The sequence below is a fragment of the Paenibacillus sp. NPDC058898 genome, from assembly GCF_049316025.1.
GTDB lineage: Bacteria > Bacillota > Bacilli > Paenibacillales > Paenibacillaceae > Paenibacillus_AQ.
Window position 1 is genome coordinate 257,763 of the sequence record NZ_JBMOSM010000008.1, and the last position, 55,951, is coordinate 313,713.

Below are 55,951 nucleotides of genomic sequence, written 5' to 3' on the forward strand. Positions count from 1 at the left end.
ACATTGCTAGACGCGAGCGCCACATCAGGCCCGGAGCCGGCCAGCGTCGCTGGAAGCAGCACCGCCGGGTCGACTAGCCGCAAATTGACGGGAATGCCGGTCTGCGGGGTGAATGAGGTGTCGATCATCGATTTGATCAGTTGGGCCTGATCCCGCCCCCCTGTAACCCAGACGTCTACCGCCTCCGCCTCCTCGTCGGTCGCGCCGACTGCATCGTAATCGGTGAAAAACGACAGAAGGAACTGCCGGACGCCGTGTTCCGCATTAGCCAGCCACGATACGTCCGCTTGTGGAAGCCGGGCTTCTTCTGAAGCGACGATCAAATAATCGATTTCCAAAGGCAGTTCCTTCGCTGTCAACATCCACGTCCCCAAAGCGACGATATTGGATTTGAACGCATCCAGACGCTTCGCGATCGATTCCGGGTCGTCCGCCAGATCTAGCAACTGAAAGGCGACCGTATTCAGCACCGCCATCCGCTCACCCTTGCCTCCGTACAGCTGCTCCATGCTTCCGATCACGCCTTGAAGACGTCGGCCCTCCACCTCGAATGTCTCGCGCAGCTCGGAAATCCGCTTCTGCAGCTCATAATCGCGGAACGGGTCAGGGGACCCGCCAGTAATCATAATAATTTTACGGTACAGCTGGTTCAGCTCCAGCACGGATTGCTCGACGCTGCGGATATGCTGCGTCATTTCGCCCAATGTCACTTCGAGCGATAGCCTGTGCTTTCCTTTCGTCAAATAGAACAGATAAGGCTCTTCAGGATTGCCCAGCTGCATCATCTGCCACCCACCGCCCGGCTTGAAGCCGATACGGTTTGCTTCTGCGAAGGGAACCTGGCCGTCGATCTTGAGCCGCCGTGAAACTTCGAGGGACTGGACAAAATGCTGCCTATACTTCACGGCGATCTTGTACAGTCCATCCTGTGGCGCTTCGAACGTCCACTTAATGGATTGTCCCGGGATGCGCCAATTGTTGCCGCCAATCGTATTCAGCCGGATTTCCTTTGGATGAAACGGCTCGGTGGCGGGGCTGGACCGGTCGGCAAGCGGATACAAGGTCGGGCTCGATTTGACCGCAGCGTCTTCACCTTGCACGGAGATCAAGGTACCTTCCGCCGGTTTGCCGTATCCGAGCCGCTCGTACGATGCCCGCAGGTCGGCGTAAGCGGGTATTTCCTTGGCCGGGCGCAGTACCAAATAATCGACCAGCATCGGCTCCCGTACGGAGCGGAGTGTAATCCTGTGCTTTCCCTTGGCAAAATTAAACCGGTAAGGTTCCTCATAATAGCCGTCCGCATCGGAGAGCGCCACCTCCTCCCATCCCGGGATTTCCACCTGGGACGGCCTCATGTCGTTTCCGTTCGCATCCTGCTGGATGCGCTCCTCCTTGTTGCCCCAAGCACGTGGAAACAGCAACCTCTCTGCTTCGGTAAACGGAAGCTGACCGTCGATGAGCAGCGCCCTCTCAATCGCCTCGCTTCGGCCTTCCATTGGGTAATAGCGCACGTAGAGATGATAGAGGCCGCCCTCTTCGATGTCGACGTCCCAGCTGATCTCGCCGCTCTCTCCGGACAGAGCGGCGCTTCCTTCTGCCCCCTCGCGCTCCATGGCAACGACAGCGCCGGAACCACTGATCGGCTGCCGCTCTGCTTCAATCCGTATCTCGTCTGAGGGAAGACGCTCGTCTGCATGGTCCTGAAGATAGCGGGCGTACGAGCCCTCCTTCCCCTCGAAGGCTTCCTCTGGAGAGACAGTCTTAACTGCCGCGTCCGTTGCCGCTAGCGGCGCGGAGCTTCCATCAGGCAACAGCAGCAGTGTGGCCCAGCCAAGCACTCCGCATAGGACGGCTAACAAGCTTCGTTTCCAGATGGCTCGAACTCTCATCCGCCACTCCCCTCTTTGCTCGCGAACTTGTGCGGCATCCGGGAGACTTCCCGAAGCCCGGGCACCGCGGAGTATCGCTATGATTACTGCGCTGCATCGAGCAGCCCTTCCAGCACCGGGCGTACGCTCTTCATGCCCGTTTCCGGCGTTTCCTTGCCTGCACCGATATTATCCCAGACCTTGCGGATTTCCTGACCAAAGTTAGGGATTCCCTCCCAATCCTTCGGCTTCATAATTTTTCCCATCTCCATGTAGTTGTCGAGGCTCTTCTGATCGGCAAACAGCGATTCCGTCCAAGCGTCCAACTCCCCCTCCTTCGGCATGTAGCCGAGCAGGTACTCGGCGTAGATGCGGACAGCATCCGGATTCGCACCCTTCGGCACAAACCAGAGCGTCGGCTGCATCGCGTTGTGGTAAGCGGTCGCTTTCGGCCCTTTCGGAATGAAGATGAAGCCGTAATCATTCCCCAGGTTCGTCTGAATACCGCCTCCCTCCCAACCTTCTCCATACCGCATCGCGACGATGCCTTCGTTGAAGGCGTTGATGTAATCTTCCCAATTGTCAGTCTGGTTCGGCTTGACGACTTTGTGCACATTACTCAAATCGCTATAAAACCGGAGCGCTTCCATCGCATTTCCGTCGTCCCCGGTGAACGCCAGCTTACCGTCGACCACCTTTGTCACGTCTCCGTCATTCGACGCGATAAATGCCGGTACGAAGTTTACTGAGGTAAGCGCCAGCCCGTACTGGTCAATTTTCCCGTCACCGTTTGTATCCTTGGTCGACTTCTTCGCTATATCCAGAAACGTATCCCAATTCCACTCCCCTTTCTCATGCAGCTCTTGTGGATCTGGTAAACCCTCCTTCTTCAATATCGCCTTGTTGTAATAAATGCCGCCCCCGCCGCCTACAGCCGTCGAGAAGCCGTACACTTTGCCATCGAAGCTGCCGGTCATCCGCATTTCAGCAGGCCACTTTTCGTTGTTAATATCCAGAATGCCATCAATCGGCTGCAGGAAATCCTTCTGCACCATCGCAGGGAATGCCCGATACCGCTCCAGCAGGAAGACATCCGCGATCGGCTCGCCGGCTACGATGGACGCTGTAATCTTATCTTGGATATCACCCCAGGGAATCTGCTCGAATTGAAACTTTGTATTGTACTTCTTTTCCAATTCTTGCTCGAGGGCGATTCGCTGCTCGCCTGCTTCTGTGCCCTTCTCGCCTCCGGCATACCCCCACGATATGACGCGCACCGGTTTTCCCTGCATGTCAATCGTTTGCTCCTCCTCAGGCGCCTGCTGCTCTTCCCCGCTCTTTGGCTGCTCATCCTCCTGCTCTGTCACGGCCACCTGAGGTTCCGGTTCCGGCTTCGGCTCGTCGGCGGAATTCCCTCCGCCCCTTGTGCACCCCGTCAAGAGAACAACGAAAACAAGCACAACAACGAAAAGCCATTGCTTCCTGCTTTTAATACTCATTTCTTTAATACCTCCTTTTTGCTTATTCTTTCGCATGTGCCGGGCAGCGCCGGCAATTACGCATGCCAGCTCCGCGACAGCTCGACAAACGGCCCGCCGAACGTTCTCCGTAGCTCGACATTCCTCCTTTTCTTGTGCGGATTGCAGGATTCGAACGGAGCCATCGTAGCATTCACCGCTGCAGCACGCCTAGTTCTCATTGGCCGGATTCGGTACTCGACTGGCCGAATCAAACGGGTTCCACCGGTTGTTTTTGGCCCGGCGTGTTCTCAATCGCCCGCTGGACCAGCTTCATTAGGGATTTGATCGAATGGGTCGTAATCATTTTCATATAGGAATCACATTTTCTGTGCAGGAGTTGGAACAGACAGAGAAGTGAATCTATATGAGAAGATAGGGTGCAGAGCGCGAAGTAACGTGTTGGAGGAACGTGGAGAACGAAAGATAACTATGAAGGTACAAACAGTATAGGTGGATACATAACTAGTTAAAGGAAACAGCGAACATAGAAAAACAGCACCCTCCGCTTTAAAAGCGAGGGGTGCTGTTTTGATAAGAGTTTTTACGTTCGCTCAACGCCACCACCATTTGCGTCATTCCAATGATGGCATCGAACTTTGTATCAAATCTTGTACATTTATTAGCGCGACTAGTCACAAATTCAACTTAACCCAGCTTCTGCCCACAATTCGGACAGAAGTTCGCCCCTTCATTCTTTGCGCCGCAGTTCGGGCAGAAATTGGGCTTCTTGCTTCCTTCGGATGCGGATGCAGCCGCCGGGGCGGATGGCTCCTTCGCAGCCGGAGGCTGTTGGCTTTGATTCGAATTGTTTTGGTTCTGATTCTGATTCTGGTTCTGATTCATATTTTTCATCATTTCATTAGCCATGTTCATCCCCATCATCATGCCGGCCATATCCGAAGCCGCACCGCCGCCTTGCACCTTGCCGGATGCAATCCCATCCGTCATGCTGACCTGCTGGTATTTTTGCAGATTACCGATCATTTCATGGGAAGCCGTCTTGGTGATCATATCCTGAATTTCCTTCGGATAGTTGAAACTCATCACCTGGAAGCCGGTGATCGTTATTCCGTTGTCCATCACTTCCATGTCCAGGTCTTCTCGAATCCCTCTCGCGATTTCAGAGGCATTCGCCTGCAGATTAAACATGTCCTTGCCTTCGCGACTGATCCATTTCATCAACAATTGATCGAGCACCGAAGTGATCCGGATCTTGACGTCGTCCACAAGATAGCTCTCTTTCATCCCGGCGATTCTGTCGATCAGCGTCACATAATCATTCACTTTAAAATTGAACGTGCCGTTGGCACGGATCGGCATACCGCCCGGAAGCTGCGGCGTCGGAATGAGGACCGGATTCTGCGTCCCCCATCTGACGGTGAATTCCTTCGTGTTTACGAACAGTACTTCCACGCGCATGCCACTGTTAAAGCCAAATTTAAATCCCTTTAAAGTAGAAAGGAACGGAATGATATCCGAGTCGATGTTATATACGCCTTCATCCTCAAAAATCCCCTCGATCTTGCCGTTATTGACAAAAATCGCGTCTTGACCGGAGCGGATGACCAGCTTACTTCCTTTTTTAATCTCCCGGTTGCTCCATTTCCAGAAAATCATATCGTCCCTAAACTCTTCCCATTCCACGACATTAGAGAATTGGTTCTTGAAAAATCCCATCGATGTTATTCATCCCTTCCCTTAAAATTTCCCGCTGCTGCTGCTATGCGAATGGCCGCCACTGCTGACGCCGCCACCCCCTCCGCCGCCCGAGCCGCTGCTCGTGTTGCGCTCGATCTTCTGCTTCGTTACCGTTGTTCTAACATAACGGTCCTGCTGGTTCAGTATCCCCGATGTGCTGGTATCCTCATAGGTGCGAGAATTGACCGTCACCCGTCCGCCAGAACGATAAGCCATGACACCCACGGCGATAGCGCCGATGGCAGCGGCAGTTCCTAGCTGAAACCAGAGATTAAATATAATATTATCCGGGTTCATGTCGGGCTCAAAGCCCATATACCGATGAGCGGTTTTGATGTATTTTTCAAACGCCTGCTTATAATTACCTCTCGATAAATCGGGCGTAATCTTGTTGCGTATTTTGGTCAGTCTCCCGGAATCGAGATACTTCTCAGCTTTATAATAACCTTCCAGATGCACGTTACGAGAACCGTCACGAGCACTCATTACAATGGTCAAAATAACGGTATTGCCGTGCGGCTTATCATACCCGGGGGCATACTCATCGTAAAAGTTTTCCGTCCATGTCTCATAATCGTCATTCTCGACACGGTCAACCGTAAGGATCATAAAGTCCGTCTCGCGTTCGGCGCCATACTCATTCGCCATCACATTCAGCTCTTCTCGTTCTTCCGGACTGAGCAGATTGGCTTCATCAAAGATCAATGGCTTATCATCCGCAGCTTTGACCATCAAGGCTGGAACCATCAAATAGGCAACCAGGAAGAACAAAACAGCACCTAATACAGATCTTCTTCTCACAGGAAACCTCCTCCCATCGCCCAGGAGATCAGCTTCAATGACAGTAACGAGACGCCCGAAATGCCTGCAAACCACGCAGCTACTTTCGCTTTGCTGATCGGCGGCTTGCCAACGACCTTACCCGTCTGGCCGTTCATCGCAAAGGTATGCTCCGATTTGTTGTAATCATAGTGCACCATCCATACCGGAAGGAGGACATAATCGGCCTGCTTTAAGGTGGTATCGATCTGCTTGTTGGTATAATTTACGGTTGTGTATCCTGACACGGCTGACGAAATATACGAATCAATGTAGGAGCTGATCTTATCTTTGGCACGCGGAAGAAGCTGCCGCTCATCATGGCTGTATTTTTCGGCAATGTACCCGGCGAGATAAGGCGTCTTGAATTCCTTCAGCTGCTGATAGGGAAAAGGCTCCAGCTTATCCATCAGCTCATCGTTCATTTTCTCCGAAGCATCGATCGGCACCTTCATGTAGTTCAAGCGAATCTTCCGGTAGATGTCAAAATGCTGGGTCTCCGTGTACTGGTAATCTCCTTGCGTGTAGGTTCTCACCTTGGTGGCGTGGCCATGAACTTCAACCCGATTATGTAACTCATATAGCCAAAAAGGTACATATATCCCGGTAATTTCCTTGATCCGGTTTGCTGTCATAAATCCGCTTGGTGTCAGGAGGCCATTTCTGCACCATTTCTTGAAAGCCTTCATCGCTTCTTCCTTGGTAATCGAAAAAGGGATGACCATAACCGGAGCCAGATCGCCGCTCAGTCGGTCGCTGAGTACAACGGCGGATCCGCAGAAGCTGCAGGTCGTGGCGCTGGTCTCGGGCTCCGTCACGATGACGGCCCCGCAGCTGTTGCAGTGATACTCCTTCACTTCGTTTTCGACGAAAACCTGCTTTTTCAGCGGGTCGGGAATTTCCTCGATATTATCTTTTCTTCCGCAGCTCAGGCAAGACAACATTCCTGTATCGCCGTCAAAAACCATGCTGCTGCCGCAGTTCGGGCACTTGTATTCGATAACCGGCATTTCCTCACCTCGATAACAATGAAATGATTATTCCTTCTCTTTCAGCTTTTCTTTGATTGCTTCCAGTTCATCCTGGGCAGGGAGAGTCTCCATTGGAGCAGCTCCGTCCTTCCTCATATTCTTCTCCAATTCAGCGATCAGATCGTCCAGATCGTCTTCCTTCGCTCCGGCGCGAAGCTCGGCCAAGGCCAGCGCTTCATCCAAGGCACGGTTTGCCTTCTCTTCCATCGTGTTGAATGCCGCATTTGCACCGCCCGAGGATGAATGGCTGGCGTTTAAATCCTGCTGGGCTTTGGCAGCCGCCATCTTCCCTTTCAATTCGGCATAGCGAGCCTCCAGTTGGCTCATGTCCGACACCAGCTTCTCCTGCATTTGTTTCATCCTAATGGCGTTTGCGGATGCCGATTCATATGCTGCCTGCAGTTCGTTCAGCTTCTGGGCCTGCGCTTCTTTTCTCTCCAGAAACTTCAGGGCATTATCCTCATTTCCCGCTTCTACGGCCTTCTCTGCATATCGCTGCAGCTTCTTGATCTCGGCACAACACTCATCAAGGGCCCGCTTCGCTCTTCGCTCATCCGAGAGAACGGAAGCCGTCTCCGCTTTCACCTGACCCAAGTCCGTATTCAAGCTACGCATATACGTGTCAACTGTTTTCTCCGGATCTTCCGTCCGATCCAACAGTGCGTTCACATTCACCTTCATAACATCCTTAAACCTCGATAAGATTCCCACCATGAGTTTCCCCCTCGAAAAGTTTACATTTAACCTATAATACCCTACATACCGCTAAAAGGTTTCAAATGCCGAAATTCGATGGAATATATGTAAAAATATTACTAATAAAACGCAAAAAAATCCCCCGACCATATAGATCGGAGGGTACGTTTATTAGATATCATCCCGGATCTGGATGCGTTTCTTACCAGAGTCCGGCTGTTTCGGTATTTCAAGCTTGAGGACCCCATCCTTCAGGGAAGCGGCAATTTGGTCCTCTGCTATATTCTGAACGTAGAATCTGCGCACATACTCGCCATAACGACGTTCCTTCCGGACGATTTGCTGCTTCGTATCCTCCACGCTGTTATCTTCCTTGCGAACGGCTTTGATCGTTAAGTAAGGGTCAGCGTAGCTGATTTCGATGTCGTCTTTTTGAAAACCTGGAAGCTCCGCCTCAACCAGATAAGCGCGCTCCGTCTCTTTAACGTCTGTTTTGAAAGACATCATCGAACCTTTGAACGGTGCAAACACCTCATCTTGAAACGCATCGTTAAAGACATCGTGAAATGACTTCACCAACTGCCCGAAGGCATCCTCTCTGCGCTTTCCAAATGGCATCAAATCAAACATCATAGATTTCCCCTTTCTTATTTGACCTTGTTTGACCTTACGCCTTTATTATATGCCTTGCACGCATAAATGCCAAAACCGATTATAAAGAAAACAGGACTAAAATAACGTATTTTCAGCCGATTTTTCGCATGAATTGGTTTCGATCTTTCGATTTGACCTTTTTTGACCTTCAGACTGTTTCGTTTCCATCGCCTTTCAAAGTGACCAGGACTCTGGTCAAGCTTTTCATATATGGATCATTTCGGAGTATAGTACAAGTTATATTTCATAACACCAATAAATTTGGAAAACCGTTACTTTTATATGCTAAAAAAATAAATGTTAGAGTTATTGACATACAAACCAATTTAATATAATTTATATACAGGTAAAATACAGGTATAAAAAGGTGGGGCTGTTGTGGGGAAATTGCTAACGAGAATGAATCGCGAGAAGTATATTTATCTATTGCTTCTTCCGGGTGTACTGTACTTCATTATCTACCGGTACGTGCCCATGGCCGGTCTGGTGATTGCATTCAAGGATTTCAATCCTTTTACAGGATTTTGGAATAGCGATTGGGTTGGCTTTAAGCATTTTGCCCGCATGTTTGAGAGCAGTGAGGTCATTCAGGTGCTGGTCAACACCATCCAAATTTCACTTCTTCAAATATTTGTGGCCTTCCCTGTTTCAATTATATTGGCCCTAATGCTGAACGAACTTCAACATGCAACCCTTAAACGCTTCATTCAATCCTTGATCTACCTGCCCCACTTTCTGTCATGGGTCGTCGTGGTCGGCATCTTCGTTGTTTTCCTCCGCGGCGAAGGTTTAGTTAACTCCGTTTTGTCGAACATCGGTATGGAAGCGATTCCATTCTTAACCGATCCAGCTTACTTTAAGCCTATTATTATTCTCCAGGTCATTTGGAAGGAAGCTGGCTGGGGGACCATCATTTTCTTGGCGGCTTTGGCAGGCGTTAATCCTTCTCTCTATGAGGCCGCCGTCATTGACGGGGCTAATCGATGGAGACAGCTCTGGCATGTCACGCTGCCGGCCATTCGCGGCGTCATTATTATTTTGTTCATTCTTCGGCTCGGCAGCGTTCTGGATACAGGCTTCGAGCAAATCTTCCTGATGTTAAATCCCTTTAACATGGATTCGGGAAATGTACTTGATACTTATGTTTACTTCAAAGGCATCCAGCAAGGCAATATCGGTTTTGCCACAGCCGTCGGAATGTTCAAGGGCATGATCGGTCTCGTATTGGTGCTTTCAGCCAATCGCTTAGCGAAGCGGTTCGGCGAAGAAGGTTTGTATTGATGTTTCACACGACTCCTGATTAGGAAGAAGGCGATTTGTGCTCATGATCAAAAGAACATTAGGCGAGCGAGCGATTGACGGGCTGAATATAGTGCTGCTCATCATTACCGGAGGCGTCATGCTGCTGCCATTCATTCACATCTTCTCGGTTTCCTTCTCATCGCTGCAGGATGTACTCCAAAAAGAGTTCATCCTGTGGCCGACGAACTGGGCTATGGACGCCTACAAAGCCATTTTTGCTTCAGACTCCTTCATCCGCTCTCTCTTCGTCACGATCTATATCACGGTTGTTGGAACAGCTTTAAGCCTGATTCTGACATCCACGATGGCATACGGGCTTACGCGAAAAGTGCTGGGTCAACGCTTGATTCTGCTGATGGTCATCTTCACCATTTTGTTCAACGCAGGCATGATTCCAGTTTATCTGGTCGTGAAGGAGACAGGTCTTATGAATTCGCTCTGGGCATTAATCATTCCCAGCGCGATTAGTTCCTTCAACCTCATCGTCATCCGGCAATTTTTCCTTAGCATACCGAATGAGCTGTCTGAAGCTGCCCTGATCGATGGAGCAAGCGAGATTCGAACGTTCTGGTCCATTATAATCCCGCTGTCCAAACCGGCACTAGCTACATTCGGCTTATTCTACGCTGTGGGGCATTGGAACAAATACTTTGAAGGCATCCTCTATCTCAACGAAGCTGCAAAATGGCCTATCCAAGTCGTTCTGAGGCAAATTGTCATTATGAATGAGGCCACATCCACCTTGGGCTCTGACGTCATGTTACAGCTGGAAAACCAGCCACCGCCTGTTACGATTCAGATGGCTGCGATACTTGTAGCTACATTGCCGATCCTTCTCGTATACCCATTCCTGCAAAAGCACTTTGCCAAGGGGGTGATGATCGGTTCTGTTAAGGGTTAATAGCCGGAAACGCCCGGTTAGATTGGCTATGTGATTGGCAATTCATAATGGAGGGGATCAGCTCAATGAATGTCAGCAAATCAATGATGCTATTTGTGGTATTGATTCTTGTATTCACAGCAGCTTGTTCAAACAATAATGGAACGGCAACGCCTACCCCAGGTATCGACGGGAGCACCAATCAACCATCTGGAACGGGGAAATCGGAAGAAACCTACAAAATTACGGGAGCGACCTATATATTCGGGAACCCGCCGCCGAAAGACGGACGCGGCCAGAAAATGCTGAACGAGAAGTTCAATGTGGATTATTTTTCCGAAAAAATACCGAATGACAACTTTGTCGAAAAAATAACAGCGATGGTTGCCGGCGGGAACATGCCTGATCAAATCAGCTTCCGTTCCTCCAATATCGACTTGTTCAATCGCTGGGCAGGCCAAAACGCCTTCCTTCCACTTAACGACTACATCGAAGAATTTGATTATTTGAAGGCAATACCCGAGGAGTTATGGCTTCCTTTCACCATTGACGGCAAAATCTACGGCATTCCGACCTGGTCTCCGGTGGAGTCCCAATCGTTCATGGTGCGCAAGGATTGGCTCGACAACTTGGGACTCCCTGTGCCTACGAGTTACGAGGAGCTGAAGAACGTCGCCATTGCCTTCACGAAGAATGATCCTAACCAAAATAACAAGCAGGATACGTATGGTCTTGCCATCGGCCAAGATATTAACCCGACCTTTGCCATGGGGTCTTATTGGCAGCATGATACCTGGTATCACCAGGATGCGGAAGGAAACTATATTCCAGGCCTGATCTCCGAGGGCAGAAAAGAACTGATTCAGTTCTTCCACGACCTATATAAGGAAAAAGCAATTACCCCTGACTTCTCCGTGGTGAACTGGGCAGACACGAACAATGAATTCTATTCCGGCAAGGCAGGCGTCTTTCTAATCGCCCCGCGCGGCATGTCCCAAGACTACATGGAGGCATTGCTTGCTATTGATCCTGCTGCCGAATTCGTCGTATTGGAACCATTCGCCGCGCCTGATGGATCGAAAGGATTTACTGCCGGTAATGGCTTTGCCAGATTCCTGACGCTAAACGCTAAACTGGCTGACCAACCCGACAAGGTGCGTAAGATGCTGGAGATCCACGGCTTCTCCCGCCAATACTACCAGGCATCGAAGGTGACGCCAGATAACGAGGATTTCGACTGGTTCTACGGCAATGAAGGTGTCGGCTATAAACTGGATGAGAATAACGTGCGGGTTCCTCTTACAGAGCCAGCCAGCGGCACGGAGCCATTCCTGTATTTCATTGATAGTACGGCTTGGATTGGTCCTGATGACGATGCGGAGTTCCCTCTGGCTTATTCAGATCCTAAACTGATTGAAGCCACCCAGCAGCTTGTCGATATTAACAAGCAGTATAAGCTCTACTATCCGCCACATGTTGGCATCATCTCAGCAAAGGAAACCGAGGTAGGCGCTGAATTAACGCAGCTGCTTATGAATGAACAGACCAAAATGATTACCGGGAATCGTCCGGTTTCGGACTGGGATGCCATGGTCCAGGAATACTTGAGCCGCGGCGGATCGAAGATTATCGAGGAGTATAACGTAGAAATTAAAGCGCGCGGTTATACCGATCGGCTGTGGAAGTAACCTTATTCGTAAACGATACCATGTTGGGCTTCACGAAGGCCCAACATCTTTTTTCATCATCTTATAAAGGTTGTGACAACGATGCGAATAGCCCGAATTGGAGTATGGCTGGATCAAGAGTCCGTGAAGCGTAGACACCGTTATGGCGTCAATGTTTTTCAGCATTATATATTTGAAATTTTAGACCATGCAGGATTCACGTATCAGCGATTGGAGCAAGCGGAGCAAATCCATCCGGACACCATGGATATCGTCATCGCAGCCCTGCCGAGCGACCGGCAAGAAGATATGGAATCGTTATGGTCATTCATGATGAAAGGCGGCATTGTCATCTCTTACTCCGGTCTCGGCCCATTGGCTCCCAGACTGGGCTTCCGGCAATCAAGAGAGGTAGCCGTCAGCTATGCCGACTTCCCATCCGAATGGTATGACGATGTACCCATCCGCTCCTTCAACGCGCGTCCCTGGGAGCCGGCAGATACCGCTCCCGACTTCCGCTGCATCCAGCGCGGCATGCTTCGACAGAACAGCCCGGAAGGTATAAACTGCGGGACGCTGCTGTACAGCTTCCAGATAGGGCAAGGCAGATTGGAGCGTTGGTCAGTCGATATACCAGCCACAATCGTCAGACTTCAACAAGGTAAAGAGCCCGTCGTAACCGACGGCCTGCCCGCTCCTGACGGTACCGCCTCGGTCGATGATTGGATATTGAAGGCCGATGACGACATTCAGCAGGATTGGGAATATGACCGATCCCAAACAGGGACCGGAATGGATTATTTCGCTCATCCTTACGCCGACCTCTGGAGGGAAGCCCTCGCCGGTCATCTATTACAGGTTACAGTCCAGCACGAGCTCTCGCTTCCTTTTGTTGATTATTGGCCGAACGGTATCCAGCAAGTATCCATGATCTCGCATGATAGCGATCTGAACATCGATGAAGCGGCAGAAGTTACCTTGCAGGTCTTGCGGGAACATCATGTACAAAGCACTTGGTGCATGATTGAGCCGGGGTATTCCCCCCACCTCTATAATCAAATAAAAGCGGCGGGCCACGAGCTTGCGCTTCATTATAATGCACTCGAGCTGGATGGAGGTTATTGGTCGGAGGATGAATTCGTGAGGCAGCTCAACTGGTTCAAATCCGCTACCGGGTCGGCCCGTGCTATCTCCAACAAGAATCATTACACCCGCTTTGAGGGTTGGGGAGAACTGTTCGACTGGTGCGAGAAATATGATATCGCATCCGACCAATCCCGGGGCCCGAGCAAAAAGGGGAATATCGGCTTTGTTTTCGGAACCTGCCATCCGTACTTTCCAATCGCTTGGTCCGATCAACACAACCGTATCTATCCGGTACTGGAAATTGGTTTTCTGACACAAGATCTAAACCATCACGCACTTGCGGATAGCAGCGTTATCGGACCGTTTTTGGAAAGAGTCCGGCGGGTAGGCGGGGTGGCACATTTTCTGTTCCACCAGACGCATATCCTGCAACAACCTCATGTCCGGGAAGCAATCGCTGCCGTCATTCAAGAGGCGAGAAGCGCCGGCTTTGAGTTTTGGACCGGGAGCCAAATCAATGAGTGGGTACGTGCGAGACGTCAGATCCGGATAGAGGGCATAGATCCAAATGGAGTGCCCGTCGTGATCAACCCGGGGCAGGCCAAAGAGGCCGTAGTCTGGACCCCCCTACTTCGTGACGAGTCGACTGACTCCGAAGAAGTGCATCTCAAATATGGAATTCCGTGCAAAAAAACGATATTGCATGATACTGGAGGGGTGAAGCCATTATGAATCATAGGGTTAAACTCGCCATACACGGCGGGGATCAAACCAAAACGACATCTTTTGGCACAGGCAAACGATTTGGCTTGGATGAGGCTAAGGAATTGCTCGAGGCCTTGGAGCAAAATACGCTGTTCTATCACTTCGGCCAAAAAGTAAAAACATTCCTATCCGATTTCAACCATATGTACCATGTCCCTTACAGTGTGGCCACTTCTTCGGGAACAGCCGCACTGCATGTAGCGCTTGGCGCCGCCGGTATCACGGTAGGGGATGAAGTTATCACTAGTCCCATTACGGATCAAGGCACCGTCATCGGCATTTTATATCAGAACGCGATTCCTGTATTTGCCGATTTGGATCCGCACACGTACAATCTTGACCCGGCTTCCATTGAATCACGCATAACATCAAGAACCAAAGCGATCCTGGTCGTTCATTTGGCGGGCAACCCCTGTGATATGGACCCCATCATGGAGATCGCCAACAAATATAAATTGAAGGTTATCGAAGATTGCGCGCAAGCCTACCTCACCAAATATAAAGGTAAGCTGGTTGGCACCATCGGCGATTACGGATGCTTCAGCACAAACGATTTCAAGCATATCTCAACCGGGGACGGCGGTATCGTAACCGTAAATTCCGGCCTTGAAGAGGATTACCATCGGACGCACGCCTTCTCGGATAAAAACTACCAGCGGATAGGGACCGATGTGGGCCGGGTGCCGGAGAGCCTCGCACCGAATTATCGCATGACCGAGCTGCAGGGGGCCGTCGGTATTGCCCAACTCCGGAAGCTGGAATGGATATGCGACCGAAGAACCGAAATCGGCATGACGCTGAATGCTGAACTCCTAGACTTGTCATCTATATCTGTAATGAAAATACCCGAAGCGAGTACTTGTACCTATTGGTTCTATATGTTCCGCCTCGTTTTGGAGAATCTGACTTGCAGCCGCGAGGAATTCTGTGCAGCGCTAAGCGCGGAAGGCATCACCAACAGGATGGGTTATATACCGGATGTCCTTTATATGCAACCGCTGTTCCAGCAGAAGCAGGCTTATCCGGGCAGTACATTTCCCTTTGAACTTTCTGATGTACACTATTCACGGGGCGCTTGCCCCCATGCGGAAGCGATTTTGGAAACGGCCGTGCAAGTGCCGCTGAGCGAGTTCTATACGAACCAGGACGTCCAGGACATGATTGCGGCCATTCGCAAAATTGCTCTATATTATGAGAAGTAAATGGGCATAGGAGGTAACCAGGATGAGCTTTTCTGATTTAGGCATACCGGTCGATGCCGTCGAATCCAGAACCGCGGCCGTCTGCACCAACCGCTCAGGCGATAGCCGGGTGGTTATTGCAGCCAAAGGTTTCTTGATCGTCGTTGACCCGATAACCGGGGATTGCCGCCAAGTGAACTTCCCGAATCATGATGTCGAGTATCCCTACGATACGTTCAGCAGCAGAACCGGCATGTTTTACATGGGAGCCGGCAGCATGTTCTATGCCTTCGATCCGTTTCGCCTTGACTTTGTCGATGCCCTAAAGGCCGGAGCCGAGGATGAACTATGCGGGTTTAGCTATGCAGAGGATGAACAGGGCCATATCTATATGGCCTCATATCCTCAATGCCGTCTGTACCGTTATCGTCCGGCTGAACGTGATATCTTCCCACTGGGGTCCGTGGATACGGAACAAAAATACCCTTCCCATATGGCGGTTGACAGCTATGGTTGGGTTTATATCGGTACGGGAACATCCCGGAAAAACATCATCGCTTATAACGCAAATAGCGGAGCGTCTCATTCCCTGCTCGGGGGTGATCTGCGAACGATTGGAATCGGCCTGGTAAGACAAGGATACGGGGAGCCGCATGCCTCCCATTCCAAAGGGCACGATCAGGCATACCTGGCTTATGCGCAGATCGGCAAGCAATGGGTTCGACTTGAACGAGGAACTATACTCGAGAAGATTGCCGATGAACAGGTTCCTGTATCGTTGTATATGGGTAAAAGCTTCGAGAAGCTGCATCGTCAGCTTCCAGGGGACTGGCATGTGATCCGGCATAGCCTGTCAGAGCGCCAGCTGATTCTAAAACATCGCCTGACAGGGAAGACGAGGAGCATTCATCTGCAATATACCTCTGAAGGCGCATCGCTCTCACCTCTCTTCCTGGGGCCAGACAAGAACATCTACGGGACGTCAAACCACCCCTTGCACTTTTACACCTATGAGCCTGAACATGCAAGATTACATAATTGGGGCCCTCATATGATCGAGAACGGTGCCGGCGGCAACCTGGCTGCCTATGCTGCTCAGGGCAGTCTAATTGCCGGAGCCGCATATCCGGGTGGAAGGCTTCATCTCTACGATGTTTCAAAGCCGATTCAAGTAGAGCAATCGGCTGGAGAGCAGCGTAATCCAATCTGCGTGACCGAACATATCGACATTCACCGGCCAAGATGTGCTGTCGCGCTTAGCGGGGGCGAGCATATCGCTTACGGGGGATTTCCCGGTTATGGCATGGTAGGTGGAGGCTTATGTATCTATCATCTCCCTTCAGGAGAGGATACGCTCATTCCTCATACCGAGCTTATCCCGAATCAGAGCACGATTGCCCTGGCCGAGACGAAAAAAGGGCACCTCGTGGGGGGAACGAGCATCGAAACCCCAGGAGGCGCCGATCCGGTAGGCAAGGCCGCTTGTCTCTACAGGATGGACTGGCGGACGCGTACACTGCTGAACCGATGGCAGCCGCGGGCGGATATTCGTGAATATTCCTTGCTCCTTGTAGATTCAAGAGACTGGATCCATTCTCTTACATCCGACTCGGAATACGTCGTCTGGGATCCCTTGACCGAATCGTTCCTCTACCAGGAAAGTCTCTCGCAATGGGGGACGATCGTGCGCCAAGGCTGGCAGCTCGATGAAACGGATGGATGCATCTACGGTGTGCTCAGCGAAGCCATATTCCGCATCCCGCTTGAGAGTCTGAAGCCTGAGCGGATCGCCACCCCGCCGCATCCGATTACCTCCGGCTTCGTCAAGCGTGAACATATGTTGTTTTTCACAATCTCCACGCGTCTGTGGAGCTACTCCCTATCGAAGAGGTGAACGATAAATGGCTTATCCGTTAACGCGGTTAACCGAGGAGTCCTTTCCCGGGTTACTAAATGACATTGCAAATCATCGGGATTGGGAATTGAAAAGGGATCGGATCGCAGCTGTATGGCAGCATTATATCGGATGGATGCCTGCTCCAACCCCTCCCCGTTACGTCATTCTCTCGGAAGCGCATGAGCTCGATCATACCCGGATTCACCTGACCTATGCTACAGGCTACGGAGATGAGGTAACGGCTTACTTGCTCATTCCAGGTCATCCATTAGCCCCAGCGGTTGGCGAAATTCCTTACCCCGCCATGTTGGCGTTACATCCAACAGACCCACATGGAAAGGATGACATCGCGACCAAAGCAGGCAGAGCGGGCCGCAGATATGCGCTGGAGCTCGTCGCCAGGGGATATGTCGTGCTTGCCCCGGATACGATCACGGCAGGCGAGCGTATTTATGAGGGCACGGAACCTTTTCAGACAGCCCCATTTTATTCATCCTACCCATCGTCTACCGCTGTCGGCAAAATGATTCACGATCATCAACAGGGCATCTCTTTGCTGCAATCCCTCCCCTATGTGAACGCGGATCGGATCGGTGCTATTGGCCATTCGCTGGGCGGTTATAACGCCTACTTCCTTGCAGCAGTAGATGATCGGGTTAAAGCCGTCGTATCGAGCTGCGGATTCTGCCCTTTCATGCAGGACCCCACTCCGGATCGCTGGGGACAGCGTGAGTGGTTCTCTCATATTCCGAAGCTGACTGATGATTTGAACGATGGATTCGTTCCGTTCGAATTTCATGAAATTATGGTTCTCATGGCTCCAAGGCCGCTCTTCAATTGGTTCACCCAGAATGATTCCATCTTTCCTAATTGGCAGGCAGCGTCATTTGCCTCCCAGGATATTCATCGTTTATATCAATGGTTAGGCTACGGGGAGCATTATACATCCTTGATCGGTAATGAGGGGCATAACTTCCCCGATCCCATCCGCAGCATAAGCTATCAGTTTCTGGATCGTTGGTTGAAAGAGGAATCTAGTATAAAATAGAAATACGCTAGTATATAATAGAAAGAAGCTGATATAACGTCATAGGAGCGGATTGTTGTGTTACGTAGAAAAGATGATTTCATGAAGCGGTATCAAAAATTCAAGGATGACCTCCGCGGTGAAATAATAAGCGGGCGTATTAAACCTAATGAATTTATATTGCCTGAGAATACGTTGAGCGAACAATATCAGCTTAGTCGCGTATCCATACGTAAAGTACTTGCAGAGCTTGTCGAGGAAGGCCTCATTGAGAAAATATCCGGCAAAGGAAACCGGGTTCTCGCTCCGATTAACGGTCTTGCCGTCAGAGAAACGATCAAGCTGGCGTGGTTTTCGACTTCATACGAAATTGATATCGTACGTGAGATTGTCAATCGATATCAAGCATCGCAGCCCTTTGCCGACGTTGAGCTTTCAATCATATCGGAATCCGGCTATATGGAGACCCTCGTTCAACTCATCGAGAATGGTGAAGGACCGGACGTATTCATGGTATCCGACAGTCAATTCCGTCAATTGCTGGACCTGGAGAAGGCTCATCTTATTGAGCCATATATTTCACCTGTGTTGGAGCCTGAAACGGACAGTTATCCGAAAATTTACGAGTTGTTCCACTTGGCAGGCGAACCCATCATCACACCGTTCCTGTTCTCGCCTGTAGTCATATGCTACAACGAGAGTCTGTTCGACCAAGCAGGTATTGGCAGAGACCATCCTATTCATAACTGGGATGCGCTGGTCCAAACAGCGAAGAAACTTACGGCGGATCTGGACGAGGATGACCGGATTGAGCATTACGGCTTCTGCTTCTCTTCATCCCCCCATCGCTGGCCGGTGTTCATGCTGCAGAATGACGGAAGCTTGGCGTCATCCAATCAGACGCTCAATCTAGATAATGCCAACACCATCGAGGCTTTGCAATTTTGCCTGGATTTAATGTATAAAGAAAAGGTTTCCCCTATCTACTCCCATGGTAGTGAGTACTTGGCAGAGTCACTATTCGTAAAAGAACGGGTAGCTATGATCTTGAGTACGTACTATTTCATGAATGAATTTAGGGGAAGCGCGCTGCGTTGGAACGTCCGTCCTGTTCCGAAGGAAAAATCCGAGGGGACACTGCTGCTTGGCGGAGGACTGGCCATCAACAAAAATAGCCAGCGGCTTAAGCTGGCGCAAAGCTTCACCGATTATATGGTGGGAGCAGAGGCACAAACGCTGCTCAAAAGGCTGGGGTGCACGATACCCGCACGCAGAGAAATCGCGGAAGACGACTCACTGCTCAATCCGCAGATCCATCCGAAGGATTACAATATCTTTAAAGATATACTGCCATATGCGAAAACGCTGCTGGAACTGAATTTATCCAGCAGCGAGGTTAACCTGCTGAGAGACGAGATGCAGCTTATGTGGATGAATATGGAGAGTCCTCAGGATGCTTGCAGCCGCATCGAAGATCTCATTCATCATCAGCGTAAGAAATAATGTGGAATGAACCTTACTCCAGCCGCTAACCCTAAAATGATATGCACATACACCGCCCTCCGGTCACATGGGAGGGCGGTTTTTTTGGGGGAAGCCTAAAGAAGGCGAACGCCAAAAAAGGAGCGATGGGACATCGCTCCTTCAGTTGGTGATATATAGCTTCCGTTTCGTGATCGGCTCGAAAAATGAATCGATCGTAGTTATCGTTTATTTACAATATGATCGATTTCACTCTTCAACAAAAGGTATCGATGCACGCTTCTCATGATCGGAACTTTGGTCAGCTTATTCTGATCGACATATCTTTTCATTTGATCTTTGGACAGACCTAACAATTGACCTGCCTCAGAAACGGTTAATACTTCTTCATTACTGGTTGCATTAAACGTTTTTTTCACCTTTAAATTCCAATCTTCGAACACCTGCATGAGATCTCAACCTTTCTTTAACGCAACGACTAAAACAAAATGGTCAAGGAGCCGTGAGAGCAGCGCCTTACGATTTGGTGTCCTTGCGCTGATTCTTACGGTAAAGCTTGATTTGCTGATCCGACGAAACAAGGATCGGCAGGACTTTATTGCTGCTAACCATGGACGACGCGCACTGTGAACAAACGGGAACTTCCTTGAACGAGAAGCTATCTCGAATCCAACCGTTACACCCTTCCTTCGTACAAGACCAGATCGCAGTCATCTCTTCCGGCAGATTTTCCAGTGGTTTATTCCAAGAATAAGACAATGAACTTCCCCCTTAGCTACATTTTTAACGCCTTCATGCTGTTTTGAGCTCTATTATAAAAAAAACCCCAAACGGTACGTTTGGGGATCTTTTCAAAAATCTACAGTTTTACAACGTTCTCAGCTTGTTGTCCGCGGTTACCTTGGACTACGTTAAATTCAACACGTTGTCCTTCATCAAGCGACTTGAAGCCGTCACCTGTGATTGCACTAAAGTGTACGAATACGTCTTCGCCACCTTCAACCTCGATGAAACCAAAGCCTTTTTCTGCGTTAAACCATTTCACTGTTCCTGTTTGCATAGAAACACCTCCTAAATTTATATGATTTTCTCATTTTTGGTTAAAAACAAAAAATTCACATATTGCACAAGGTTCCTGATCAAAATAATAACCCTCTGCAATATGTGAATCTCAGGTCAAAATCCCAATAAACTTATTATACCCCAACCGTTCCAAAATAGCAAACGTCTTATTTCTTATGTACAATTCATAAAAAGACAAGGGTAAGCTGAATGTAAACAAATGACCGCTAAAGGGATGTTGATAAGGAGGCCGGGTGTAAGTATAATCTGCTAGCTCAAGAAATGCTTCCGCAAAAAAAACGGCCATTTCCCGGTAAAATACCGGGAAATGGCCGTCGGGTTGCAGCATTAACAACAGGTCTTGCACATACAGCAGTGTTATGCGATCCAATCAGAGGTTACATCTGAGCACCTGTCTGATAACTCAGCAGCTGCCGGAAAGTGCCTTTGTGATCTTGGGAAAGCTGCTGATACCCCCCCTGCTGGATAACCCGCCCTTGCTCCATCACGATGACCTGATCGGCATGGCGAATGGTGGACAGTCGGTGGGCGATCACGATGATCGTCATGCTCCCTTTCAGCTGTTCCAACGCTTCCTGGATCCGCTGCTCGTTCTCACTGTCGAGTGCACTTGTCGCTTCGTCCAACACCAGAATCGAAGGCTTTTTCAAGATAGCTCTCGCCAGCACAATTCGCTGACGTTCTCCACCGGACAGGCGGATACCGCGATCACCAATGACGGTGTCGAGGCCTAGCGGAAGCCCATGTACGAATTCGTCGGAGGCTGAAAACCTCAGCGCTTCCCACAGCTCGTTATCCGAGGCGTCGGGAGCAACCAGCTTCAGATTATCCCGGATGCTCTCATTGAAGAGAAAAGGATCCTGCGCCACATATCCGATACTCCCTCGGAGCGACATCAACTGACGTTCGTCCTCCATGGACACGCCGTCTACAAGAACTTGCCCGCTCTCCGGTTGGATCAGTCCCATAAGAAGATCGATAAGGGTGCTCTTGCCCGCCCCTGATTTGCCGACGATGGCCGTCATGCGATTAGCAGGAATATGTAAGTTGATATTTCGCAAAGCATAGACGGTGGAAGCGCCATCGTACCGATAGTCCACATGGGTACAATCGATTCCATTTTGCAGCTGAAGTCGCTCGCCCCCTGTCATCGAAATCGATCCGGCGATCTCCCTGTCTACCTCGTATTCCGCTTGCAGCTCGCGTATCGCCCGGAAGGCCGGGAAATTCGACACGAGCTGCTCAGTGCTCGATTGAATGCTGATAAATCTAGGCCATAGGCGAGAAAAGATAAGAACGATCATCAGCAGCTGTTCAGCAGGCGTACGCAGCACTTCCAGCGCCAAATACACAAATCCGGCAACCAGCAATACAGACGAGAGCCGATAGATCAGCTGGGACAAGGAATTGATCTTGCCAAATTGGATAAAATTATGCTCCATTTTTCGCGACAGCCTGTCAAACCAGTTCATATGAAATGGCTCCAACCGGTTGCTCTTAATATCCTTGATGCCGTTGAAATGTTCGCTGATGCCCGCAAAATAATATTTCGAAAGCTCTGTCGTCTGCTCGCCGATCCGCTTCGACCGCCGGATGAATCGGCGTCCAAACAGGGCAAGGAGCCCACCGCTCATCAGGACGATGAGGGTCAGCATCGGGGCAAGCCATAGGGCAAGCCCAATCTGAATTATTGTGAACAAGAAAGACGAAACCATCTGCAAGAACAGAAACGTGCCTTGATTCACGCGCCCGAGTTCATTGGTCATGACATGGTTGAAATCCGACTTGCGGTGGCGCAGGAAGAACTCCCACTTGGCATGCAGCAACCCCTGATACGTTTCCATGCGCAGTTTGCGAATGAATCGCTGCAATATTTTTGCATTCAACAGGTTCTGACTGCGCTGCAGCAGGGCTTGCCCGCCCACAATCACCACATAGAGGGCCAGCACCATCGGCAAATTGAGCTGCAATGACCATGAACCAGCCAGATCCATCAAGGTTGAGACAAGCGGCACCCCGCTCAAATCGGTCTGGAATACACCAATGACACCGAGCAGAGGGACGATCAAATAGATGCCGATGCCGTCCAGAACACTGATGAACAGGATCATACCCATATTGAGGTAGAGCTTAAACCCCGCCATCCCATGCATTTTACGGATAAAATAAAAGAGATCCTTCAATGTAAAAACTCCTTATCGGATGACCGCTTCAAGTTCAAACCTTCGGTCCCCATATCCTTACCGAATATCCCGACAACGGCATACCTTTCATGCCCTTCTCTTCCCGTTACAATATAAGAGCCGAAGCGGAGCCAGGCATGGGCAACCATCATTCCGTTATCGTCCCGACCGCTTCCCAGATAAAGTGTACTCGGAATCCCTCTTCGCTCCAGCATCTTCATCGCGGCAACGGCTTTAACCAGGCATTGGCTTTCCCACCATGTGACACGGCTCATGGTATGGACGGCTCTGGAGATTTGGCGGACAAGCGAAAGCTCCTCCTCCGTATAGCCCACATACGGTGTCTCCTTCATAGGTTCTCCCAGAGACGGAGATACCTTTTGAAAAGGGAACAGCTTGAACACTCTTCCCCAGGCCAGATACAAGTAAGCTTCTGCCAACATAAGCTTCATGCTAACAGGATAAGACATAAATCGGCGTGCTTTCCGGTACAGACTCATTGCTATTTATCCACCTGAACAAGGCCTTCTGTGGCTAACTGCTTGAGGAATAATCGTACCTGCTGCTCACAGAGCTCCGGTTCAATCTCATACTCCAATACCAATTGATCCACCATATTGGAGATCGTGACGGGAGACGAAATAAATTCCCATATTCGCCCGCCAATCCGTCCCAGATTATAATACTTGCCGTTTTCGATGCTCAGCATCACCTTCTCGCCATCCATATCACTGACCAGGAAACCTTCGGATTGTACAACGAGAGCGTCTGTCGTGATTAATTCAGTAGTCATGGATAGAACCCCCCTTTTTTCAGCTATATAAACTGGCCTGAGAATATTCTGATGATACCCGCTTCTACAAAATGGATTGTGATTGTGATCCAATGATAAGAGCGATGATGCACCCTTAAATCGATGGTTGTTTCATACGCCGCCAGAACCAGAGAAATGGCCGGAGCGGATAATACAGAAAGTGCAGTGATTTGGGTAATGGCAGTACCGAAGCATCCCGCGAATTGGGCAGAAACTTATTCAATATATACAAAATTTTCTGTTTTCCCGTCATTAACGAGAATAGGTAACGGTTATAACGCCATGCCACGCTTTTCTCCGGCACCGGGTTCAATTTGACGATCCTTTTAATATAGTAGAGTGCACTTTGTGCAAGGCGGTGGGCTTTGGAGTTTATCGTTAATACAGTCATATCGTGCGGAATGTCGACTGAGAACAGTCGCGATAAAAGAATAAAGGCCTGCCCTACATATTGCTGTCCCCCATATCGCTCAAAGTGGGCCTTCATATCGTTGCTGTTTATCATGGGAAGCAGCCTTGCAATATCCATCAGCCAACGCAGCCGGAACCAACCATGCCTGGCACCATGGTCGGCCAGATAGTTTAGCAAATCCTCATTTCCCAGATAATGATAAATCTGATGGGACAGCATCACATCATTCCTGCGCTCCCACAATAAATCAAAGGAAAATGACTTGTTATAATGAGGATTCAGACGCCAGTGAACTTCGATCTGCGCTGAATGTTTCTTATGCTCGTAGGACAAATGATGGCTTGTTTTCTTCCAATTTCCCAAGATACGTTCATCCTGCAATTCGTACCCAAGCTGTACCAACACCCGTTCAACTCTTTCCACGTCATCCGCATCCACCAAGATATCCAAATCCTTCGAAGTCCTGTGTGCCAGATCCCCATAGAGCTGCGTAGCTAGTATAGGGCCTTTAAGCAAAAGTGTACGCACCCCAGTATCCTTGAGCGCCTCACAAAGCTGGCTCATTTCCCTGCTTAAATGAAGCATTTTCATCACATTACTATGATAATGCTGCTGGAGAGACGCCATAACCTCGAATGGAATGAGGGATGCATCCACCCCTTTAAGTCGCAGATATACAAGCGGATAAACCCGGTGGTGCAGCGCGAGTTTCATGAACATATCCCAATCGATATCCGATGCATATTGCTTTATGAGAATTTCTTCATGCGTGTTATTGCGGAGAAGAAAGAGTAAAAAAGACAGCTCTTTGGAGATATCACTCAGGTCCAGCTTAACGGCATCTTCAATAATCAAGGTATCCACCCCAAAAAAATTGATCATAGCAAGAGTGCAGGCACTTGCTCTCTTACGCCTTTATTCATTCCTGGCCGACCGATCGAGTAATAGACAAGCTTCGTCTTTGCCAATTGTTCCTCATCGTATATATTACGTCCATCGATCAGGTACGGCGATTTCAACCAACTCTCGATATCGGATAATGGAACCTGCTGGAATTCATTCCATTCCGTTAAAATACAAAGTGCATCCGCTTGCCAAACTGCTTCCTGGGCATTTCGGCAGTAAGTAATTCCGGCAATATCATAATTCCTCTTGAAATTATCCGTCGCAACTGGATCGTAAGCCTTCACCTTTGCCCCTCGTTCCATTAATTCCGATATAATCTCGTATGCTGGCGAATCACGGACATCGTCGGTTTCAGGCTTAAACGCCAAGCCCCAAACCCCAATCGTTCTACCCGTTAGATCACCCATCAAGGCTCCCAACTTGCGAATAATGTTGAGGCGTTGGTCTCGATTGACCTCAACGACGGATTTTAGAAGCTTAAAATCGTAATCCATCTGTCCGGCTATTTGAATAAGAGCTTGTGTGTCTTTAGGGAAGCAGGAACCACCGTATCCGATACCCGCTTTCAGAAAAGAAGAGCCAATGCGCTTGTCATAACCCATACCATAGGCTACTTTCGTCACATCGGCTCCAACTCGCTCACATATATTTGCAATTTCATTGATAAAGGAAATCTTTGTAGCAAGAAAAGCATTAGAAGCATATTTAATCATTTCAGCACTGCGAACATCCGTTATGATCATATTTTCCGTCAAAGGTTTGTGCAACTCAACAAGCTGCTCCTCTGCCCTCTTGCTGTCCGTTCCAATAATAATCCGGTCTGGATTCATGGTGTCTTGAACCGCCGTGCCTTCCCGCAAGAATTCAGGCACCGAAGCGATATCAAAGGATTCATGTGTATGCTGTGCAATGATTTCTTTGACTTTTTCGTTCGTTCCTACCGGAACGGTACTCTTCGTTACGATAATCTTATAACTGTTCATCGCCTGCCCGATCTCTTGGGCTGCCATCTCGATATAACTCAAATTGGCTTGCCCATTCGGCATAGACGGTGTTCCCACCGCGATGATGATGATGTCCGATTGCTTGACTGAAGCGATCAAATCGGTGGTAAAACGAAGATTCCCTGCTTCCTTATTAACGGTGATCAACGACTGAAGACCAGGCTCGTAAATGGGAATCTCTCCACGTTGAAGCTGTTCAATCTTAGCCTCTATTTTATCTACGCAGATGACCTCGTTTCCAAGCTCGGAGAAGCATACGCCTGAGACCAGGCCAACGTAGCCGGTACCAATGACCGTGATTTTCATCCTTTTTCACTCCTCTGATAGCGGATTTCGCTATCCTTTATGAAGTTAAAACACTTATCTTGATTTCATCCCAATTCATCGCCAATCTTACAATGTCATCCTCAATCAATTCGCTGCCGGTTTGCACCTCAATGATTTCGATATCGGTGATAGCGCGTAGACTATGCCTTGCTTCAGCCGAGATGACGACAACATCCCCCTTACCAATCATTCGAACGTTGCCGTCCAATATCATTTCGCCTTGACCGGATATCACCGTCCATACTTCGCTGCGCAGCAAATGATATTGGTAACTTAAATTCTTCCCTTCTAAAATGCATATCCGTTTTGTCAATACTTCATTGCCGTTTGGATACTTGGTATAGTCGAGCACGCGATATCGTCCCCAGCGACGCTCTTCATACATAGGCCGTTGGTCTCCGAATTGGAGCACTTCCTTTATCCGCATACTGGCGCTCTTCTCAGAGACCAGAATACCGTCGGGACTAGCGGCAACAATCAAATTAGGCGCTCCGATGACCGTTATGGGAATATCCAACTCATTGATGACATGCGTATTGGAGGAATCGTCGGTTAAGGTTCCTTTTCCGATCAAAGGGGTATGAATTTCTTCGGTCAATGCATCCCAAGTTCCTAAATCCTTCCACATTCCTTTATAAGGCATAACAACGATGTTTTGCGCTTTCTCAACCACGGCATAATCAAAGCTTGTTTTGTTTATACGGCGATATTGCTGAAGCAATTCATCATATTGAATAGGAAGCGATTTCTCTATCAGATAATGAATGAGATACTCAAGCCGAAAAGCGAACACGCCGCAGTTCCAAAACGCTGTTTGTTCTATCAGCCGAAGCGCATGCTCTTCTTCAGGTTTTTCTACAAAGTGGCTCACCTTGAAGAATTCCGTCCCATTCTCTAAATTCGATGCCGACTGAGGGACGATGTAACCAAACTTCGAGGATGGATGATCAGGCGATACCCCCATCAACCCGAGATCAGCGCCGCTTTCCAGCATTAACGCCTCTAATTCCTTTACCTTCTCGAAGAAATGATCCTCGACAAACGGATCAACCGGAAGTACGATCACAACCTCATTGAGACTGATACCTTTAATGGAATATAAATATCCCGCTGATAAAGCAATCGCCGGAAAAGTATCTCTCCGTTCCGGTTCTACGATAATTTCCACCTCATAACCAAGCTGATTTTGGAGTAGTTCTACCTGGGATTTCCCGGTTGCCACAATCGTGGATTGCTGAAGGTCCATTTGTCCTAACTGATCCCATACTCTCTGAACCATCGACTGGCGTCGTCCTGACTCCCCGTCTAATATCTTCAGAAATTGCTTGGAACGTGTCTCATTGGACAATGGCCATAATCGGTTGCCGCTGCCCCCAGACAATAGAACAATATGCATGATTTAATAGCTCCCTTCCATTTCCATAAGCTTAGCGTTGATCTCTCTTGCCCTGATTAGGCCATCGATGCTGGACTGCAGTCGTTTTACAAATACATCCTCGCTAAATTTCTCAGCATGCTCCCGAATACATTCCGAATCCCAATCATATTGGTCAAAGCGCCTAATCGTTTCGGAAAGCGAGTCTATCGATTGTTTGTCGAAAAACAGTCCGGTCCTCTCCGCTACGACCGTGTCCAAAGCTCCGCCTTCACGGTACGCAATGATCGGGCGACCGCATGCATTCACTTCAAGCGGTGTAATCCCAAAATCCTCAATCCCCGGAAAGATAAGCGCTTGGCAATGCTGCATATAGCGGACAACCTCTTCATCACTTTTTCTGCCGAGAAAAGTAATGGTATCACCTGCTAACTGCTCAAGCCTCTGTCGATCTGGTCCATCTCCAACGACGATCAGCCGCCGGCCTAGACGAGTGCAGGCCTCTACGGCGAGGTCAATTTTTTTGTAAGATACTAATCTGGAGACAACGAGAAAATAATCCTCCGGCTTCTCTTCATCGATGCTAAACCGACTAATTTCTACGGGGGGAAATATAACAGAGGCATTTATTCCATACCATTGCCTGATTCTCTGTTTCACGATGGTGGAGTTGGCAATAAGGTAATCCACCTGCTTGGAGTTGTCCTTATCCCATGCTTGAAGGGGGAAGGTGAACCATTTAGCAATCCGCTTCACGAGATTCGGCACTTGCACGCTATCCATATAGGCTTCAAAATTCCACGCAAAGCGCATGGGAGCATGGCAATAACATACGTGCACACTCTGATTTCCCTTCCTCACACCTTTCGCATAAGCACTGCTGGAGCTTAGAATAAGATCGTAGCCTTTTACGTTCATGGATCGAACAGCAAAAGGATACAGCCAGAAAAACAGTTTGAATTTGCTCAATATCCCAGGTATGCGCTGCATCCATGTGGTATAAATGACTGCATCCTTCAATTCGGGAAGCAGTTTATTCTCATCGACGATCGTCGTATAAATTGGAGCATCGGGAAACATCTTGTGGAATACAGCCACAACCCGTTCGGCTCCTCCCATCTGATTGAGGTAATCATGTACGATAGCCACTTTCAAATTCCGCATTATACAATCTCCTTTGCCCGCTGACGCTCTATCGATTCGACGCCGGGTCTCGCCAATAGCTCCTTATAGATCTGTTGAACATTATGAGATGTCTGCTTAATGGAGAACATCTCCCTTACTCTTTCCTGCCCATTTTGACTAAGTAAAGACCATACAGCCTTATCATCGAGCACCTGACGGATATACTGTGCGAGTTCATCTGTATTTCCGATTTCATACATGAACCCGCTCACCCCATGATCAATAATCTCAGGTACACCACCGCCCCTGGTTCCCACAACCGGAGTGCCTTGTGACATGGCTTCAATGATGACTCTGCCGAAAGGTTCATGGTCCGAACATAATAAAAGGAGATCTGCAGCACAGCAGATCTCCAATACATCTTCCCGGAATCCGGTGAATATGACTTTGTCTTCAAGGCCAAAAGCTTTAACCATCTCTTGCAATCTGACCAGATAACGTTCGTTCTCTTGCCTGAACTTGGCTTCCCCAACGATCCATAAAACCGCATTCCGTTCTCCACGAATAAGACTTGCGAATGCTTCTATGGCATCTTCTTGTCTCTTCCAGGGAGCAATTTGACCGATGATAGCCAGCACGTGTGCTTCCTGTGGTGTTTGTAATTCCGAACGGATATGCCCTTTAATCCTTTGTTTCTCTTCGTCATGAAAGCTCTTTAGCTCCACACCGTTATGTACAAGGTGGCACCGCTTAGCTACGGAAGGATGCTCCATACTTTGCAAGACAGATTCTGAAATACAGATCAGCGCTTTAGCTGTACTCCCTGCGAGTCTTTTGATTAAATTGCCTATATAACCTTGGGGAGGCATGTCTCGAATATGCCACACAACGGGTAGACGATGGTACCATCTGAATAGTCCAGCCATAATACCTGCTCGGATGGAATTCGCATGGATGAGATCCACTTGGCTTTTTTTCATGAGAAGAGCAAGCTTCCATCCTGCCCACAGCATCCCCATCACATAGACAACAAGCAGAAATGGATTTCTGGTCATTCGCGCCCTATAACTGGGTAGAGCAACAACCTCGATTCCTTGATTGCGTGCCTTCTGCAGCAGTTCCCCTTCGGGGGCAAATATAATCGGATGTGCCTCCGTTACATATTTTGCAGTTAACAAGAGACTGATCTCCGCACCACTTACCGTGCTTGTATGGTTATAAAAGGCGATTTTCATGTTCTGAATACCTTTCTTTTCTCAACTTCCTCCGTGAAAACAGCGGTCACCGCTTCCGCCACTCGACTCCATGTGTACCGATTCAATACATGTTCCCTGCACGCTTCTCGTGAAGGAAGGAATGAGTCTTTATTCAAAACATCAATGATTTTCTTGCTTATCGATTCAGCAGTACCGTCTTCAAACATCAAATCATCCGATACTTGATGCAAAATTTCCTTCGTTCCCCCATAAGGGGTTCCCAGTACCGGCGTACCACAGGCAAGAGACTCAACGGTAATAAGACCGAACCCCTCTAACGTGAGTGTCGGCACTAAACTGATATCAGCAGCCTGGTAGTACTCAACAAGCTCCTCATTTGAAATTCTGCCAAGCAGTTTCACATTGGGAGAAAGTCCAAGCCGAAGGATTAACGCTTCATACTCCGCCCGCATCGGTCCGTCTCCACCGATGAACAATCGGACCTCAGGGAATACTCGAACCACATCTACCATGGCATAAATCAGTCGGTCGATCCCCATCCTGCGAACCAATCTCCTGATACAGAAGAGTATAGGTTGATAGGGGGCGATGCCTAATCGCAGTCTTAATTCATTACGATCTGGATGCGGCCGAAAGCGATTATGATCCACTGCACCGGGTATGATATGTATTTTCCGCTCATCTACGCCGTAGGTTTCGGTCAATACATCACGAAAATATTCACTAAGTACAATGAAACTATCGGAACGGCGGTAGGTTAATTGCTCCACTTGCTTTTTGATCCAATACTTTGTATTTTTTATTGCACCCGCAGTTGACTTTTCCTCTACTCTGGATTCCATGGCCCATGGTCCATGGAAGTGTGTGACAATGGGAATATGCGCAGGGATATGGTTTCTTGTAACCATGGTTGTGTAAAACGCAAAATGTGGATTAAATACATCCGGACGAAAGCTTCGGACCGCTTGAACAGTATGCTTCTGTACCGATTTCATACGTGGAAGGAAGTGGTTGAAGCGAAGCTCGTGGGTTGCGTTATTGATGTTCCGGTCTGAAGGCAGCTCCACTCCTTTAGGAGCGACGACAAAGCCCTGTTCAGAATGTCCAAATTCTTTCATGGCTTTGGTGTAATCTGCAAAATAACGGTTTAAACCTCCATGCTGGATATCGATCCATCCCATTCCGGTTGAAAGCACATTCATGGTATCTCTCTTTTCTTAAAATGAATTAATAAAACATTGAGCTAAAGATATGGTAACAACTACACCACAGCTGAGCCTTATTTCTTTAAATGTTGAATTGCTTTCTGATAACATTCCAGCCGGTTTCTCGCTGCATTATCCCAAGTAAATACCTGTGCCGTACGGTATGCATTGTGGCGAAGGTGCCGCAATAATACCGGATCCTGAATCAACTTCTCCAGAGCAAGAATCATTTCGTCAACGTTTCGCTTCGGTATGACAAGAGCATCCATGCCATCCGTCACAATATCGGCCGGACCTGCCGTGTCCGTCGTGATTGGAGCAAGGCCGCAGGCCATGCATTCGATCAACGTTTTCCCAAATCCTTCCGATAGCGTTGGAAATAGCTTAATATGATATCCTTTTAACATGCTGGGTAACTCACTGTGTTTGTATGAGGGGATTACCTTAACCCTTTCTCTTACTCCCTCGTCGAAATCGGATAGCACGACTTCTTTCTCGCACCCTGTTCCCATAAAGGCCACCTCAACTTGAGGAAACTTGCCAAGAATAGCATTTAGGGCCTTGGTGCTGTAAGAAATACCCTTCCTATGAATGTAACTGCCTACCTGGGCAATTCGGATCACCGGCATGTTCTCTATCTCCATATCATCGAGCGGCAGATTTAACAAATAACTTGGTATCCCGTTAAAAATAGCGCTGATTTTGAACGTTTCTTTCCCCAGTTGATTCTGTACGAAAATTTTATCTTCGGAATTAAGAACAATCGAAAAGTCCGATCTTCTAAATGATTTCGATACCTCCCAAATCCGGTACCCGCCCCAGTAAATAAAATATTTTTTGCTAAGCGACAAATTGCCCAGCCGATTCTCTTCCAGTATTTCTTTATGAGCCAAGTGTTCAAGTCCATGACTGCTTGAGACGATAACAGGACGTTTTTTGAAATATGATAGTACCCAGCTGTCTCCGGAGGCAATATCCAGAAGGTCGTAATCTTTCCAGCTCGATAATTTCGACGCCAGCTTCCATGGAAAGATGATTTTATCCAGGATTCCGCCGTTAAACACTTTAAAGTCGTCCATGAAATAAGTATCTACGTGCACGCCTAGATTCCTTAAGGATTCCGCAATCGCCAATCTGGTTCCTGATACACCCGAGTTCATATTATGATTAGAATTTGCAATCATGGCTACTTTCACGGGATTCACTCCAATTATTCAATCGATTTTATTCCATTCCATTCATTTCTTCTCTCCGACTGCTCATTCGGTATTTGTCGCTCAGAAGATCCTCATAGATCCCTATCGTCTCTTTCGCAACACGCTCCACTTTATAAAAATCCAGCCCCTGCCTGGCAGATCTTTTGTATTTTTCACGGAGTTCCTCGTCGTTCAACATGTCTAAGATAGCCTCTGCCAGCTTATCCGGAGTTTTTGGTGGTACCAACATCCCCGAATCGCCGAAATCCAGCGCCTCAGGTATACCATCCACATCAGTTGCGATGATGGCGCAGCCCGATTCCCTAGCCTCGAGTAACACTAACGGAAACGGATCTTTATGGGAGGCCAAGACGAATACCTCAGACGAACTCATGTATTTTTTGGGGTCTGTCTGAAACCCCTCAAAGTGAATTCTGTTCCGGCTCGATGATTGCGTAGCCATTGTCTTGAATCGTTCTTTCTCCGGTCCGTCCCCCACAATATACAATTCCGATTCCGGACATTGCCCGGAGACAATATTAAATGCTTCGATAAGATCGGCTATGCCTTTGCGTTCATTCAACCCGGCAACTGTAACAATGGAACGCCCCTTGAGCGAGATCCCTTCCATTCGTTGATTTCTCTTGCTTCCGATCGTACCGTTAAGAACAACTCGAAGTTTTCTTTCGTTGACCCCCCGATTGGCCATCGATTTGGCTACCGCCTGACTTACTGCGATAACCGTATCACCTACTTTCATGTAATCGGCGCTCTTCTGAAATTCATTATGAACATGCGTAACGATCTTGTATTTACGGAACCCTTTGGAATACCGTGAGAGCAAAGCACCAGTCATCATGTGCGCATGAATAATATCCGGCTGGAACCGTCTGACGATGTTCTGAAAATGAAAAAAAGCCTGCAGCATTTGCATCGGCTTTCTCGTCTGATCCAGGTTATAATGCTCTATGTTATGTTGCCGCAACAAAGCTAAATATTCGCCGCCCTCAGATGCCACAGCTACCTTATGTCCCAGTATGGACTGCTCGCATGCCAGGTCGATCATAACATTCACAATTCCGTTCCCCGATTGTTTGATATGATTGGCAATATGCAAGATATTCAAATGATCACCTCTCCTTATGATTTGCCGCTATCACGTAGATTCCCTGCTGCGTGCTTTTTGTTTACGTATACGTTCAAGCAGCCAAAGGAAATCGCTTTTCGAAATGATCCAATGTTGAAAAGTAACTTTATGCTTTAAGGTATAGATCAGAAAAATAACCGTAATTTCTATCAATGATGTTGCAAGTAAGGATATCGCCGCGCCTTGAATTCCTAAAAGTGGAATGAATAGATTCATTAATATAATATTCATTCCAAGCGTAGTGATACGAATGATGGTTACCGATCCAGGTTTACCAATGGACATAAATCCTTGAGCAAGAATCCACGATATGCTGGTTACGGCCGTTTGAAAGATCAGAATTCGGAAAACCGTAACAGCCTCCAAAAACGATTTCCCGTACAAGAGAATCAGAAGATAAGGGGCGACCAGGTAAACGACTGCGCCTACTACAAAGGTTACGACCGTACTGATTCGAGTGACCTTAAAAGTCAAACTCAGAGCCTCTGCCTGCCGAAGCCCCGAGGCCTTAGGGAACAAGACCGAGGTAATGGCACCCTGAATCGTATTCAACATCTTCGCTAGGTTAAGGGACACGACATATAAGCCTAAACTGCTAGGAGACAATAAGCCGACGACTAGAATCTGATCGATGTATCCAGAAAAGGTTCCTGCCACATCCGTCCCATACGATCTGATCCCATACCCAAGCAGTTTCTTTCCAGACTCCATCTTGTTCTTCTGCTTCATCTTGTAATGAGAGATCAGTTTATACGTTGTCCATACGGCAATCGGAATGACTGGAAAGAGGTACGCAACCGATGTGAAGAAAGGCGTAACATGACCCGTTACAACAAGAACGCAGAGCAAGATTAATGTGCCAAGTACCGGAATGTATCGCATGAAATTATAGAGATGGTACTCTTCCCTAGATTGCAGGGCCGCTGTATTGACCGTTCCAATCATGGCAATGGGCGACATGACCAGTGCCCAAACTGCAAATTCAATCACTTCGTCGGAATACCCTTTCATCCAGTACGGAATGATCACGGCACCGATTCCCATAGCAGCACAGCCGAGCAGTACACACATGTACAACGCCGTTACATAAAGAGAACCCTGATTCCCATCCTTTTTTTTCATGTAATACACAAGTGCAGCTGGAATCCCCAGCGTTAAGGAGTAAGCTAAGAATCTGGGCCACATAATCATGGCAGCTTGTTCCCCTCGTCCCTCTGGGCCTAAGAAACGTGCGATTATTATCCCTGTCAACACGTTTAATCCAAGGATAAATACATTGGACGCAAATATTTGGACAACGTTTCCTAAACTGCCCCAATTCCTTCTTTGCTTCATTAAATTAGTGATAGCCATTCATTCTTATCCCTTCAGGCCTGGTTACCGGTCTTGAATTTTAAATTCGAAGTTTTATAAAACAGCTGCATGTATTTGCTGGACATAAGCTCCCAGGAGTTACTTTGCGCGTCCTCCCTTGCCCTCCGTGCCATCAATTCCAGCAACTCTCGGTCAGAACTTAGGTCCCTAAGCGCCTGTATTAATGCAGAGGTATCGTCAGGGTCCTCGATGATGACGGCAGATTGATTGGACAGAAGTTCAACGGCTCCGCAGCGATTGCTTGTGATTACCGGCAATCCGGAGGCCATAGCCTCCAATATAACGAGCGAAAACGGCTCGTACCTCGAAGGAAAAATAAATAAATCTGCTAGGGACATCATATCTGCTACGTCCTGCCGGTATCCCAGGAAATGAACACGGTCGCTAATTCCCAATTCTTGTGCTAGCTGGGGATATGGACTTTTCTCGGTATATCCAAGTACGATGAGCTCGATATCCTCAACCTTGGCCAGGGCTGCCAACACCGTATCCAAATTTTTTCGTTTGGACTTCAAATCCCCAGCAAACAGCGCGTAGGTTCGCTCAACTGCCAAGTTAAAATCGGCTCGATTCACTGTTCGCGGGTAGAACTCGTTCAGGTCAACACCGTTGGAAACTACGGAGATACGGTGTGCTTGTATATAGGCATCCTGCACCAGCTCCTCCTTGACCTGTTCCGATACCGCTACAATTTGCCTTGTTTGCTGTAGGGCAAGACGTTCCAATAAGGCATTTAGACCGTTATAAATGAACTGGTACAAGCTTCTTGCATTTTTTTGCTCCCGGAAAGGATGATACTTAGACCTTATCCATGCACTATGAACAAAATGAATGCAGTTAATGTCAGAGCGGGCGTAAGTAATAAAACCATTCACAACAACGAGATCTATTCCTCTCTGATGCGTCCATATCCAGATCGCGGAGTACAACGCGAACCACTGATACTTGAGCAGCATAGTTGGAATCCAGCTTGTTCCTATCTTTACCCATGTGATTTGCGGATGAGCTCTGAGCTCCTCTGATAACTCTGAGGATATTATGATAACGTCATGTCTTTCCTTCACGGCTTCGGCAATGACCTCATAATTGACTCTTCCCTGTCCGTCTCCTTTCTTCACCTTGTGTGTAACGAAACAGATCTTCATCGGCTTACCTCTCTCAAAACTTGGTTATATCCCAATAGCGAATATTGGACGATAGTCTCCATGAGTGCCTCGGCAATTTTTTCATGACCTTTCTCGTTCGGATGGAAGCGATCTTTGAAATAATCGCTCCATTGATGGAGTTGTCTTGAAGAGTCACACATAAAAACTCGTTTCGTCGACCTGCTGTCTTCGTAAATATCTTCTAATACCAATCGATATTCCCGCATCGAAGCGGAAGACCCCGGAAAGTATTTCTCTTCAATATCTCCAGGAGCGAGAAATATGATTTTAGTATGTTTGTTGCGATTAAGCATGTTTAGAATAAACCCCGTTGTGTGCAGTTTAAAATCATCTATACGCATCCATGGCTTGCCGCCAAAAGCTTTAATAAGAGCAACCTTTACTCTCCACCTTAATCCAGACTCCAACATTTCCAGCCATCTTCTGGACCTCCGTGTCGAATAGTATGGTCTCGGATCCATCCATCCGGGCTTTCTCCACCTCTTCGGCATGAACCTGAGATAATGTTTGTGCTCTCTCACGATAGATTCTGTAATTCCGTGGGCAAACACGATAATATCAGGTTGTAATTCCAACAATTTATTTTCGTACTTCATTCTGGTTTCGTGAACCTGCATGGCACTAGCTCCAAAATTCATGATTTCTATCGGTCGTGAACTCAAGGACTGCAGTTTCTTCTGTAATAGGTTTGCATAAGTCTTCCCAGACCTACTGACACCGAGTCCCTGTGTAATGGAATCGCCTAAAAATACGACTAACATTTCATATTCCCTCCCGATTTGAGGACGTTGGCACATATGCAAGCGAAATGATCAGCAACAAAATAAACCCGCTAAATCCACTCAAAATATTGCTTGCCATTAATAGAAATAGAACTGCGCTGATGGCTGCAAAGGAAAGCGGGGAATAGACCTTTTCGGTCCTGCTCGACTTATAGAGATACACAAAGAGATAAACCAATAAAATAACAACCGCTAACCCCAATGGCAACCCAAAAGTATAAAATATGTTCAAGTACCCGTTATCAAACGCCACCAGCGTGTCTGAATTTTGTGTTAATTTCGCTCCAAGTCCCGAGCTCCCGAGCCCCATTCCAACGGGATTAGCCATAACTGCCGAGAATATATGGGTGGAAAAATGGAGCCGCTCATTAAATGAGTGATCATCTTCCAGGGAACCAAATGTATCGACCCGGGAAGTCACTTGACTCGAACCCGGCAGAACAGGAAGTACAAACTGATAGGCAAGCACAATGACGATCCCCAGCATAAGCAGTTGCATTTTGCTCTTTAGATGGGAACGGATAAAGTAGGCAACAACCATAACAGCATAAGCAATCCAACCTACACGAACCAGCGTTAGAAGGAGGGCGAAAGCCACGATCAAGATTCCAACTACTCCGAACGCTCTCCATCTCTTTTGTACCGTCATGACAGCAAGCGCTAGAGAAAGAAACACACCCGCTGGCCCAGGCGAATTCAACAGTGAAAACACGCGAAATTTTTGAGGTTCTGGAAGGCCTATTGATTTCATCTCGGAGCTGATCATCCAAAATTTATCCCAGGGAGGAAGAGCCAGGTATTGATAAATCCCATATGCGGCAACGATAACGGCAAGATACCCCAAGCTTCTAAGCCATTTATCTCGGACATCCTGATCGAAGCGGCATACATTGACGTAAGCCAGGACCAAGAATGGAACAACATAATTCAATAGATCAAAAACGGATGAAAATCCATATTTCAGGAACCCAACACCAAATCCATAAATCAGGGCAACACCCATGATTTTCAGGAGTAACCCGATTCTTCTTTCCAATTGCTTGATATTCTTGATAATCGGGATTAACATAACCAGGCTTATACAATATGGAATTAGCGAGATAATGGAGGTGTTGGTGTAGGACTGAAATGACCAATCGAGCAATCTCCTCATTTCAGGGCTCATAACCCACATCAAGAGCGAGTATGGTACCAATGCATGGGGGCATTTAAAGTAAATGTGCAGCGCCATCATCACACTAAGAAAAAGCAGCGTAAATTCTAGGAGTCTTATATGGAGCGATCCGATTGAGCCAACAATTCCAACCATGGCTCCAAGAACAATGACACACGCCAGCACTAAGAGGCGATAAAACAATCGTCCCATAGCGGTTCGCGTACCACTTATTCCAAAGATTCTCTCCATGTTCTCCAACCATCCCATCTGCCTTTAAAGGCCAACCTTACTTTTTTCAACGCCATGTTTTTTTGAAGGGGTAATAGTCGTATACATTGGAAGACACCAGGTGTAGCTTTGCTCCCTACGGTAACCACCCAAAATAAATATAGCGCGCGGTTGATCATGCCCACATGCTTTAACACTGAGTAAGTTTCATTATGTACCGCATTTATAAAGGCGGTCTCATTGAAGTCGTTCCGCTGATCCTCGTCAAATCGTTCAGCCGGAAAATGATCAACACATACTTGAGGATCATATATCAATTTCCAGCCCTTCTTCTTAACGGCCAAACTAAACTCTAGTTCGTTATGGACTTGAGCACCTGTTCCCTTCAATTTCTCGTCAAACCTCAATCCTTGAATAGCCTCTCTTCGAAAACTCATATTGGCGCCTTTCAGAATATCAACTTCCCGAACCTCTCCTATACCTACGTGATGATTCCCGATGATTCGCCCGTAAGGTTTGATAATGCCAACCTGTCTTTTCCCGGCCGGAATAGGGGTACCCCGGAAATGCACGACGTCCCTACCCCCAACACCTCCTATATCAGGTTTCGAAAGATAATGATGTTCCAGCTTTTCAAGCCAATCGGCATGGGGAACCGTGTCGTCATCAGTTAATACCACTATCGTGCCAGTGCTTTGCTGAGTTCCGGCATTCAATGCAGCGATCACACCGGTTTGTTCAATGAGCACCATTTTAACGTTCTTAATATTCATCAAGGAAAGATGCTGCAATGTCTGATGATCCGTATTTCTTATAATAAGAATGATTTCGTCAGGGTACCTTGTCTGCCGCTGAATTCCTTCCAGGCATTTATGAAGAGCTTCTACCCGTTTATAAGTCGGAATGATGATGCTAATCATTATGTTCATTCTCAAGACACTCCATCATTTTAATAGGCCGAATTCGGAAATATCATAACTTTTACTGTTCGGAACATGACCTTCATATCCAGCCAAATTCCTCGACGTTCGATATATTCCAAATCCAAAGCCAGCATTTCATGAAAACTTAAGTTATTTCGTCCACTCACCTGCCACAAGCCCGTACAACCGGGGCTTACCTTCAATCGCAGCTTATCATAACTGCTGTACTGCATTACTTCTCTAGGCAATGCCGGCCTTGGACCTACCAATGACATCTCTCCGCGAACGACATTCCATAGCTGCGGCAACTCATCGATACTCGTCTTGCGAATGAACTTCCCAATTTTTGTAATCCGAGGATCTTCCCTCATCTTAAACATGGCACCATTAATTTCATTCTGTTCAAGCAGCTTATCAAGCAACTCCTCTGCGTTAGACACCATGGAGCGAAACTTGTACATTCGAAACGGCCTTTCGTTTTTTCCGACACGAGTTTGATAAAAAAAAACAGACCCCTTGGGGTCTTCAAGCTTTATAAGTATAGATATGATTAGAAAGAGTGGCGATAGCAACACAAGTCCAAAAAGTGCGAAAACAAAGTCCATCCCTCTCTTCACCGTCAGATACAGGATTTTGGATTTTTGATCTTCCACAGCATATTGTGCATATTTGGAGGATCCTTCTAAAACAGCGTCTGCTTCGTTCCGTTGCGGACTGGGGTACATCTTTCGTTCACCTCATTAGTGATTTATTTTGCTCAAGTGCTCTCTCAAGAATCGTCTCCATACCTTGAAGCAGCGGTTTGCGAAGCTCATCATTTTGCAACGCAAAGTCAAGGGTAGTCATTATAAAACCAAGCTTTTCGCCAACATCATACCGTGTCCCTTCAAAATCGTAAGCAAATACGCCCTGGGTCTCGTTCAGTCTTTGTATCGCATCTGTCAGCTGAATTTCTCCACCGGCTCCTTCCTCTTGATTCTCAAGAAACCCAAAAATTTCAGGAGTTAATATGTATCTTCCCATAATTGCCAGACGAGATGGCGCTTGGCCAGTTGGTGGTTTCTCGACAAAATAATCCACTTGATATAATCGGTCCATTCTCTCCAGAGGGGCGACGATGCCGTAACGATGCGTCTGTTCGTGAGGAACGATTTGCACCCCGATCACAGATTTCTGCATCTGTTCAAACTGCTGTGCCAACTGTTGAATGCATGGTGTTTGGGATTGCACAATATCATCCCCAAGTAGCACGGCGAACGGCTCATTGCCAATGAAATTGCGGGCGCACCATACAGCATGCCCAAGTCCACGAGCTTCTTTCTGGCGTATGTAGTGAATATCAACATTAGAGGATCGACGTACTTCGTCAAGTAAATTGAACTTACCCTTACTGAACAAGTTATGTTCAAGCTCGAAGGCGTGGTCAAAATGGTCTTCAATGGCCCGTTTGCCTTTGCCCGTCACAATGATAATGTCCTCGATCCCTGATGCTACCGCTTCCTCGACGATGTATTGAATGGTGGGCTTATCTACTATCGGGAGCATTTCTTTCGGCATTGCCTTCGTTGCAGGCAAGAACCGCGTACCCAACCCTGCTGCAGGGATAATTGCTTTTTTCACTTTCTTCATCATCCATTCACTCTCCAACTCTATTTATAATATGGTTACAAATCCCTGAAACAGTGACTTTTTAGCAGAAGGACTTAGCTATGCCCTCTTCGGTTTGAAAAGGACATAACTAATACTTCTAATAAGGGCATTCAACCCGTCCTCACATCACACCCTCGACAATGATGTCTAAGGTCTCCTGGGAGACCCACAGCGTGACCGAGTGTCTACAGTGATATAGGTACAGTAGACATTACCTTCTGATTCTGGTTTGACAGCCTTTTTATGATGAAGTGAGCAGCCCATTATTCAAAGCCTAGATGACCCGATTTAGAACAATACCGAGCATCCGGGCGTTTACATGATCCAGCTGTTCCTTCGCCTTTTTGAGATGGTCTTTTTTCACCTTTCCAGCAGCAGCTACCATAATGACACCATCACACAAAGAACCTACAATCACGCTGTCGGACACCGAAAGCACGGAAGGTGTATCAACGAGTATGACATCATATTGATCTTTCAATTGACTCAATAACTCCCGCATACCCGATGAATCAATTAATTCTGATGGGTTAGCAGGAACTGGGCCCGAAGGGAGAAGAGATAAATGCTCAATCGTTGTCTCCTGTATGGCATCCTGAATACTAACGTGACCCGTCAGTAGTGTACTCAAACCTTGATGATTCAATTGGGAGAAAACACGGTGTAATGAAGGTTTACGCATATCCGCATCAATCAAGAGCACCTTCTTGCCTTCCTGCGCGTATGTCACAGCCAAATTGCTTATTGTTGTGGTTTTACCTTCTCCGGGCTGGGATGATGTAACCATAACCGTCTTTAATTCCTGATCTTTGGAGAAAAATGGAATTTTCGTTCGAAGGAGGCGATATACTTCCGAAACCTGCGATTTCGGGTTATGGGACACAACAAGACTTATGTCATTGATTGAGTGTCGCATATTGATTCTCACCTACCTTTTGTTTTTGAGCGGCTTTCACTCTCGCGGATTTCCGCAGGTCACCTTTGCTAACCTTACCTACCACTGCAAGTACAGGAACATTCATAATCTCCACAATTTCGGCTTCGCTCTCGAGCGTATCGTCAAGATAATCCAAAAGAAATACAAATCCGATCGCCAGTATGAGCGAAACGACAAAACTGATCAGCATGTTCATGAATGGGTTGAAATTGATCGGGGCAGGAGTAACAGTTACATCTGCCTCACTTAATATCGTGATATTATCCACATTCATGATGTTCGGAATTTGCTCCTTGAACACGGTTGAGACACCATTAACAACCTTCGCTGCCTTGGTATAGGAAGTATCCTGATATACCAGGTTCATGACTTGCGAATTGTTGGCGGAGGTAACGGAAATCTTCGCTGCCAGCTGGGCGGGACTCTCTCCCAATTCCGGATATTTCTCAACCACCTTATTCATAACAGCGGATGACTTGATAATCTCCTTATAAGAATTAATTAGAAATATACTGGTCTGGATGGTACTTGCATTCAGGGTAGCTGCTCCATCTCCTGACGATTGGTTAACAATAAGCTTAGCGTTTGCTGCATAGATGGGTGTCGTAAAATAGAAACTTTTAACACCTGCAACTGCCATTGCGATAATGACAATAACCGCGATTAACCACCATTTCTTCTGAACAATTCGAAAATACTGTTTAAGTTCCATGCCGTCGCTGCCCCCTGTTAATTCTGAATTTATTTATTGGTTGTATTGGAATCCTTTCGGGTAAGATGACATCCTTGTCTTCAAGCTTGGTTGATACAATTCGTATACAATTTATATTCCATAATTTACGATACACTTTGTATCATGTCAAGGTTAATTTTCATGTATTTCCAGGAATAAAGACACAAATTGTATCAACAAAAAGACGAACATTTCATTGTTAGCGCTTACTATTTATTAAGATTCCATGGTTTCAACCTTGGGGGCAGCTGTCATCTCCTCCAATAAAAACAGCTCGTTGATAAGGCTATCAACGAGCCGTTCCCTGGGGGCACTGCTATGAAGTAGGGCCTGACGTCATGCTTGCGTAATTTGCAAACTGCCATTGGCAATCGAGAGACGGTACCTAGCATTGGTTACGGAATCTGTTAAAATGATGCCTTTTCCGGATCCGCTGATTTCAAGTGAATCGGTTATATAGCTATGAGGATGCGGAGAATAGGAACCGATATGATCCCAAGTTACCATAACTCCTGCAATATAAGTCTCGCCCGATTTCGGAATAAACCCTATGCTGAAATCATGCAGCAATCCCGTTTTGCTTGCCATTTCCCTCCCCCGATGATGTTTCCAACTCTTCGTCCTCCATGTCACGGCATCGTTAAAAATATACTCTGCGTTCTGAGCTGAAATGCGGCCAATCGACTTATACAGGGAACCACTTTCATATTCTGTTTCCAATATGAAATATTGCATTGCAAGGTTTCTGTTTGCGTCCCCCTGGTAGGGTAAGGCCGAAGCATTGAATTTAATTTTTACGCTTGGAGAATGCACTCCATCAGGCGTCACCTTCAAAATGACAGGCTGGTTACCAATCACCTGTTTCATCTCATTTGAAATGGGAACCGGTATCTGATCTGCCGTGACAAGACTGAGAGAGCCGCCGTTTGACACCGTCCAATTGGAGAGCATCTCCGGATTCAAAAGCAAATTCGGCGCTGAAACCGGCATAAGCGCTCGATGCTCTCTTTCTTCCATACGTGCTCGTAAGTCAACTGTTTTATAAAGAGGAGTTACTTTCCTTCGGATAACCGTATCCGGGATGACCAAACCACACAGATCAGACTCCTTGTCACCCGTCAATGTATCGATATACGCCGAGCCGGTAGCTCCGGGAGCAGAGGATTTTCTTAACGCTCCAAGATCATCATTGAATGTGACAGGAGCCGTAATCGTCCCGAACCAAGCCGCATACTGCTGCTTCTCGCCGGGCACTTTCAGTTCATCCGGTAACGGAAACTCCCAGTTTCCCAAGTTCCCGGAATACGTTGGCACCGACCAGGAGAATCCAAAGCCAAACATCCGAAAATTAGAGGTTGCGGATTTCGTCAGCAATTTGATAGCGGCTTCTCCACATTGTTCAAACTGAGCGCTGGTGTAGATACCGCTTAATCCTCGGACCGAGGAGGCCTGATTGTACTCATCAAGTCCGCTGTCAATGCATTGATAGATGGCATAAGGCGAGAAGCCAAGATGCGTCCGGTGCAAGTGGGCATCAAAACCACCGCGATGACCTGCATTTAACAAGGTGCCTAGCATGATTCCACAGAACGCACCAGATACTCCTCCACCCTGATAAAAATAATCTCCGGAATTAATTCGACAGTACACACCTATTAATCCGTTCCAGGTGCAATCGTACGAATAAACATGGCCATTTGTGCTGTTAAGCAGCTGACCGACTTTTACGCCCGAGGTTCTGACATTTCTGAAAATAGGTGTTGCTTTACCCGCCACTTCTATTGCAGCGGTTCCCACAGCAAACATGCTATAGCTGCTTTGGTCAAACCGGTCTTTATTCACCCAGGCCGCAAGGTTTCTGGAGTTGTAATCGGCAGTACCGGTAACCGCAAAATCCTCAAAAACGGCCTTGTCGCCGGAACTGCGTATTCTAATACAAGGAAGCAGATCTGTTGACATGTCTACCGGATCCCAAATGATTCTAGATCCCATTTCCCCACTATCCACATAAGGAGCGATGCCGAATATCCCTCGACTGTTATTCTCTATGGTTTGCCTGATTCGATAGGTACCAGCCGGCACAAACATCTTATACCGCTTTTCGCACACACTCATAGCTGCCTGAAAAGCCGCGGTATCATCAGCTTCCCCGTCTCCGACTGCTCCAAACCACTTAACGTTGATGCCATGACTCTTCATTTCCTCATCCAACATAATAAAATTGGAACTTAGCTCTTCAGGAAGTATTGGATCTGTAGGTGACCATGCATTCATCTTCATATAATTCGTTTGCTGTTTCGCCATACTGATCTCCTCCTTGCTAACTAGTGGCAAAAACTATTCCGTAAACGTTTAGCAAAGATGCCACTCAAGACAGTAACCTTACTCCTTTATCAAAACGGGCCATTATTAATCTTGAAATAAATCTACAGCTGCTATAATATACAACCTTAGTTAGATACATTATGTATCAATGGCCATTCCTGTTCCTGCAATTTATAAGAATGTACCCAATATTGAAGCGCTTTTATGAAAAGAGGCTCTCCTATGCGCATCGTTTTTACGATCATCTGGGCTCTTGCCCTGTTTATCTTCACTTGCTCCGTTAACTTCAATCTGCTGATCCAATATCATATTATTGATTTCCAGCTTAATCCCAATCCCGATTGGTCGGAGTTGTTAAGGCTTGATTTCCAATGGTCTAGCCAAGACTGGATTTTGCGGAAAATAGGTCATTTCATCGGTTTCTTTATTCTTGCTCTGCTCGCTTCGAATTTCGGTAAATATAAGTCGGCTTTTTATTTGTGTATCATCTACGCCGCCTTAACGGAAATCCTCCAGCTCTTCTTCTTCCGGGGTGGCCGGATCTATGATGTGATTAACGACGCCTTCGGTGTTCTCCTGGCTTATTTTTGCTGTCTCATCCTGTTCCGTAAAAGCTCCAGGCAGAAACGAAACGTTAATCTTGTTATTTCAACCAATTCCAATCATCCAAAACACGAAGAAAAAAAACATTGATACGTATTGTATCATGTTATATAATGACTACGATACAATAGGTATCAAGTAGTGATTGTTCTGGTCCAATTGGAGGAAATTCAAATGAGTGCTATTGCCGGTATTTATCGTTTTAATGGGGAAGCGGTCCAGTCGGAGCATGGCGGACTTATCATGGAGGCTTTGAGGCAATATCCGGCCAACCAAAGCAGGTTATGGAACATGAATCACGTCATGTTGGGTTGTCATGCACAGTGGATTACGGAGCAATCCGTCCAGGAATGTTTACCTTACTACGATTCGAACCGGGGGCTTGCCATAACGGCTGACGCCATTATCGACAACCGCGATGAATTAATGGATCAATTGCAAGTGCCGCATCATCCAAGGCAACATATGACAGACAGTGAAGTTCTGCTCCTCGCTTATGAGAAATGGTCCGAACGAATGCCGGAACGGTTGGTCGGGGACTTTGCTTTCATCATTTGGGACGAGAGAAAGCAGCTCCTTTTCGGAGCCAGGGACTTCTCAGGCGCAAGGACGCTCTATTACCATCATAATGAGCAGCAGATCTGCTTCTGTACGGCCATCAATCCTTTATTTTCATTACCTTTCATACATAAAGAGATCAATGAAACATGGTTGGCTGAGTTTCTGGCGATCCATGGCGTTTTTGAACCACCAGACGTATCCACTACGATTTACAACAACATCCTTCAGCTACCGCCATCTCATAAAATCATCATTAAGAATGATAACGTGTCGGTTACCCGATACCATAGCCTCTCGGATGTCATTCCTTTGCAATTGGCATCATCAGAAGAGTATGAAGAGGCTTTCCGGGAAGTATTCAACAAAGCCGTAACCGCACGGCTTCGGCGAACGAATCGAAATGTCGGAGCTCACCTTAGCGGAGGATTGGATTCAGGTTCGGTGGTTAGTTTTGCGGCCAGAGCGTTAGAGCATGAAAACCGTTCGCTACATACCTTCAGTTACGTGCCAGAAACCGGATTTGTGGATTGGACGCCGAAGCACAGGCTTGCAGACGAGAGACCTCTCATTAAGCAAACAGTACAATTCGTGGGGAACATTAACGCACAATATTTGGACTTCTCCGGAAGAAGTGCTTTCACAGAAATCGATGATTGGCTTGACATCCTGGAGTCTCCATATAAGTTTTTTGATAATTCGTTTTGGCTTAGGGGCATTTTCGAGCATGCAGAACAACGAGATATCGGGATTCTGCTTAATGGAGCCAGAGGAAATTACAGCATCTCTTGGGGACCTGCGATCGAATATTACACCAAACTCCTGAAGAACCTCAAGTGGCTTCAGCTAACGCAGGAAATTAAACGATATAGCAGGAACGTCGGAGTGGGTCGCAGACGGCTATATTCCATTGTCGGTCGTAAAGCTATCCCGGTATTGAAACAGCGAAGCTCTTCAATCGCTTCCGGCGATTTCCCACAATTAATCAATTCCGACTACGCCAAACGAGTGGGTATTTATGAGAAACTCCATGACCTTACGTTTACGGGAATCGGCTCGACAGACGATCTGCCTGACGACCCCTTGGAAGCGAGAAGAGTGCATTTCGAAAGAGTCAACATGTGGAGTGCAACCGGTACAAGTAATTGTAAACTTTCTCTTCGTTACTCTTTATGGAGCCATGATCCCTCGAATGATCTAAGGGTTATCCGCTTCTGTTTATCAACTCCCATGGAGCAATTCGTTCAGAAAGGGATGGACCGTGCTTTAATTCGTCGTTCTACTAAAGGCTGGCTCCCTGATTCCATCCGTCTCAACCATCGAACAAGAGGGATTCAGGCAGCAGATTCAATCCACCGAATGCTAAGTGACTGGCCTGTGTTTTTGGCAGAACTGGACCGTGTATCCCACGATTCCCGAATGCAGCAGATCATCAACATGCCTGTCATACACGATGCCTTAGCAGAAGCCCGCCAAGGGATCAGCCCGAATCAAGCCTACAATCCCGCCATTAAACTGCTTATGCGCAGCGTAATTTTGTATCGATTCCTACAAAAAAATTTCTGAAAGGAGGTGAATCTATATGAAAAAGGAATGGAGCGTACCTGCTTTGGAGGTTCTTGACATCAAAATGACCATGGCTGGTCCTGGTAGTGCGATTCCGGATGCAGTGCAACCGGATCCGGATGAAATGGTTCACACCAGCTAACATATAAAGTCATCATGTTCTGATAAAAAGAGCCCCTATACGCCTGATCGGGTATATGGGCTATCTTTTTTTATTCGCATATTAATCATTGGAGTGAGGACCATGCTTCAAACGTTTAAGCCAACCGCATATAAGGCCTTCGGGTTTTCCATCCATAGTGACATTCCCCTGCCTGAGTTACAGCCCGTCGTCCTCCCGGATGCTTTCGCCGATATTGTCATCCGTTATGCTGATCTGACCGAAAGATGGCTTGGAAGACCTGATAAGTCAAATAAAACATTCTTATGTACCGAAGATATGGTCATGTTCAGAGTACCTGAACTCGCTGTTTTTGCAATAGAGGGCGGGACGACCATTTCTGTCTCCCCAGAGAAGGGCGCTGCAGAGGACAAAATCCGGCTGTACGTGCTTGGATCTTGCATGGGTGCCCTTTTACTGCAGCGTAAAATACTCCCCCTGCACGGCAGTGCGGTAGTCATTGACCATAAAGCCTATGCCTTCATCGGCCACTCGGGACACGGGAAGTCGACGCTGGCCTCTGCCTTTCTGCAGAAAGGATATCAATTGGTAACGGATGATGTCATCGCTGTGACGCTGGATCAGCAAAATACTCCTTATGTAACACCAGCTTACCCTCAACAAAAGCTTTGGCAGGAAAGCCTCGAAGTTTTTGGAATGGACTCCCGTCATTTCCGGCCCTTGTTCGACCGTGAAACCAAGTTCGCCATCCCCGTTACATCCCAATTCTCCAACAAGCCCCTGCCGCTGGCTGGCATCTTTGAGCTCGTCAAAACGGATTGCCGTCAACTGCATATACGTGCGGTTGATAAATTAGAGAAGCTGCCACTGTTGCATCGTCATACCTATCGAAACCAACTTCTATCCGGCAGCGGATTAACGAAGTGGCATTTTGACATTACGGCCCGCATGTCCGGCAGTATGGCTATGTACCAGATTCAACGTCCATTAAACGAACATACCGTGCACCAGCTAACGGCCCTGGTCTTAGATACCATAAGTGAGTAATCGTGAACTTCATGGGTCGTTTATCTAATCATCCTGCAGCCCTCGAACACCCTCCATTACATATGCCCCTCATTAAGAATCCCCAAACGACAGGTTTGGGGATCATTTCACTATTCCACAGCTCAGCCAAAGCCTTTGTCTGTGTTACACCCTTTCACTTTCCCTGAATTCACATAAAATCACCATCTAATATTAATTAGGCCTATAATGAGAGTTAACCATATCCAGGTTTACGACGCTGAATTCAATTGTAAAAGGAGCCCCCTATGAATCCCTCTGAAATTGATCGAATAACCGCTATTCTCCCTTTCCTGTCCACGATTCCGCATCGTGATTGGCAACACGCTGAGCTCGTGTCCATAGACCCTTCTACTCCGCATAGGATTCAAGAGGGCCATATGCTGCAGCATGCGATGTTCATGGTGAAGGGAAGCGTCCGAATGCATAAGATTAGTGAGCAAGGAAGAGAGATCACCTTATACCGAGTCCAAGGCGGGCAAAGCTGCGTGCTCATGATGGCAAGTATTCTGGGAGAATCGGAATATGAAGCCTCGGCTTCAATTGAAGTGGAAAGCGAAATTTTGCTTATTGCGGTAGGCGTATTTAAAGAATGGATGGATCATAACAAACCTCTTAGACAATTTATTTATCAGCAATTTGTACAGAGAATAACGGCCGTTACGAACCTTCTCGAGGACATTGCATTTAAACCGATGAACTATCGACTTGCCCATTTTTTATATACGAATACGAATGACGATCTAACAGCACTGAGGATCACGCATGAACAATTAGCCATAGAGCTAGGAACAGCCCGGGAAGTCATTAGTCGAATGCTAAAGGACTTTCAAAACCAAGGAATCCTGTCGCTATCCAGAGGGAATATCCGTCACATTAACCGATTTGCTCTGGAAGAAATTATCCAGCAATATCGATCGTGACTTAGTCACGGAAAAGAAATCGATATCCCGCTAAGATGGAGTTAATTCCAATGATGCGGAGGTATGATATGAAAAATGTCGGTGGTATCGACCGGTTATTCCGGTTCATTCTGAGTTCCCCTCTTCTGTTTGTTCTTTTTTATCTAGATAGTAACTGGAGGTACATCGGTCTGATCGGGCTAGTTTTATTGTTTAATGTCCTGACTCGAATCTGCTTCATCAACCGTATTTTCGGGATCAATTCCTGCCGGATAAAGAGAGGGACAGGTGAGGGACCGCTATGACCCATTATTACGACTCTTCCAACTTAAAGAAAATTCCTGAGCTTATGCAGCTTGCCCCCGAGGCCTCCGCCTCTTTTCTAGCCTTTGAAAAAGACGTCTACCAGACACTCAATCACATCCCGCTAAAGACAAAAGAACTGATTGCCGTGGCCATCGCCCATGTTACAGGTTGCCCTTATTGCATCGACGTTCATGTGAAGAAATTCAAACAATTAGGCGGTACACGAGAAGAAATCCTTGAAGCTGTATTCGTAGCAACGACTACTCGCGCAGGTGCCATCCTCAGTCACGCCACCCATGCATTAGTTGCATATGACACCACAACACCTTCCCCAGACGACGTGCAGCAAAATGAACCTCCGGATCAACCTGAGTGTTTTTGTTAGCGCTGTTCCTAACGACTTGATGCATCAATAAGTATGTTCCTGCTTCAGAACATGAAGAAGACACTGGCCTGCGGTCAGTGTCTTTTGCTGTATGGGGGATCTTCTGAGCTGTATCATTTACACGTTCATATAAAAGCACCCGCTCTTTGCGGGTTTAAGGTATGGAGACGAGGGGAGTCGCTCCCCTGTCCGAAGACAGCCAAGGGAATGCATGAGATAATCATGCTTTAAGCATCCAGCGGAAGGCTTTCAATAGCTGTGAAAAATACGTCCAGCAGCTCTTTATCAAACGTTTGTTTTACGTAATCCGATATTCGCGCTAGCTCTTCCTCGCCGTTATATTCCAGGCATGCACGCCCTTCACACCATAATACCGTACAATGAAATCGTTGCTTCACATGCTCAATAACATAGTCTTGTTCCACACATTCACGGATCGCTGATGCCAAACGTCTCACACCCTTTCATCTCTTTAAGTTCTTGCATCACCCTTATTATTCAAATTTCAAATATTTTTTCGATGATATTCGTCACACATATTGGATATCAGTAGGAAAAAAGGGGTATCCAAAAGATCCTAGATCTGTTGGATACCCCCTGTCTTTCTAGATTTAAACCCGTTTAAATTCAATCCAGTCGATCTGCAAGCCGGGCTTGACGAAATCCAGCTTCATCTCATAATAACCCGCTTCCAGATCTACTTTGACAAGCTTCTGCCTAATCCATCTGCCGTCGGTACCATTCGTTTGAATCGTGGTTACCGGTTGGTCGTTCAGCGTTACGTTGCACGCGCTTTGGGCTAGTTCGGATTCCGGAGACATAATGCGCACAATGATCCGGTACTCGCCGGATTCTTCCACCTTCACATAAGTCGACCCCGCTGCAACCGGCTTTACTTGCGTGCTCTTCGATAAAGTTTGTGCTTGTTCCGGCGCGAGAGAAGGAGCGGATTTAAAAGTACCTACGGCTTCCTCGATCACCTGTTTTCTTGAAAATACCGGCGCATGCATCAGGAACCGACAAATGTTCATGGCGCTACGCTGTAACTCTCCACGAGTCAGCGTACCATTTTCCAAGGATGCCAAGGTATTGTCTTCCCATGCATTGATTTCCGCACCGTAATTCATAACCACCATGTAGAGATCATTTTGGGCGCGGACCATCCAGTTCGTGTTTTTGCGATCGGCTGGGCCTCCGTTCACTACGTCGTTCATAATGGCCCACCAGTCGGTCATCACGATGCCCTGGAATCCCCACTCTCCCCGTAGAATAGTGGTATTCAAATCATAATTGGAAGCCGCCCAGTGTCCATTGATCGGGTTATACGAGGTCATGATGGAGTTGGCCCCGCCCTGCTTCACCGCGATTTCAAAGCCTTTCAGGTAAACTTCCCGAAGGGCGCGTTCGGACACGATAGCGTCGACTTTACTGCGATGCTTCTCCTGGTTGTTACAGGCAAAATGCTTCAGGGTGGCATTGGAGCCGCCCTTCATAATCCCGCGCGTGCATGCCGCAGCGAATAATCCCGAGATCAGCGGATCTTCCGAAAAATATTCAAAATTGCGTCCATTCAGCGGGCTGCGCCGAATGTTCAGACCCGGTCCAAGTAAAGTATCAATGTTATAGCTAAGTAACTCTCGGCCTTCCATAACATAGAGCTCTTCGACCAGCTCAGTGTTCCAGGTTGCCGCAAGCAGGGTTCCAATAGCCACCTGCGTTGCTTGCTGTCCGCTGTCCATCCGAATCCCGGACGGCCCATCCGCCGTACAAGCCACCGGAATTCCGTAATCGAGCAAGCTGTCGCTCACCCCGCCAAAAGCCGAAGCCGTTCCCGCTGTAACCAGCGGACTGCTCATGCCTTCTCCTCTGACGATCACTGCCAAGTCTTGATCGCTTAGTTGAGCGATAAAAGCTTCCATGCTGACCTTTCCTTCATAAACATCCCTTAAGGTATAACCTCGATTGCCCGTTTGTTCCAAGGTAAGCGGCAGCTTTTGGTGAATGCGTTCCTCCATGTTAATCTTGCGCTGCGGCACCTCTGTATATGTCAGTTCGTATGAGCCGTCTTCCTTGCGACTCCCCGGCTTCATTCGGGTGAAGCCTTCCATTGGCGCCATGGCTTCCTGCAGCTGCTCCACAACTTGCAGCGTTTCTACAACGTAACCATCTTGGCCATCCAAACCGATAGGCTTCACATTCTTCACGCTCGTTCCCACATACAAACGGTAGGTTCCGGCCTCCAAGACATAAGCGGAAGCCTGTCCCGTCACACCGGCGTCATCATAGGAAGCCATGGCGTGGACCGGGAAGCTGATCGTGAGCGTCTGCGAATCCCCCGGCCCAAGCTCCGGCGTCTTTCCGAATGCCGCCAACACTTTGGCAGGCTTGCCCAGGACGCCTTGCGGCGCTTCGTAATAAACTTGCACAACCTCTTTACCTGTATAGGTGGTCCCGATATTTTTTACGTTTACTCCGATTTCAACGTACTGCGCTCCCTCTCTAACCACCAACCTGGCTTCTTGTGGCTCGATTTCAAACGACGTATACGACAAACCAAAGCCGAATTCATACTGGACGGCAGCGGGTCGAAACGTTTCGAAAAAACGGTAGCCCACATAAATATCCTCTTGATAAACATTCTTGAGCTCGTTGCCGTAATTACGGGTCGATGGATAATCCTCGATCGAATAAGCAATCGTGTCGGTTAATTTGCCGCTAGGCGTCACCTCGCCAACCAATACGTCTGCAATGGCGTTGCCGCCTTCCATTCCACCGTGCCAAGCATAAATCACAGAGGAAATCGGGTGCACATAACTATCATCGGGCATCCAGCTCATATCGATAATGTTGGACACATTCAGGACAACTATCGTGTGCTCGAAGTGCGTTGTCACCTGCTGCAGCATCGCTTTTTCTTCAGACGTTAACTGGTAACTGCCCGGCTCATTGGCATTATCCTGGTCTTCACCGGCTGTTCGCCCGATGACAACAATAGCCTTATCGGATGCCTGTCTTGCTGCGGATACCAGCTCATCGGTCAGAGGCATTTCTTTCTGATGCCACGGTTCAGCTGCCCAACCGCCGCCGCCATTATCGAAAGGGTTTTGTTCGATCCACTGTTCATAGGCCGCTGCCAATTGTTCGTTGACGGTGATGTTCTTCTTATCCCTAAGGCCGCCGAGCAGATTCGTTGTATGGGAAACATGAACGCTCCCGCCCGAACCCGTACCACTGCGGTAATAATTAATTTGCGTTCTGCCAAAAACAGCAACGGTTTCGTTCGGTTGAAGGGGAAGCACCTGTCCTTCATTCTTTAACAATACGGCACCTTCGGCAGCGACCTTTCGGCTAAACTCAGCAAAGCCTTCCAAAGGAGCTCCCATTCTCTGTGTACTCAATATATTCCCTCCCGTTTGTTTTCTCCTGTATCCAATTGATAATGAAGAAAGATTAGTAAATGCCTGACGAATTTCAACATTAGGTATGAGGCATCTATGTACTATCATAGTAACAAATTCTGTATAGGAATATGTGAAAAGTCTTGAAGTTGCTGAAAAGAGTGCAGTTTCGGTTGAGGGATCATCCGGATAATAATTTGCTAAACACAATCGTTGAGGACTAAAAACGGGTATGATAAGATAAGAATAGAAATAAGGACGGTGTGCCAACCGTCCTCAGTACAACATCTTGAGTGGAATCCCCTCCAAGATCATGTGTGATCAGAAAGTAACCCACTTCGGCGACAACCTAAGAGTGGGTTACTTTCGTTTATCGATGTAAGTTAGCAAGGCCAACAGGAATAACCCGAAGGTAAGCACTTCACCAAACGAAATGTTCATCGCATCACCTCCTTTCGGAGGTTGCGCCCACTCAAGGTGTGTTGTACCCTCTCAAATACAATAAATTGAAGGGATATCATAATACCGTGCAATGAAATCGCTGCTCTATGTGCTCAATAACATAATCTTGTTCCATACATTCACGAATCGTTGCCATCAAACGTCCACTGTAGATCTACAACACGTATATCCGTACAACGGCCAGCACATAATAATCCTCATTAACCTATATAAGTATACAAGGAGGAGCTTTCAATTGAGCACAAACCAACCGGACAAGAACCTTATCAACACGGTGGAACAGCTGGCAGAGACACCCGTGAACAGCCATGAGGCCCAGCAACAGCAGCAGGCTCGCAACGATCGCCGGAAACAAGCGCTGCATGACAGCGATGACAAATACAAAGAAAATGAATCCAAGAACTATCATTAGGATCGTCAATGATGTCTGAACTCAATTAACACGCGTGGTTCGCCTTCCTTTTCAAATGTGAAAACGTAAAAAAGCGACCGATCACGGTCGCTTTTCTAATGGTACAAATTGAATGATATCCACTATGACCTCACATATTTACCAGCTCAATTGTCTATATCGAGTACCTTCTTTTTGCTCCACATTAACCCAAGAAAGCAATAGAACGTTTTACTTTCCTTGCAAATGCAATGGGATTATCGACCGACTCCCAGTGAACATACATCAGGCGGGGATTTTCAAACAACCAGTGATTGTGGACGGCTGTTACTTTAATCCCATTTTTGCGAAGATTCGACAGCAAACGGTTCACTTGGCTTTGGAAGAGGGCCGTTTCCCCCAAACAGAGCGCGCGACCGGAGCTGTCCAGCGATTCAAACGAGAAGAGTTGGTAACGGACCAAAGGAGAAGTGGTACGTCTGCCTAAAATAGATGCCTTAATTATTCTATTTCTGGAGACAAAACAAACCGGGCCTTTTGTAATTTCATGCTCCGTTCCGCCTAAAATACTTGAGAATTGGTCACATAATCTTCTAAAGCGAGGACTTGCTTTCACTGCCACCATACGAAATCATCCTCTCATTAAATGATATAAATACAACTTTATAGCTCAATTGCATTAACCCAAGAATGCAATGGATTCTTTTGTTTTTCTTGCAAACGCAACAGGATTATCAATGGATTCCCAATGCATATACATTAAGCGAGGTTGTTCTTTTAGCCAGTGATTATGAAGCGCCGTTACTTTTATCCCACGTTTACGGAGATTCGACATCAATCGATTAACCTGACTTTGATGCACGGCAGTCTCACCCAAACAAAGCGCGCGGCCCGACTTATCAAGAGATTCAAACGAAAACATCTGCATTTGAACCAAAGGGGAACGCGTTCTTCTTCCCAAGATGGTCTCTCTTAGGTTCGTCATCCGCGTGACAAAACAAACCGGACCTTCATCAACTTCGGATTCGCCTCCTAGTATTTTTCCGAATTGGGTACATAGTTTTTGGAATTGCGGGCTTACCTTTACTTTTTCTGCCATAATAAATCCTCCTTTAAACATATTCTATGTATCCTATGATCGAAGGAGAAAATAGTATTGGACCAATAACTTATTTATAAGAATAAATTAGAGGTTGCAGCATTCCGGGCCTAGTACAAGCAAACATTCCAGCGGAAAAAGACCACCTTTAAAGGTGGTCAGATTGTCGAGAAACCCTGTACTTTTTCAAAGTACAGGGTTTCTCACATTTCAAATGGTCACTTCAAAAGGGGAAATGGGGGATTACCCCCTGT

51 protein-coding genes (1 of these 51 running past the window's edge) are annotated in these 55,951 nt (G+C 47.4%); 16 read left to right on the forward strand and 35 right to left on the reverse strand.

Annotated elements, in window-relative coordinates; all coding sequences use genetic code 11:
* The 7 genes from ACOZB4_RS22165 to ACOZB4_RS22195 form a co-directional block, all read right to left on the reverse strand.
* Positions 1 to 1,889, reverse strand: partial view of an extracellular solute-binding protein gene (locus tag ACOZB4_RS22165; RefSeq protein WP_379408301.1) — the 5' portion only. The gene continues 778 nt to the left of window position 1, outside the view; 1,889 of the gene's 2,667 nt are visible here — the first part of the coding sequence; its start codon is at positions 1,887 to 1,889; the stop codon falls past the left edge of the window.
* Between the two features lie 83 nt (positions 1,890 to 1,972).
* Positions 1,973 to 3,367 (reverse strand): ABC transporter substrate-binding protein, encoded by a 1,395-nt coding sequence (locus ACOZB4_RS22170; protein ID WP_379408294.1) that lies wholly within the window; start codon positions 3,365 to 3,367, stop codon positions 1,973 to 1,975.
* Between the two features lie 666 nt (positions 3,368 to 4,033).
* Positions 4,034 to 5,065 carry an SPFH domain-containing protein gene (locus ACOZB4_RS22175; RefSeq protein WP_379408286.1) on the reverse strand — a complete coding sequence of 344 codons (1,032 nt, stop codon included), beginning with the start codon at positions 5,063 to 5,065 and terminating at the stop codon, positions 4,034 to 4,036.
* 21 nt (positions 5,066 to 5,086) lie between these two features.
* The gene (locus tag ACOZB4_RS22180; protein WP_379408283.1) at positions 5,087 to 5,887 is read right to left on the reverse strand and encodes a TPM domain-containing protein; all 801 of its coding nucleotides are present in this window, start codon (positions 5,885 to 5,887) and stop codon (positions 5,087 to 5,089) included.
* Complete coding sequence (locus ACOZB4_RS22185) at positions 5,884 to 6,915, reverse strand: TFIIB-type zinc ribbon-containing protein (protein ID WP_379408278.1); 1,032 nt, start codon at positions 6,913 to 6,915, stop codon at positions 5,884 to 5,886. The genes ACOZB4_RS22180 and ACOZB4_RS22185 overlap by 4 nt, the downstream gene beginning before the upstream one ends.
* Positions 6,916 to 6,942: 27 nt before the next feature.
* The gene (locus ACOZB4_RS22190) at positions 6,943 to 7,647 is read right to left on the reverse strand and encodes a PspA/IM30 family protein (RefSeq protein WP_379408797.1); all 705 of its coding nucleotides are present in this window, start codon (positions 7,645 to 7,647) and stop codon (positions 6,943 to 6,945) included.
* Between the two features lie 156 nt (positions 7,648 to 7,803).
* Entirely contained in the window at positions 7,804 to 8,262 is a 459-nt protein-coding gene (locus ACOZB4_RS22195; protein WP_098741486.1) for an Hsp20/alpha crystallin family protein, read from the reverse strand.
* A gap of 423 nt (positions 8,263 to 8,685) precedes the next feature.
* Here ACOZB4_RS22195 and ACOZB4_RS22200 point away from each other — a divergent pair, with 423 nt between their 5' ends.
* From ACOZB4_RS22200 to ACOZB4_RS22235, 8 genes are all read left to right on the forward strand, one after another.
* A complete protein-coding gene (locus tag ACOZB4_RS22200; protein ID WP_213646527.1) occupies positions 8,686 to 9,567 on the forward strand; it encodes an ABC transporter permease in 882 nt (293 codons plus the stop codon).
* Between the two features lie 43 nt (positions 9,568 to 9,610).
* A complete protein-coding gene (locus ACOZB4_RS22205) occupies positions 9,611 to 10,489 on the forward strand; it encodes a carbohydrate ABC transporter permease (RefSeq protein WP_379408275.1) in 879 nt (292 codons plus the stop codon).
* A 65-nt stretch (positions 10,490 to 10,554) separates the two neighbouring features.
* A complete protein-coding gene (locus tag ACOZB4_RS22210) occupies positions 10,555 to 12,156 on the forward strand; it encodes an extracellular solute-binding protein (RefSeq protein WP_422759649.1) in 1,602 nt (533 codons plus the stop codon).
* Positions 12,157 to 12,237: 81 nt separating this feature from the next.
* Complete coding sequence (locus ACOZB4_RS22215; protein WP_379408264.1) at positions 12,238 to 13,953, forward strand: hypothetical protein; 1,716 nt, start codon at positions 12,238 to 12,240, stop codon at positions 13,951 to 13,953.
* Positions 13,950 to 15,188, forward strand: a complete 1,239-nt coding sequence (locus ACOZB4_RS22220; RefSeq protein ID WP_379408262.1) for a DegT/DnrJ/EryC1/StrS family aminotransferase — start codon at positions 13,950 to 13,952, stop codon at positions 15,186 to 15,188. The genes ACOZB4_RS22215 and ACOZB4_RS22220 overlap by 4 nt, the downstream gene beginning before the upstream one ends.
* Positions 15,189 to 15,210: 22 nt before the next feature.
* Positions 15,211 to 17,061: a hypothetical protein gene (locus ACOZB4_RS22225; protein ID WP_379408255.1), complete on the forward strand. Its 1,851-nt coding sequence runs from the start codon at positions 15,211 to 15,213 to the stop codon at positions 17,059 to 17,061.
* A gap of 7 nt (positions 17,062 to 17,068) precedes the next feature.
* The gene (locus tag ACOZB4_RS22230) at positions 17,069 to 18,112 is read left to right on the forward strand and encodes an alpha/beta hydrolase family protein (protein ID WP_379408251.1); all 1,044 of its coding nucleotides are present in this window, start codon (positions 17,069 to 17,071) and stop codon (positions 18,110 to 18,112) included.
* Between the two features lie 57 nt (positions 18,113 to 18,169).
* The gene (locus ACOZB4_RS22235) at positions 18,170 to 19,594 is read left to right on the forward strand and encodes an extracellular solute-binding protein (protein ID WP_379408248.1); all 1,425 of its coding nucleotides are present in this window, start codon (positions 18,170 to 18,172) and stop codon (positions 19,592 to 19,594) included.
* Between the two features lie 200 nt (positions 19,595 to 19,794).
* On the opposite strand, the gene ACOZB4_RS22240 is transcribed toward ACOZB4_RS22235, so the two are convergent.
* From ACOZB4_RS22240 to ACOZB4_RS22355, 24 genes are all read right to left on the reverse strand, one after another.
* The gene (locus ACOZB4_RS22240; protein WP_379408242.1) at positions 19,795 to 20,022 is read right to left on the reverse strand and encodes a helix-turn-helix domain-containing protein; all 228 of its coding nucleotides are present in this window, start codon (positions 20,020 to 20,022) and stop codon (positions 19,795 to 19,797) included.
* 67 nt (positions 20,023 to 20,089) lie between these two features.
* A complete protein-coding gene (locus ACOZB4_RS22245; RefSeq protein WP_076322548.1) occupies positions 20,090 to 20,332 on the reverse strand; it encodes a cold-shock protein in 243 nt (80 codons plus the stop codon).
* A 100-nt stretch (positions 20,333 to 20,432) separates the two neighbouring features.
* On the reverse strand, positions 20,433 to 20,633 hold the full coding sequence (locus tag ACOZB4_RS22250; protein WP_006207692.1) for a cold-shock protein: 201 nt from the start codon (positions 20,631 to 20,633) through the stop codon (positions 20,433 to 20,435).
* Positions 20,634 to 21,033: 400 nt separating this feature from the next.
* On the reverse strand, positions 21,034 to 22,839 hold the full coding sequence (locus ACOZB4_RS22255) for an ABC transporter ATP-binding protein (protein ID WP_379408226.1): 1,806 nt from the start codon (positions 22,837 to 22,839) through the stop codon (positions 21,034 to 21,036).
* Entirely contained in the window at positions 22,836 to 23,339 is a 504-nt protein-coding gene (locus tag ACOZB4_RS22260; RefSeq protein ID WP_339269586.1) for a lasso peptide biosynthesis B2 protein, read from the reverse strand. Before ACOZB4_RS22260 ends, ACOZB4_RS22255 begins: the two co-directional genes overlap by 4 nt.
* 2 nt (positions 23,340 to 23,341) lie before the next feature.
* The gene (locus tag ACOZB4_RS22265) at positions 23,342 to 23,632 is read right to left on the reverse strand and encodes a lasso peptide biosynthesis PqqD family chaperone (protein ID WP_379408218.1); all 291 of its coding nucleotides are present in this window, start codon (positions 23,630 to 23,632) and stop codon (positions 23,342 to 23,344) included.
* 115 nt (positions 23,633 to 23,747) lie between these two features.
* A complete protein-coding gene (locus ACOZB4_RS22270; RefSeq protein ID WP_422759650.1) occupies positions 23,748 to 24,947 on the reverse strand; it encodes a nucleotidyltransferase domain-containing protein in 1,200 nt (399 codons plus the stop codon).
* Positions 24,944 to 26,281, reverse strand: a complete 1,338-nt coding sequence (locus ACOZB4_RS22275) for a UDP-glucose dehydrogenase family protein (RefSeq protein WP_379416401.1) — start codon at positions 26,279 to 26,281, stop codon at positions 24,944 to 24,946. The genes ACOZB4_RS22270 and ACOZB4_RS22275 overlap by 4 nt, the downstream gene beginning before the upstream one ends.
* 37 nt (positions 26,282 to 26,318) lie before the next feature.
* Complete coding sequence (locus tag ACOZB4_RS22280; protein ID WP_379416403.1) at positions 26,319 to 27,698, reverse strand: sugar phosphate nucleotidyltransferase; 1,380 nt, start codon at positions 27,696 to 27,698, stop codon at positions 26,319 to 26,321.
* A gap of 3 nt (positions 27,699 to 27,701) precedes the next feature.
* The gene (locus ACOZB4_RS22285; protein ID WP_379416406.1) at positions 27,702 to 28,841 is read right to left on the reverse strand and encodes a glycosyltransferase; all 1,140 of its coding nucleotides are present in this window, start codon (positions 28,839 to 28,841) and stop codon (positions 27,702 to 27,704) included.
* Complete coding sequence (locus ACOZB4_RS22290; RefSeq protein ID WP_379416408.1) at positions 28,841 to 30,037, reverse strand: glycosyltransferase family 4 protein; 1,197 nt, start codon at positions 30,035 to 30,037, stop codon at positions 28,841 to 28,843. The genes ACOZB4_RS22285 and ACOZB4_RS22290 overlap by 1 nt, the downstream gene beginning before the upstream one ends.
* Positions 30,034 to 31,221 (reverse strand): glycosyltransferase family 4 protein, encoded by a 1,188-nt coding sequence (locus ACOZB4_RS22295; RefSeq protein WP_379416410.1) that lies wholly within the window; start codon positions 31,219 to 31,221, stop codon positions 30,034 to 30,036. The genes ACOZB4_RS22290 and ACOZB4_RS22295 overlap by 4 nt, the downstream gene beginning before the upstream one ends.
* 77 nt (positions 31,222 to 31,298) lie before the next feature.
* Positions 31,299 to 32,408, reverse strand: coding sequence for a glycosyltransferase family 4 protein (locus ACOZB4_RS22300; protein WP_422759651.1), 1,110 nt, complete (start codon positions 32,406 to 32,408; stop codon positions 31,299 to 31,301).
* 40 nt (positions 32,409 to 32,448) lie between these two features.
* The gene (locus tag ACOZB4_RS22305; protein WP_379416415.1) at positions 32,449 to 33,546 is read right to left on the reverse strand and encodes a glycosyltransferase family 4 protein; all 1,098 of its coding nucleotides are present in this window, start codon (positions 33,544 to 33,546) and stop codon (positions 32,449 to 32,451) included.
* Between the two features lie 30 nt (positions 33,547 to 33,576).
* Positions 33,577 to 34,920 (reverse strand): lipopolysaccharide biosynthesis protein, encoded by a 1,344-nt coding sequence (locus ACOZB4_RS22310; RefSeq protein WP_379416417.1) that lies wholly within the window; start codon positions 34,918 to 34,920, stop codon positions 33,577 to 33,579.
* 14 nt (positions 34,921 to 34,934) lie between these two features.
* Positions 34,935 to 36,086, reverse strand: coding sequence for a glycosyltransferase family 4 protein (locus ACOZB4_RS22315; RefSeq protein ID WP_379416419.1), 1,152 nt, complete (start codon positions 36,084 to 36,086; stop codon positions 34,935 to 34,937).
* Positions 36,083 to 36,868 carry an SGNH/GDSL hydrolase family protein gene (locus ACOZB4_RS22320; protein ID WP_379416422.1) on the reverse strand — a complete coding sequence of 262 codons (786 nt, stop codon included), beginning with the start codon at positions 36,866 to 36,868 and terminating at the stop codon, positions 36,083 to 36,085. The genes ACOZB4_RS22315 and ACOZB4_RS22320 overlap by 4 nt, the downstream gene beginning before the upstream one ends.
* A gap of 1 nt (position 36,869) precedes the next feature.
* Entirely contained in the window at positions 36,870 to 38,294 is a 1,425-nt protein-coding gene (locus ACOZB4_RS22325; protein WP_379416424.1) for an O-antigen ligase family protein, read from the reverse strand.
* The gene (locus ACOZB4_RS22330) at positions 38,273 to 39,193 is read right to left on the reverse strand and encodes a glycosyltransferase family 2 protein (RefSeq protein WP_379416427.1); all 921 of its coding nucleotides are present in this window, start codon (positions 39,191 to 39,193) and stop codon (positions 38,273 to 38,275) included. The genes ACOZB4_RS22325 and ACOZB4_RS22330 overlap by 22 nt, the downstream gene beginning before the upstream one ends.
* Positions 39,194 to 39,222: 29 nt before the next feature.
* Positions 39,223 to 39,921 carry a sugar transferase gene (locus tag ACOZB4_RS22335; RefSeq protein ID WP_098741463.1) on the reverse strand — a complete coding sequence of 233 codons (699 nt, stop codon included), beginning with the start codon at positions 39,919 to 39,921 and terminating at the stop codon, positions 39,223 to 39,225.
* 7 nt (positions 39,922 to 39,928) lie between these two features.
* On the reverse strand, positions 39,929 to 40,825 hold the full coding sequence (galU, locus tag ACOZB4_RS22340; protein ID WP_379416463.1) for a UTP--glucose-1-phosphate uridylyltransferase GalU: 897 nt from the start codon (positions 40,823 to 40,825) through the stop codon (positions 39,929 to 39,931).
* Between the two features lie 295 nt (positions 40,826 to 41,120).
* Complete coding sequence (locus ACOZB4_RS22345; protein ID WP_379416432.1) at positions 41,121 to 41,762, reverse strand: CpsD/CapB family tyrosine-protein kinase; 642 nt, start codon at positions 41,760 to 41,762, stop codon at positions 41,121 to 41,123.
* The gene (locus ACOZB4_RS22350; protein WP_379416434.1) at positions 41,743 to 42,495 is read right to left on the reverse strand and encodes a YveK family protein; all 753 of its coding nucleotides are present in this window, start codon (positions 42,493 to 42,495) and stop codon (positions 41,743 to 41,745) included. The genes ACOZB4_RS22345 and ACOZB4_RS22350 overlap by 20 nt, the downstream gene beginning before the upstream one ends.
* Before the next feature lie 357 nt (positions 42,496 to 42,852).
* Entirely contained in the window at positions 42,853 to 44,820 is a 1,968-nt protein-coding gene (locus tag ACOZB4_RS22355; protein ID WP_379416436.1) for a glycosyl hydrolase family 28-related protein, read from the reverse strand.
* A 243-nt stretch (positions 44,821 to 45,063) separates the two neighbouring features.
* On the opposite strand from ACOZB4_RS22355, the gene ACOZB4_RS22360 reads away from it, so the two are divergent.
* The 7 genes from ACOZB4_RS22360 (at position 45,064) to ACOZB4_RS22390 (ending at position 50,347) form a co-directional block, all read left to right on the forward strand.
* A complete protein-coding gene (locus ACOZB4_RS22360) occupies positions 45,064 to 45,534 on the forward strand; it encodes a VanZ family protein (RefSeq protein WP_379416438.1) in 471 nt (156 codons plus the stop codon).
* An 84-nt stretch (positions 45,535 to 45,618) separates the two neighbouring features.
* Entirely contained in the window at positions 45,619 to 47,568 is a 1,950-nt protein-coding gene (locus ACOZB4_RS22365; protein WP_379416441.1) for an asparagine synthase-related protein, read from the forward strand.
* Between the two features lie 16 nt (positions 47,569 to 47,584).
* A complete protein-coding gene (locus ACOZB4_RS22370) occupies positions 47,585 to 47,710 on the forward strand; it encodes a paeninodin family lasso peptide (RefSeq protein ID WP_114149298.1) in 126 nt (41 codons plus the stop codon).
* Positions 47,711 to 47,812: 102 nt separating this feature from the next.
* Complete coding sequence (locus tag ACOZB4_RS22375) at positions 47,813 to 48,736, forward strand: aldolase (protein ID WP_379416443.1); 924 nt, start codon at positions 47,813 to 47,815, stop codon at positions 48,734 to 48,736.
* 266 nt (positions 48,737 to 49,002) lie between these two features.
* On the forward strand, positions 49,003 to 49,677 hold the full coding sequence (locus ACOZB4_RS22380; RefSeq protein ID WP_379416446.1) for a Crp/Fnr family transcriptional regulator: 675 nt from the start codon (positions 49,003 to 49,005) through the stop codon (positions 49,675 to 49,677).
* A 68-nt stretch (positions 49,678 to 49,745) separates the two neighbouring features.
* A complete protein-coding gene (locus tag ACOZB4_RS22385) occupies positions 49,746 to 49,961 on the forward strand; it encodes a YgaP family membrane protein (protein ID WP_379416449.1) in 216 nt (71 codons plus the stop codon).
* Positions 49,958 to 50,347, forward strand: a complete 390-nt coding sequence (locus ACOZB4_RS22390; protein ID WP_379416451.1) for a carboxymuconolactone decarboxylase family protein — start codon at positions 49,958 to 49,960, stop codon at positions 50,345 to 50,347. The genes ACOZB4_RS22385 and ACOZB4_RS22390 overlap by 4 nt, the downstream gene beginning before the upstream one ends.
* 227 nt (positions 50,348 to 50,574) lie before the next feature.
* Here ACOZB4_RS22390 and ACOZB4_RS22395 read toward each other — a convergent pair whose 3' ends face one another.
* Both ACOZB4_RS22395 and ACOZB4_RS22400 read right to left on the reverse strand, forming a co-directional pair.
* The gene (locus ACOZB4_RS22395; RefSeq protein ID WP_379416454.1) at positions 50,575 to 50,805 is read right to left on the reverse strand and encodes a hypothetical protein; all 231 of its coding nucleotides are present in this window, start codon (positions 50,803 to 50,805) and stop codon (positions 50,575 to 50,577) included.
* Between the two features lie 153 nt (positions 50,806 to 50,958).
* Positions 50,959 to 53,745, reverse strand: coding sequence for a glycoside hydrolase family 3 C-terminal domain-containing protein (locus tag ACOZB4_RS22400; protein WP_379416456.1), 2,787 nt, complete (start codon positions 53,743 to 53,745; stop codon positions 50,959 to 50,961).
* 697 nt (positions 53,746 to 54,442) lie between these two features.
* Between ACOZB4_RS22400 and ACOZB4_RS22405 the strand changes: the two genes are divergently transcribed.
* Positions 54,443 to 54,619 carry a hypothetical protein gene (locus ACOZB4_RS22405; protein WP_215162802.1) on the forward strand — a complete coding sequence of 59 codons (177 nt, stop codon included), beginning with the start codon at positions 54,443 to 54,445 and terminating at the stop codon, positions 54,617 to 54,619.
* Positions 54,620 to 54,803: 184 nt separating this feature from the next.
* Here ACOZB4_RS22405 and ACOZB4_RS22410 read toward each other — a convergent pair whose 3' ends face one another.
* Together ACOZB4_RS22410 and ACOZB4_RS22415 are read right to left on the reverse strand one after the other, a co-directional pair.
* Entirely contained in the window at positions 54,804 to 55,223 is a 420-nt protein-coding gene (locus ACOZB4_RS22410; protein ID WP_379416459.1) for a DUF1259 domain-containing protein, read from the reverse strand.
* Positions 55,224 to 55,277: 54 nt separating this feature from the next.
* Complete coding sequence (locus tag ACOZB4_RS22415) at positions 55,278 to 55,697, reverse strand: DUF1259 domain-containing protein (protein WP_379416461.1); 420 nt, start codon at positions 55,695 to 55,697, stop codon at positions 55,278 to 55,280.
* Positions 55,698 to 55,951 lie beyond the last annotated feature (254 nt).

Coding starts and splice junctions, on each gene's coding strand:
- ACOZB4_RS22220 (WP_379408262.1), top strand. CDS start 13,950: ATGAATCATAGGGTTAAACTCGCCATACACGGCGGGGATCAAACCAAA.
- ACOZB4_RS22380 (WP_379416446.1), top strand. CDS start 49,003: ATGAATCCCTCTGAAATTGATCGAATAACCGCTATTCTCCCTTTCCTG.
- ACOZB4_RS22250 (WP_006207692.1), bottom strand. CDS start 20,633: ATGCAAACAGGAACAGTGAAATGGTTTAACGCAGAAAAAGGCTTTGGT.
- ACOZB4_RS22295 (WP_379416410.1), bottom strand. CDS start 31,221: ATGAATGTGCTTTCAACCGGAATGGGATGGATCGATATCCAGCATGGA.
- ACOZB4_RS22205 (WP_379408275.1), top strand. CDS start 9,611: ATGATCAAAAGAACATTAGGCGAGCGAGCGATTGACGGGCTGAATATA.
- ACOZB4_RS22325 (WP_379416424.1), bottom strand. CDS start 38,294: ATGGAGAGAATCTTTGGAATAAGTGGTACGCGAACCGCTATGGGACGA.
- ACOZB4_RS22285 (WP_379416406.1), bottom strand. CDS start 28,841: ATGCGGAATTTGAAAGTGGCTATCGTACATGATTACCTCAATCAGATG.
- ACOZB4_RS22375 (WP_379416443.1), top strand. CDS start 47,813: ATGCTTCAAACGTTTAAGCCAACCGCATATAAGGCCTTCGGGTTTTCC.
- ACOZB4_RS22210 (WP_422759649.1), top strand. CDS start 10,555: ATGAATGTCAGCAAATCAATGATGCTATTTGTGGTATTGATTCTTGTA.
- ACOZB4_RS22335 (WP_098741463.1), bottom strand. CDS start 39,921: ATGTACCCCAGTCCGCAACGGAACGAAGCAGACGCTGTTTTAGAAGGA.
- ACOZB4_RS22355 (WP_379416436.1), bottom strand. CDS start 44,820: ATGGCGAAACAGCAAACGAATTATATGAAGATGAATGCATGGTCACCT.
- ACOZB4_RS22365 (WP_379416441.1), top strand. CDS start 45,619: ATGAGTGCTATTGCCGGTATTTATCGTTTTAATGGGGAAGCGGTCCAG.
- ACOZB4_RS22310 (WP_379416417.1), bottom strand. CDS start 34,920: ATGGCTATCACTAATTTAATGAAGCAAAGAAGGAATTGGGGCAGTTTA.
- ACOZB4_RS22360 (WP_379416438.1), top strand. CDS start 45,064: ATGCGCATCGTTTTTACGATCATCTGGGCTCTTGCCCTGTTTATCTTC.
- ACOZB4_RS22270 (WP_422759650.1), bottom strand. CDS start 24,947: ATGATCAATTTTTTTGGGGTGGATACCTTGATTATTGAAGATGCCGTT.
- ACOZB4_RS22315 (WP_379416419.1), bottom strand. CDS start 36,086: ATGAAGATCTGTTTCGTTACACACAAGGTGAAGAAAGGAGACGGACAG.
- ACOZB4_RS22280 (WP_379416403.1), bottom strand. CDS start 27,698: ATGCATATTGTTCTATTGTCTGGGGGCAGCGGCAACCGATTATGGCCA.
- ACOZB4_RS22345 (WP_379416432.1), bottom strand. CDS start 41,762: ATGCGACACTCAATCAATGACATAAGTCTTGTTGTGTCCCATAACCCG.
- ACOZB4_RS22170 (WP_379408294.1), bottom strand. CDS start 3,367: ATGAGTATTAAAAGCAGGAAGCAATGGCTTTTCGTTGTTGTGCTTGTT.
- ACOZB4_RS22385 (WP_379416449.1), top strand. CDS start 49,746: ATGAAAAATGTCGGTGGTATCGACCGGTTATTCCGGTTCATTCTGAGT.
- galU (WP_379416463.1), bottom strand. CDS start 40,825: ATGAAGAAAGTGAAAAAAGCAATTATCCCTGCAGCAGGGTTGGGTACG.
- ACOZB4_RS22410 (WP_379416459.1), bottom strand. CDS start 55,223: ATGGTGGCAGTGAAAGCAAGTCCTCGCTTTAGAAGATTATGTGACCAA.
- ACOZB4_RS22350 (WP_379416434.1), bottom strand. CDS start 42,495: ATGGAACTTAAACAGTATTTTCGAATTGTTCAGAAGAAATGGTGGTTA.
- ACOZB4_RS22330 (WP_379416427.1), bottom strand. CDS start 39,193: ATGATTAGCATCATCATTCCGACTTATAAACGGGTAGAAGCTCTTCAT.
- ACOZB4_RS22265 (WP_379408218.1), bottom strand. CDS start 23,632: ATGACTACTGAATTAATCACGACAGACGCTCTCGTTGTACAATCCGAA.
- ACOZB4_RS22185 (WP_379408278.1), bottom strand. CDS start 6,915: ATGCCGGTTATCGAATACAAGTGCCCGAACTGCGGCAGCAGCATGGTT.
- ACOZB4_RS22320 (WP_379416422.1), bottom strand. CDS start 36,868: ATGTTAGTCGTATTTTTAGGCGATTCCATTACACAGGGACTCGGTGTC.
- ACOZB4_RS22275 (WP_379416401.1), bottom strand. CDS start 26,281: ATGAAAATCACGGTCATTGGTACCGGCTACGTTGGCCTGGTCTCAGGC.
- ACOZB4_RS22215 (WP_379408264.1), top strand. CDS start 12,238: ATGCGAATAGCCCGAATTGGAGTATGGCTGGATCAAGAGTCCGTGAAG.
- ACOZB4_RS22225 (WP_379408255.1), top strand. CDS start 15,211: ATGAGCTTTTCTGATTTAGGCATACCGGTCGATGCCGTCGAATCCAGA.
- ACOZB4_RS22260 (WP_339269586.1), bottom strand. CDS start 23,339: ATGAGTCTGTACCGGAAAGCACGCCGATTTATGTCTTATCCTGTTAGC.
- ACOZB4_RS22195 (WP_098741486.1), bottom strand. CDS start 8,262: ATGTTTGATTTGATGCCATTTGGAAAGCGCAGAGAGGATGCCTTCGGG.
- ACOZB4_RS22200 (WP_213646527.1), top strand. CDS start 8,686: ATGAATCGCGAGAAGTATATTTATCTATTGCTTCTTCCGGGTGTACTG.
- ACOZB4_RS22415 (WP_379416461.1), bottom strand. CDS start 55,697: ATGGCAGAAAAAGTAAAGGTAAGCCCGCAATTCCAAAAACTATGTACC.
- ACOZB4_RS22240 (WP_379408242.1), bottom strand. CDS start 20,022: ATGCAGGTGTTCGAAGATTGGAATTTAAAGGTGAAAAAAACGTTTAAT.
- ACOZB4_RS22370 (WP_114149298.1), top strand. CDS start 47,585: ATGAAAAAGGAATGGAGCGTACCTGCTTTGGAGGTTCTTGACATCAAA.
- ACOZB4_RS22300 (WP_422759651.1), bottom strand. CDS start 32,408: ATGATTGCAAATTCTAATCATAATATGAACTCGGGTGTATCAGGAACC.
- ACOZB4_RS22230 (WP_379408251.1), top strand. CDS start 17,069: ATGGCTTATCCGTTAACGCGGTTAACCGAGGAGTCCTTTCCCGGGTTA.
- ACOZB4_RS22390 (WP_379416451.1), top strand. CDS start 49,958: ATGACCCATTATTACGACTCTTCCAACTTAAAGAAAATTCCTGAGCTT.
- ACOZB4_RS22290 (WP_379416408.1), bottom strand. CDS start 30,037: ATGAAAATCGCCTTTTATAACCATACAAGCACGGTAAGTGGTGCGGAG.
- ACOZB4_RS22175 (WP_379408286.1), bottom strand. CDS start 5,065: ATGGGATTTTTCAAGAACCAATTCTCTAATGTCGTGGAATGGGAAGAG.